This is a genomic window from Lysobacter enzymogenes, assembly GCF_023617245.1.
Classification (GTDB): domain Bacteria; phylum Pseudomonadota; class Gammaproteobacteria; order Xanthomonadales; family Xanthomonadaceae; genus Lysobacter; species Lysobacter yananisis.
Genome location: NZ_CP067396.1, coordinates 169484 through 227154, shown reverse-complemented (window position 1 = coordinate 227154; position 57671 = coordinate 169484). Strand labels below are relative to the sequence as shown.

At 70.8% G+C, this 57671-nt stretch carries 44 protein-coding genes and 1 riboswitch (2 of these 45 running past the window's edge); of the genes, 20 read left to right on the top strand and 24 right to left on the bottom strand.

The genetic code is table 11. From position 1 onward, the window contains the following. Positions 1-211 carry the beginning of a response regulator transcription factor gene (locus JHW41_RS00930; RefSeq protein WP_057949576.1) on the bottom strand. The gene continues 386 nt to the left of window position 1, outside the view, so the window shows 211 of its 597 coding nt (coding positions 1-211); the start codon lies at positions 209-211; its stop codon lies beyond the left edge, outside the window. A gap of 262 nt (positions 212-473) precedes the next feature. After that, positions 474-3062 (bottom strand): glycoside hydrolase family 3 protein, encoded by a 2589-nt coding sequence (locus JHW41_RS00925; RefSeq protein WP_250448714.1) that lies wholly within the window; start codon positions 3060-3062, stop codon positions 474-476. A 179-nt stretch (positions 3063-3241) separates the two neighbouring features. Here JHW41_RS00925 and JHW41_RS00920 point away from each other — a divergent pair, with 179 nt between their 5' ends. Then, complete coding sequence (locus tag JHW41_RS00920; RefSeq protein WP_231784070.1) at positions 3242-4222, top strand: LacI family DNA-binding transcriptional regulator; 981 nt, start codon at positions 3242-3244, stop codon at positions 4220-4222. Between the two features lie 47 nt (positions 4223-4269). Here the strand turns inward: JHW41_RS00920 and JHW41_RS00915 are convergent, their stop codons facing one another. The 3 genes from JHW41_RS00915 to JHW41_RS00905 all read right to left on the bottom strand — a co-directional run bounded on the left by JHW41_RS00915 (position 4270) and on the right by JHW41_RS00905 (position 10665). Further along, on the bottom strand, positions 4270-5835 hold the full coding sequence (locus JHW41_RS00915) for a sodium/sugar symporter (protein ID WP_250448713.1): 1566 nt from the start codon (positions 5833-5835) through the stop codon (positions 4270-4272). A gap of 202 nt (positions 5836-6037) precedes the next feature. After that, positions 6038-8722, bottom strand: coding sequence for a TonB-dependent receptor (locus JHW41_RS00910; protein ID WP_250448712.1), 2685 nt, complete (start codon positions 8720-8722; stop codon positions 6038-6040). Positions 8723-9267: 545 nt separating this feature from the next. Beyond that, complete coding sequence (locus tag JHW41_RS00905; RefSeq protein WP_250448711.1) at positions 9268-10665, bottom strand: S8 family peptidase; 1398 nt, start codon at positions 10663-10665, stop codon at positions 9268-9270. 796 nt (positions 10666-11461) lie between these two features. Between JHW41_RS00905 and JHW41_RS00900 the strand changes: the two genes are divergently transcribed. After that, positions 11462-13003 carry a 2OG-Fe(II) oxygenase gene (locus tag JHW41_RS00900; RefSeq protein WP_250448710.1) on the top strand — a complete coding sequence of 514 codons (1542 nt, stop codon included), beginning with the start codon at positions 11462-11464 and terminating at the stop codon, positions 13001-13003. Between the two features lie 178 nt (positions 13004-13181). On the opposite strand, the gene JHW41_RS00895 is transcribed toward JHW41_RS00900, so the two are convergent. From JHW41_RS00895 to glnA, 5 genes are all read right to left on the bottom strand, one after another. Then, positions 13182-14480: an ammonium transporter gene (locus JHW41_RS00895; protein WP_250451329.1), complete on the bottom strand. Its 1299-nt coding sequence runs from the start codon at positions 14478-14480 to the stop codon at positions 13182-13184. 121 nt (positions 14481-14601) lie between these two features. After that, positions 14602-14940 (bottom strand): P-II family nitrogen regulator, encoded by a 339-nt coding sequence (locus tag JHW41_RS00890; protein WP_057949583.1) that lies wholly within the window; start codon positions 14938-14940, stop codon positions 14602-14604. A 37-nt stretch (positions 14941-14977) separates the two neighbouring features. Next, positions 14978-15817 (bottom strand): TorF family putative porin, encoded by an 840-nt coding sequence (locus JHW41_RS00885; RefSeq protein WP_250448709.1) that lies wholly within the window; start codon positions 15815-15817, stop codon positions 14978-14980. 224 nt (positions 15818-16041) lie between these two features. Beyond that, a complete protein-coding gene (locus JHW41_RS00880) occupies positions 16042-16512 on the bottom strand; it encodes a GNAT family N-acetyltransferase (protein WP_250448708.1) in 471 nt (156 codons plus the stop codon). Between the two features lie 127 nt (positions 16513-16639). After that, positions 16640-18049 carry a type I glutamate--ammonia ligase gene (gene glnA / locus JHW41_RS00875; RefSeq protein WP_057949585.1) on the bottom strand — a complete coding sequence of 470 codons (1410 nt, stop codon included), beginning with the start codon at positions 18047-18049 and terminating at the stop codon, positions 16640-16642. 294 nt (positions 18050-18343) lie between these two features. Here glnA and JHW41_RS00870 point away from each other — a divergent pair, with 294 nt between their 5' ends. The 4 genes from JHW41_RS00870 (at position 18344) to JHW41_RS00855 (ending at position 21763) form a co-directional block, all read left to right on the top strand. Continuing rightward, positions 18344-19150, top strand: a complete 807-nt coding sequence (locus JHW41_RS00870) for an undecaprenyl-diphosphate phosphatase (RefSeq protein WP_078997041.1) — start codon at positions 18344-18346, stop codon at positions 19148-19150. A 10-nt stretch (positions 19151-19160) separates the two neighbouring features. Beyond that, on the top strand, positions 19161-19730 hold the full coding sequence (locus JHW41_RS00865) for a DUF2750 domain-containing protein (protein WP_250448707.1): 570 nt from the start codon (positions 19161-19163) through the stop codon (positions 19728-19730). 152 nt (positions 19731-19882) lie between these two features. Then, on the top strand, positions 19883-20815 hold the full coding sequence (locus JHW41_RS00860) for a hypothetical protein (protein ID WP_250448706.1): 933 nt from the start codon (positions 19883-19885) through the stop codon (positions 20813-20815). 90 nt (positions 20816-20905) lie between these two features. Beyond that, a complete protein-coding gene (locus tag JHW41_RS00855) occupies positions 20906-21763 on the top strand; it encodes an META and DUF4377 domain-containing protein (protein WP_250448705.1) in 858 nt (285 codons plus the stop codon). 82 nt (positions 21764-21845) lie between these two features. On the opposite strand, the gene JHW41_RS00850 is transcribed toward JHW41_RS00855, so the two are convergent. The 8 genes from JHW41_RS00850 to JHW41_RS00820 all read right to left on the bottom strand — a co-directional run bounded on the left by JHW41_RS00850 (position 21846) and on the right by JHW41_RS00820 (position 29769). After that, complete coding sequence (locus tag JHW41_RS00850) at positions 21846-22337, bottom strand: RDD family protein (RefSeq protein WP_250448704.1); 492 nt, start codon at positions 22335-22337, stop codon at positions 21846-21848. 16 nt (positions 22338-22353) lie between these two features. Next, complete coding sequence (locus tag JHW41_RS00845; protein ID WP_250448703.1) at positions 22354-23115, bottom strand: SDR family oxidoreductase; 762 nt, start codon at positions 23113-23115, stop codon at positions 22354-22356. Then, on the bottom strand, positions 23112-23738 hold the full coding sequence (locus tag JHW41_RS00840; protein ID WP_250448702.1) for a YbhB/YbcL family Raf kinase inhibitor-like protein: 627 nt from the start codon (positions 23736-23738) through the stop codon (positions 23112-23114). Before JHW41_RS00840 ends, JHW41_RS00845 begins: the two co-directional genes overlap by 4 nt. Positions 23739-23982: 244 nt before the next feature. Then, the gene (locus JHW41_RS00835; protein ID WP_250448701.1) at positions 23983-26055 is read right to left on the bottom strand and encodes a tetratricopeptide repeat protein; all 2073 of its coding nucleotides are present in this window, start codon (positions 26053-26055) and stop codon (positions 23983-23985) included. Positions 26056-26361: 306 nt separating this feature from the next. Continuing rightward, positions 26362-27351 carry a YheT family hydrolase gene (locus tag JHW41_RS00830; RefSeq protein WP_138885598.1) on the bottom strand — a complete coding sequence of 330 codons (990 nt, stop codon included), beginning with the start codon at positions 27349-27351 and terminating at the stop codon, positions 26362-26364. A gap of 10 nt (positions 27352-27361) precedes the next feature. Beyond that, entirely contained in the window at positions 27362-28168 is an 807-nt protein-coding gene (locus JHW41_RS00825) for a lysophospholipid acyltransferase family protein (RefSeq protein WP_250448700.1), read from the bottom strand. Between the two features lie 138 nt (positions 28169-28306). Next, positions 28307-28357, bottom strand: a complete 51-nt coding sequence (locus tag JHW41_RS26135; protein WP_428995607.1) for a DUF6053 domain-containing protein — start codon at positions 28355-28357, stop codon at positions 28307-28309. A gap of 92 nt (positions 28358-28449) precedes the next feature. Then, the gene (locus tag JHW41_RS00820) at positions 28450-29769 is read right to left on the bottom strand and encodes a sugar MFS transporter (RefSeq protein WP_057949595.1); all 1320 of its coding nucleotides are present in this window, start codon (positions 29767-29769) and stop codon (positions 28450-28452) included. A gap of 434 nt (positions 29770-30203) precedes the next feature. On the opposite strand from JHW41_RS00820, the gene JHW41_RS00815 reads away from it, so the two are divergent. The 6 genes from JHW41_RS00815 (at position 30204) to JHW41_RS00790 (ending at position 42011) form a co-directional block, all read left to right on the top strand. Next, positions 30204-31256, top strand: coding sequence for a glucokinase (locus JHW41_RS00815; protein WP_250448699.1), 1053 nt, complete (start codon positions 30204-30206; stop codon positions 31254-31256). A 274-nt stretch (positions 31257-31530) separates the two neighbouring features. Further along, complete coding sequence (locus JHW41_RS00810; protein WP_057949597.1) at positions 31531-34140, top strand: TonB-dependent receptor; 2610 nt, start codon at positions 31531-31533, stop codon at positions 34138-34140. Positions 34141-34332: 192 nt separating this feature from the next. After that, on the top strand, positions 34333-36774 hold the full coding sequence (locus JHW41_RS00805) for a family 20 glycosylhydrolase (RefSeq protein WP_250448698.1): 2442 nt from the start codon (positions 34333-34335) through the stop codon (positions 36772-36774). 229 nt (positions 36775-37003) lie between these two features. After that, positions 37004-37642 (top strand): hypothetical protein, encoded by a 639-nt coding sequence (locus JHW41_RS00800; protein ID WP_078998813.1) that lies wholly within the window; start codon positions 37004-37006, stop codon positions 37640-37642. A gap of 282 nt (positions 37643-37924) precedes the next feature. Then, a complete protein-coding gene (locus JHW41_RS00795; protein WP_250448697.1) occupies positions 37925-39136 on the top strand; it encodes an EAL domain-containing response regulator in 1212 nt (403 codons plus the stop codon). A 7-nt stretch (positions 39137-39143) separates the two neighbouring features. Beyond that, positions 39144-42011: an ATP-binding protein gene (locus JHW41_RS00790; RefSeq protein WP_250448696.1), complete on the top strand. Its 2868-nt coding sequence runs from the start codon at positions 39144-39146 to the stop codon at positions 42009-42011. Positions 42012-42078: 67 nt separating this feature from the next. Here the strand turns inward: JHW41_RS00790 and JHW41_RS00785 are convergent, their stop codons facing one another. The 3 genes from JHW41_RS00785 to JHW41_RS00775 all read right to left on the bottom strand — a co-directional run bounded on the left by JHW41_RS00785 (position 42079) and on the right by JHW41_RS00775 (position 44724). Continuing rightward, on the bottom strand, positions 42079-42876 hold the full coding sequence (locus JHW41_RS00785; protein ID WP_250448695.1) for an ankyrin repeat domain-containing protein: 798 nt from the start codon (positions 42874-42876) through the stop codon (positions 42079-42081). A gap of 94 nt (positions 42877-42970) precedes the next feature. Continuing rightward, positions 42971-43708: an ankyrin repeat domain-containing protein gene (locus JHW41_RS00780; RefSeq protein ID WP_250448694.1), complete on the bottom strand. Its 738-nt coding sequence runs from the start codon at positions 43706-43708 to the stop codon at positions 42971-42973. A 50-nt stretch (positions 43709-43758) separates the two neighbouring features. Beyond that, positions 43759-44724, bottom strand: coding sequence for an Mbeg1-like protein (locus JHW41_RS00775; RefSeq protein ID WP_250448693.1), 966 nt, complete (start codon positions 44722-44724; stop codon positions 43759-43761). Between the two features lie 214 nt (positions 44725-44938). Between JHW41_RS00775 and ggt the strand changes: the two genes are divergently transcribed. The 3 genes from ggt to JHW41_RS00760 all read left to right on the top strand — a co-directional run bounded on the left by ggt (position 44939) and on the right by JHW41_RS00760 (position 48547). Beyond that, the gene (ggt, locus tag JHW41_RS00770; RefSeq protein ID WP_250448692.1) at positions 44939-46684 is read left to right on the top strand and encodes a gamma-glutamyltransferase; all 1746 of its coding nucleotides are present in this window, start codon (positions 44939-44941) and stop codon (positions 46682-46684) included. Between the two features lie 304 nt (positions 46685-46988). Next, positions 46989-47066, top strand: a riboswitch (S-adenosyl-L-homocysteine riboswitch). 14 nt (positions 47067-47080) lie between these two features. Continuing rightward, complete coding sequence (locus JHW41_RS00765) at positions 47081-48109, top strand: ATP-grasp domain-containing protein (RefSeq protein WP_250448691.1); 1029 nt, start codon at positions 47081-47083, stop codon at positions 48107-48109. A 90-nt stretch (positions 48110-48199) separates the two neighbouring features. Then, positions 48200-48547, top strand: a complete 348-nt coding sequence (locus JHW41_RS00760; RefSeq protein WP_078996543.1) for a gamma-glutamylcyclotransferase family protein — start codon at positions 48200-48202, stop codon at positions 48545-48547. A 37-nt stretch (positions 48548-48584) separates the two neighbouring features. Here the strand turns inward: JHW41_RS00760 and JHW41_RS00755 are convergent, their stop codons facing one another. Next, complete coding sequence (locus tag JHW41_RS00755; protein ID WP_250448689.1) at positions 48585-50039, bottom strand: TCR/Tet family MFS transporter; 1455 nt, start codon at positions 50037-50039, stop codon at positions 48585-48587. 88 nt (positions 50040-50127) lie between these two features. On the opposite strand from JHW41_RS00755, the gene JHW41_RS00750 reads away from it, so the two are divergent. Continuing rightward, positions 50128-50751, top strand: coding sequence for a TetR/AcrR family transcriptional regulator C-terminal domain-containing protein (locus JHW41_RS00750; RefSeq protein WP_250448687.1), 624 nt, complete (start codon positions 50128-50130; stop codon positions 50749-50751). 215 nt (positions 50752-50966) lie between these two features. Here JHW41_RS00750 and JHW41_RS00745 read toward each other — a convergent pair whose 3' ends face one another. Then, a complete protein-coding gene (locus JHW41_RS00745; protein WP_250448685.1) occupies positions 50967-52451 on the bottom strand; it encodes an AAA family ATPase in 1485 nt (494 codons plus the stop codon). Between the two features lie 311 nt (positions 52452-52762). Between JHW41_RS00745 and JHW41_RS00740 the strand changes: the two genes are divergently transcribed. Next, on the top strand, positions 52763-53671 hold the full coding sequence (locus tag JHW41_RS00740; protein ID WP_250448683.1) for an AEC family transporter: 909 nt from the start codon (positions 52763-52765) through the stop codon (positions 53669-53671). Positions 53672-53695: 24 nt separating this feature from the next. On the opposite strand, the gene JHW41_RS00735 is transcribed toward JHW41_RS00740, so the two are convergent. Next, on the bottom strand, positions 53696-55612 hold the full coding sequence (locus tag JHW41_RS00735) for a Calx-beta domain-containing protein (protein WP_250448681.1): 1917 nt from the start codon (positions 55610-55612) through the stop codon (positions 53696-53698). A 269-nt stretch (positions 55613-55881) separates the two neighbouring features. On the opposite strand from JHW41_RS00735, the gene JHW41_RS00730 reads away from it, so the two are divergent. The 3 genes from JHW41_RS00730 to JHW41_RS00720 form a co-directional block, all read left to right on the top strand. Then, positions 55882-56511, top strand: a complete 630-nt coding sequence (locus JHW41_RS00730) for a ParA family protein (RefSeq protein WP_057949611.1) — start codon at positions 55882-55884, stop codon at positions 56509-56511. Between the two features lie 170 nt (positions 56512-56681). After that, the gene (locus JHW41_RS00725) at positions 56682-57158 is read left to right on the top strand and encodes a SixA phosphatase family protein (protein ID WP_057949612.1); all 477 of its coding nucleotides are present in this window, start codon (positions 56682-56684) and stop codon (positions 57156-57158) included. Next, a protein-coding gene (locus tag JHW41_RS00720; RefSeq protein WP_250448679.1) for a YceI family protein crosses the window boundary here: on the top strand, positions 57155-57671 show its 5' portion. Its footprint extends 203 nt past the window's final position; only the first 517 of its 720 coding nucleotides appear in the window; it begins with the start codon at positions 57155-57157; its stop codon lies off the right edge, out of view. Before JHW41_RS00725 ends, JHW41_RS00720 begins: the two co-directional genes overlap by 4 nt.

Genomic DNA, 57671 nt, shown 5'->3' with positions numbered 1-57671 from the left:
CGCCGAGCTTGAGGTCGACCAGGGCGAAGGACGGCGCCTGCTGCAGGGCCAGGTCCAGCGCCTGGCGCACGCTGCCGGCGGTGCGCGCCTGGATGCCGCGGCGGGCCAGGCTGCGTTGCAGCGTGGCGGCGTAGGTCTCGTCGTCGTCGACGATCAGGCCGGAGCCTGGCGTGCCGCTCAGAACGGCACGGGGGGGCGTGGAAGCGTTCATGCGCGGCATCCTACGCCCGCGGCCGCGCGGCGGGCGTGCGGCAAACTGCCACAGGACAAAGTGTCCATGGCTGTGGTTGCAAGGGTGCCGCGGGATGCGGCGATCGGAGCGAACCGCGTCGGGCCTGAAGGCCCTCCCACGTCGCCGCCTCGATAAAACGAAAGCGCGAGTCGCCTTTTCTTTCGTTTCGCGCCGCCGTCCGCGCCCACGCGGGAACGGCGGCGCGACAGCCGCGCGGATCGCGACGATCCGCGCGCCCGGCTCACTGCCGCTTGCAGTCCACCACCTTGTCCGCATCGGTGCCGTAGGCGACTTCGTGCAGCACCAGCACCGTCCCCTTCGGCGCCTGCAGGCCGAACGGCGAGGCCAGCTTGCCCATGTCGCCGCCGGCCGCGCGCACGCACTTGAGCGGCACGCCGATGCGCTGCCACTGCCCTTGCGGCAGGCCGCGCAGGACCTCGCCGAACGGCAGTTTCGCCTCGCACTTGGTCCCGCACTGCGCGGTCAGCCAGGCCTCGCCCGCGCCGACCGATTCGGGCTTGAGCGTGATCAGCAACTGCACGTCGCCGTTGGTCTCGCGCACCAGTTCCACCGGCGCGTCCGCGACCAGTTCCAGCCGCGCCTCGCCCTTCCACTGCGCGCGCCAGGCGTCTTCCTGCGCCTTGTAGTCGACCGCGGTGACCGCCAGCGCGCCATCGGCGCTGGCCAGCGGCGGCTTGGCCGCGTCGCTGGACTTGCCCTGCGACTGCACCCGCAGCAGCCAGCCGCGCGGCAGCGCGCCGCGGCCGAGGAAGCTCATCGAACGCTGGTCGAGGTCCGGCGTGCCCGGATCTTCCGACAGCGCGCCGACCTTGCCGGCCTTGGCGTAGCTGAGCCCGTAGCCGAACGCGAACTGCGGCGAGTACTCCTTGTCGCCGACGTTGGCGACCTGCACCGCGGTGCGCGGCCACGAATACGACAGCGTGCCCTTGAAGTCGTGCTGGATCGCGCCGTCGGCCTTGCGCAACAGCACGTCGGCGACGCCGCCGCCTTCCGAGCCCGGCAGCCATGCGGCGACGAAGGCGTCGGAGGCGTTGATCTCGCGATTGGTCCACAGCGGCCGCCCCGACAGGAACACGCTCACCACCGGCACGCCTTCGGCCTTGAGCCGCTTGAGCGTGTCGAGCTCGGGATTGCGGCTGCCGCGGAAGGTGGCGATGCGCAGGTCGCCCTGGAATTCGGCGTAGGGGTCTTCGCCGAAGACGAAGATCGCCACGTCGGGCTTGGTCGCGTAACGGCCGTCCTTGGACAGCTCGGCGCTGCCGCCGGCGGCCTGGATCTGCTCGCGCAGGCCGGCCCAGATCGACTGCGCATGCGGGAAGTCGGACGGCTTGAGCCCGGTGCCCTGCCAGTTCAAGGTCCAGCCGCCGGCCTGCTTGGCGACGTTGTCGGCGCCGTCGCCGAGCACCAGCACCCGCGACTTGGGCGCGATCGGCAGCACGCCGCTGTCGTTCTTGAGCAGCACCAGCGATTCGCGCACCGCCTGGCGCGCGATCGCGCGATGCTCGGCGCTGCCGAGCAGTTCGAACTTGCCGCCGAGCGGGCGCTTGGACGGCGCGCCGGCCTCGAACAGGCCCAGGCGCAGCTTCACCCGCAGGATCCGGGTCACCGCGTCGTCGAGCCGGGCCATGCTGATCTGGCCGGCCTGGACCTGCTTGAGCGCGTTGTCGTAGTAACCGCGCCAACTGTCCGGCGCCATCAGCATGTCGACGCCGGCGTTGAACGCCGCCGCGCAGTCGTCGTTGGCGCAGCCCGGCAGCTGGCCGTGCGCGTTCCAGTCGCCGACCACGAAACCGTCGAAGCCCATGCGGTCCTTCAGCACATCGGTCAGCAGCGCGTGGTTGCCGTGCATCTTGGCGCCGTTCCAGCTGGAGAACGAGGCCATCACCGTCTGCGCGCCGGCCTTCAGCGCGGGCGGATAGCCGGCGCCGTGGACCTCGCGCAGTTCTTTTTCGGTGATCTTCGCATCGCCCTGGTCGCGGCCCTCGAAGGTGCCGCCGTCGGCGAGGAAGTGCTTGGCCGAGGCGATCACGTGCGCGCCGTCGAGGAATTGCTTGCTGCCGAGCTTGCCCTGCAGGCCTTCGATCGCCGCCGCGGCGTAGCTGGCGACGAGCCGAGGATCCTCGGAATAGCCTTCGTAGGTGCGGCCCCAGCGGTCGTCGCGCGGCACCGTCAGGGTCGGCGCGAAGGTCCATTCCATGCCGGTGCTGCGCACTTCGGCGGCGGTGGCCTCGCCGATGCGGCGGATCAGCTCGGGATTGCGGGTGGCGCCCAGGCCGACGTTGTGCGGGAACAAGGTCGCGCCGATCAGGTTGTTGTGGCCGTGCACCGCGTCGATGCCGAAGATGATCGGGATCGCGACCTTGCCGTCGCTGGCGTCCATCGAGGCGGCGTAGAACTTGTCGGCGATGTCGAGCCATTCCTGCGGCGGCGCGGCGTAGTTGCCGCCCGGCTCGGAGATGCCGCCGGGCTCGGAATTGCCGCCGGCCAGGACCGAGCCGATGTGGTATTTGCGCACATCCTCGGGCGTGGCGGCGTTGATGTCGGCCTGCACGATCTGGCCGACCTTCTCCTCCACGCTCATCTTCGCCAGCAGCGCCTGGATGCGCGCTTCCAGTCCGGCGTCGCGCGGAATCGGCGGCTTCAGCGCCGGCCACTGCGCCGGATGCACGGCGGCGGCGTCCTGCGCCAGCGCGGGCGCCAGCGGCGCCAGCGCCAGCAGCAGCGCCCAGGCCAGCCGCCGCAGCCGCGGCGCGGCGGTTTGGATCGAGACAGCGGCGGCGCCGCGGCGCGGGCGGGACGGGACGTTCATGCATGACTCCTCAAGGCAGGGAAAAAGGGCGCGAGGTTGTGGCCGGATCGGCATAAACCCCGCAAAACCACGTGGGTTCCGTCCGCGCGTTCTGGCAGAATGCGGCCAACACGCGACAAGGAAACAGACCGGTCATGCGGGTGCGCATCGAAGATGTGGCGGAGGAGGCGGGCGTGTCGATGAAGACCGTCTCGCGCGTGCTCAACCAGGAACCCAACGTCAGCGAGGAAACCCGCAAGCGCGTGGAAGCCGCTGCGCGCAAGCTGCAATACCGTCCGAACCCGTCGGCGCGCAGCCTGGCCGGGCAGCGTTCGTTCCTGGTCGCGCTGCTGTACGACAACCCGTCCAGCAACTACCTGATGGAAGTGCAGGCGGGCATGCTCGACGCCTGCAACAGCCAGCACTACAACCTGATGCTGGCGCCGGTGACCTACACCGACAAGAAGCTGGTGGCGCATGTGGACGAGATCGTGCAGCGCTCGCGCGCCGACGGCCTGGTGCTGACCCCGCCGCTGACCGACCACCCCGGGCTGATGAAGCGGCTCGGCCAGCTCGCCATTCCCTACGCCAACATCTCGCCCAAGCTGCGCGGCGAGCGCATCGGCGTGGTGCTCGACGAGGAACGCGCGGTGCGCGAGCTGATGGCGCACCTGGTCTCGCTCGGCCACCGCCGCATCGCCCACATCAAGGGCCACCCCGAGCACGGCGCCAGCCAGTGGCGCCTGAACGGCTACCGCGACGGCCTGGCCGCGGCCGGCATCGGGTTCGACCCGGAACTGGTCGTGGAAGGCGACTTCCACTACGACACCGGCGCGATCTGCGCCCAGCGCCTGTTGCTGATGGACGATCCGCCGACCGCGATCTTCGCCGCCAACGACGACATGGCCGCCGGCACCATCCGCACCGCCAGCGAAATGGGTTTGTCGATTCCCGGCGACGTGTCGGTGTGCGGCTTCGACGACACGCCGATCTCGCGCCAGATCTATCCGCCGCTGACCACGGTGCGCCAGCCGACCCGCGAGATGGGCCGCCTGGCCACCCACGAACTGTTCAAGCGGATCAAGGCGCCCGACGCCGGCCAGCTGATCCTGGCGCCGTACGAACTGCAGTTGCGCAAGTCCACCGGCCCGGTCGGCAAGCCGCGCGCGCGCAAGCGCTGACGCGCGCGCGGCGCGGCGCGGCCGCTGCGTGGTTCGCGCCGGCGCCGTCACCAGAACGCGGCGTACAGCGCGACCAGGATCGCCAGCACGCCCAGCGCGGCCACGTTCCAGGCCGGCGCGGTGGCGTAGCTGACGCCGTCGTGGCGGATGCGGTCGCGCGCCGCCGGCGGTGCGGTCGCCAGCGAGACCGCGGCCATCAGCAACGCGGACAGCAGGAACACCACGCCGATGCGGTTGACGAACGACATGTCGGTCCACACCACGTACTTGAACAACACCGACAGCAGGATCGAGCCGCCCGCCGCCGCCAGCGCGCCGGCTTCGTTGGCGCGCTTCCAGAACAGCCCGAACAGGAAGATCACCACGATGCCCGGGGTGAAGAAGCCGGTGTACTCCTGGATGTACTGGAAGCCCTGGTCGAAGCCGCCCAGCAGCGGCCGCGCGGTGAGGATGGCGATCAGGATCGACACCGCCGCGGCGATGCGGCCGACCCGCACCAGTTGGCGCTCGCTCGCATCGACGCGGCGCTTGGCGTAGAAGTCCAGGGTGAAGATGGTCGCCACCGAATTGATCTTCGACGCCAGCGACGCCACGATCGCCGCGACCAGCGCCGCGAACACCAGGCCGAGCACGCCCGGCGGCAGCAGCGCCATCATCGCCGGATACGCGTCGTCGGAACGCTCCAGCCCCGGCGACAGCACCACCGCGGCGATGCCCGGCAGCACCACGATCACCGGCAGCACGATCTTCAGCGCGGCGGCGAACACGATGCCCTTCTGCGCTTCCTTGAGGTCCTTGGCCGCCAGCGCGCGCTGGATGATGTATTGGTTGAAGCCCCAATAGCTCAAGTGCGCGATCCACAAGCCGCCGAGCAGCACGCCCAGGCCCGGCAGCTTGTCGTAATGCGGGCTGTCCTTGGGCAGGATCATGTGGAAATGCTCCGGATGCGCCGCCATCAGCTTCTGGAAGCCGGCGACGATGCCCGCGCCGTCGCCGATCTTGCTCAGCGTCAGCCCCGCGACCAACAGCCCGCCGAGCACCAGCAGCGTCACCTGCACGATGTCGGTCAGCGCCACCGCCTTGAGCCCGCCGTACAGCTGGTACGCCAGCGCGAACAGGCCGAGCAGGGTCAGCGCCAGCATCTGGTCCATGCCGGTGACTTGCGCCACCGCGATCGAACCCAGCCACACGATCGAGGTCAGGTTGACGAACACGTACAGGCCCAGCCAGAACACCGCCATCAGGGTGCGGATGCGGTTGCCGTAACGCTCCTCCAAAAACTGCGGCATGGTGTAGATGCCGTTGCGCAGGAACACCGGCAGGAAGAACTTGCCGACCACCAGCAGCGTCGCCGCCGCCATCCATTCGTAGGACGCGATCGCCAGGCCCAACGCGTAACCCGAGCCGGACATGCCGATGATCTGCTCGGCCGAGATGTTGGCGGCGATCAGCGAGGCGCCGATGGCCCACCACGGCAGCGCCTTGCTCGCCAGGAAATAGTCCTTGGCGGTCTTCTCGTGGCCGCTCTTTTCGCGCGAGACCCATTGGGCGAGGACGAACACGCCGGCCAGGTAGGCCAGGACGATGGCGGTGTCGAGCAGTGAGAGTTTCATGCGGCTCCGTGGCGGGATTGCGCGGTTGCGTCCGTTCTACCCGCCGCGCCCGGGGCTGGCCATGGCTGGACGGCGGTTTGGGGCAAGAATTCGATTGCAATGGCGGGCGACGGCGCCGCGACGACACCCCGCTGCCCCGCCCGCGCGCCGTGGGGACGCGCGCGGAGCGGGACGGCGAGGCAGGGACGCGGTGCGGTGGCCATCAGAAGTTCCAACGCACGCGCAGGCCGTAGCTGCGTGCGTCGTTGAGGAAGCGCGTGTTCACGCCCGAGCCGACCAGGGCCTTCTGCGACACGTCCTTGTTGGTCAGGTTCGCGCCCCACAGTTCGAAGCGCCAGGCGCCGTTAGACGTGGTGTAGCCGGCGCCGGCGTTGATCTGGGTGAAGCCGTCCTGGCGATCGGGAAAGCCGGCCGTGGCCGAATCCTCGATCCGGTCGACCGTGCCGGCGGTGTCGCGCAGGAAGGTCACCGGGCGGTTGTTGTACTGGGTTAGGTAGAACGCGGATCGATACGCGGCGAGGATCTGCCAGTCGAAACTGCCGCCGGGCACGTCGAAGGCCTGCTGCAGGCGCGCGTTGAAGGTGATCTTCGACGACAGCGGCAACTCGTTGCCCGACAGGTCGATCTGCGAGGTGATGCCGCCGTTGCCGAAGTCCTGGCTGCGCACGTCGGCGACCACGCCGCGCTTGATCTTGGTCTGCAGGTACAGCGCGTTGAGGTCGAGGGTGAAGCCGGCACCGAAACGGAACCGGCCCTCGGCCTCGACGCCGTACAGCTCGGACTTGCCGACGTTGCGGTTGACCAGGGCGAAGCCGCTGGCCTCGCCGTCGGGATTGAACGCGATCACGCTCAGGTCCTGGAACACCTGGTCTTCGTAGTCGTAATAGAACCCCGACACGTTGAAGCTGGCGGGACGGCCGAGGAACTGGAACGAGTTCTTGGAGCCGATCTCCAGCGCGGTCAGCTTCTCCGGCTTGTAGGTCTCCGGGATCACGTTGACGTCGAAGCTGTCGTTGAAACCGCCGGCCTTGTGGCCGGTGGAGACGGTCGCGTAGAGCAGGTTGCGTTCGCTGAGGTCGTACTCGGCGCCGATGCGCCAGTCGGTGAACTCGAACGCGCTGGAGCCGTGCTGCGCCGCCGGCACGCCCAGGGCGATGAAGCTGTGCTGGCCGTCGGCCGGGCAGTTCGCGGTGTTGCCGCCGATGTCGGGACGGTCGATGCAGGTGCCGTTCGGGCGGGTGCCGTCGACGATGCCAGCCAACTGCTGCTGCATGGTGTCGCGCGCGCCGGCGCGCAGGATGCCCTGCAGCAGGAAGCGGGCGAGGTCGGCGTTGCTGGTCAAGCCGGTCACGTCGAAACTCGGCCGGTCGAGCAGCGCGGGCATGAAGCCCTCGGTGCCCAGGCGGGTCTGGAACACGCCGCCGTCGCCGCCGAAGCCCATCGTCCAGTTGCCGCCGATGCCGTCGCGCGACTTGCGTTCCTCGGTGTAGCGCAGTCCGCCCTTGACCCGGAAACGTTCGTTGACGTCGAAGGTGCCGTCGCCGTACACCGCCCACGAGCGGCCGTCGACGTCGGGCATGGTGAACTCGGTGCCCGAGTAGAACGCGCCCTTGTCGGTCAGCGAGATGAAACCGACCTGCTGCTTCTCGTGGAAGTAGAAGCCGCCGGTGGTCCAGCGGAAACGCGCGTCGTCGTCGGACGACAGCCGCAGTTCGTGGGTCTGCGACTGCGAACGCGCCTGCAGGTAGTTGGTGCCGAAGTTGTCGTAGTCGACCCCGCCCCAGCTCGCCGGCTCGCCCGGCGGACGCTCGCGCAGATCGCGGCCCGGCCAGCTGTTGCCGTCGGCGGCGGCGTTGATCTGGAAATAATCGACATCGCGGTAGCTGCCGCTGTACTCCAGGTTGACCGCGCCGAAGTCGTAGCGCACCTGGCCCTGGAAACCCCACAGTTTGTTGTCGACCTTGCCCTGCACGCCGCGGTAGACCACCGCGCGCATGTCGATGTCGTCCGGCTCGAAGCCGGCCTGCGCGGCGCGGAACACGCCGGCGCCCGGATAGCCGGTGCCGAGTTCGCGGCCGACGTCGAGCATCGCGAACACCTGCAGCTTCTCGTCGGGCTCGTACAGGAACGACAGGCGGCCGGCGCTGTCGTCCTGGAGGCCGGCGGGTTTGAGGTGGCCCCACAGGCCGACGTTCTTGAACCCGGCTTCCTTCTCGACGTGATAGCCCGACAGGCGCAGCGCGGCGTAGTCGCCGAGCGGGAAATTCAACGCGGTCTCGTAGCCCTTCTGGTCGCGGTTGCCGGCCTCGGCCTGCACGTAGCCGCTGAATTCGCCGCCGAGTTCGGGCTTCTTGGTCACGATGTTGAGCGTGCCGGCCAGCGCGTTGCGCCCGCGCAGCGTGCCCTGCGGGCCTTTGTTGATCTCGACGCGTTCCAGGTCGAAGAACATCCCGCCCAGGCCGCGCGGACGCGGGATGTAGGCGCCGTTGATGTGCGGCGCCGCGCCGGGATCGCCGAGCTCGGTGTTGTTGGACGAACCCACGCCGCGGATGAAGACCTCGGTCGCGCCCTCCTGGTTGGCGATGCTCAGGCCGGGCACGGCCACCTGCATCTGCCGCAGTTCGTTGTTGATGCCCAGGCCGCGCAGGTCGTCCTGCGACAGCGCCTGGGCGGTGCCGGCGTACTTCTGCAGGCTCTGCGCGCGGCGCTCGACGGTGACGATGACCGAGTCCAGGTCGGTGGCGCGCTGCGCGGCGCGCGCTTCGGCGGCCGGCGGCGGCGCGGCGCCGGCTTGCGCGGGCGCGATCTCCTGCGCGGCGGCGGTGCCGGCCAGCAGGGCCGCCACGATGGCCACGCTCAGGCGCGAACTACGGTTGTCCACGATCATCGCAACATCCCCTCCCGGCGCCGGCGGCGAGTCCGGTCGCGTGTCTGTCTTGGCGTTGGCGCGGCGCGGGCGCCCCCTGCAGCGGAGCCGGCCGAAAGATGCGGCCAGCTTGTAGCCCGGCTATGACAGCGCTGTCAACATGATGGACACGATGCCGCAATGCAGCACGATTTCCGTGGAAATCGAACGCGCGCGCGGGACAGGACGGCTGTGCGGCGCTTGCGTGATGCGGGTCACGCGAATCGGGCGTTTTCGGCGCGCGCGGGCGATTTCGATGGGTTCAGGCGAGAACCCGCCTTGGACCAAAGTCGCGCTTGCGCGCGCGGGCCCGGCCTGCCCGGGGCGCGCCGCGCGCAGGCGTATACGGCCGACGATTGCGCACTGCGTCACGGCGCTTGCGCGGGGGCGTCGCGATCGCGCACGTGCGCACCGACGCGGGCCGGTCCTACAAAAAAACGGACCCCGGCCGAAGCCGGAGTCCGCGGATCGCCATCGACCAATGCTCCGGCCGCGGCCGCGGCGTGCGCGGCCGCGGTGGGAAGCGCTTACGGCGTGGCGTCGGTGGCCGCGTCGGCGTTGGCGATGCCGGTGCCGATGGTCGGGCTCTGCGGCGAGGCGAACGGCGAGGCGGTGCTCTTGATGATCTGCTCCACCTGCGCCGGGCTCAGGTCCGGGCTCGGCTTGGACTGCATCAGCGCGACGATGCCGGCCACGAACGGCGCCGCCATCGAGGTGCCGTTGTAGTTGACGTAGTTGAACGCGCCCGGCGTGGTGGTGCCGGCGTTGAGCGTGGACAGGATGCTCTGGCCCGGCGCGGCCACGTCCACCAGCGAACCGTGGTTGGAGAAGCTCGCGCGCACGCCGGCCGAGGTCGTCGCGCCGACGTTGATCACGTTGGCGCAGCTGGCCGGCTGGAAGCCCGAGGCCGGAGCGTTGCTGTTGCCGGCCGCCACCACCACCGTGGTACCGGCGTTGTAGGCGTTGGTGATCGCCACCTGCATCGCCGAGGTCGACGAGCACGCGCCGCCACCGCCCAGGCTCATGTTGATCACCGTGGCCTTGTTGGCGCCGACCGAGGGCACGCCGCTGACGGTGCCGCCGGACGCCCAGGTGATCGCATCGGCGATGTCGGCCAGGGTGCCGCCGCAGCGGCCGAGCACGCGCGCGCTGAGGATCTTGGCCTTGAACGCGGTGCCGGCGATGCCGGCCGCGTTGTTGGTCACGCCCGCGGCGATGCCGCTGACGTGGGTGCCGTGCCAGCTGGAATTGCGCGCCGGCTGGCCCAGGCCGCACTGGCCCGCGGTGGTCCAGTCGCCCGGATCGTGCGGATCGGCGTCGCGCCCGCCGCCGTCGTTGGCGGTGGCGGCATTGCTGATGAAGTCGTAGCCCAGCGGCGAGGTCAGGTTGCCGACCAGATCGGGATGATCGGTGATGCCGGTATCGATCACCGCGATGATCTTGCCCTGGCCCTGATAGGTGTTGTCCCAGGCGGTGTTGGCCTTGATGCCCCAGGTGCCGTGCAGGCCCCACTGCGACGGATAGTTGGTGTCGTTCGGGGTGAAGGCGGGATAGAAGCGCGCGTTGGGCTCGACGAACTTCACCCGCGGATCGGCGGCGATGCTCTTCATCAGCGCCGCCGCTTCGACCACGTCGAGCGTGCGGTTGACTTCGACCAGCTCGGCGCCGGTGGAAATGGTGCGGGTGTGCCGGATCTTCAGGTCCTTGCGGCCGACCGACGCCAGGGCGATGTCGAGATCGCGCTGGAACGCCGCGGCCTTGGGCGCGCCGGCGTCGTAGGTGACCAGGAAACCGTCGACCGGCGCGTCGGCCTTCAGGCCGCTGAGATCGACCCGGTCGGAGGCGAAGGCCGGCGCGGCGATGACGCCGAGGACGGCGGCCGCCAGGACGTGCCGGCGGAGGCGGAGCGTGGATTGCGTAGACATGAGGCGAAACTCCCGTGAGGTTTCGATGAGCCGCGATCTGCGGCGGAACCGTCCTGGTCCCTCTCGCGTGTCCAGCAGTGGGGCGTGCGGCGTTGCGCGAGCGCGTCCGGACGTGGTGCGCGGGCAGCGCTATGCCCGCGCACTGGAGCCTAGGGCGGAATATTTATTCGACAACCGCTAAACCACCTGCGGTCACATCGGCTTCGACGAAAACATCATGGATTGCGCATCCTCGCGGCCGACGTTCGCATGAATGCGCAGCGCGCGTTTTGGCAACGCGATGAACGAACGCGATGCGCGTCGCGATGCCTGCGCGCGCGATTGGATTGCGGAAAACGATTATCCAATCGGGAATGGTTGGCGACGTTTTTTGTCGCGCGAACGTACGTGCGCAAACAGTTCGGCTGGACGTTCGCGGTGCGTTGCGACGTTGCGCATTGGCGGCTTCGCTTCCGTTTGCGCGAACGGGACGGGACCCGAGGATCGCGGACGCTCTTCGCTGTCTGCGTCGTCGCTCCATCGCCGCGGTCGCGGCTCGCGCTGTCGGATACCAACACCGCCGCCGTCTTTGCAGAAGCAGCGCAAACCACGCCGACCGAGATACCGCGACAACCGACGAAAGCGCCCCGCGAAGCCCACGCGACCGGCGCCGTTCGCGCGCGAGCCCAGCGCTTGCCAGCGTCCCGTCCGCCCCCCGCAGCCCCATCTCGACGCCGTGCCCGCGCAGGAGTAAGTTTTACCCGAGCGCATCGCCGCGGCCGCGGACGCAAGTCCGCACCAGAAGGAAGGAATCGAAATGAACGCCGCTGCCCACACGCTCCTGCCCTCGCGGGCGGACGCCGCGTCGTCCGCTGCCCGCGCCATCGAACGGCCGCTGCCGGCCTCGCTCGGCGCGTGCGCGCTGATCCACGGGGTCCTCGATGCGGCCGAATGCGCGGCGCTGATCGCCGCCGCCGAGGCCCGCGGTTTCGCCGGCGCCGGCGGAGATTACCCGCCGTCCTACCGCAACAACGACCGCCAGGTGCTCGACGACCCGACGCTGGCGCAACGCTTGTTCGAACGCCTGCGCGAGTACGCGCCGGCCGAGCTCGCGGACACCGACGGCACGCGCTGGCGGCTGGCGTCGCTCAACGAACGCCTGCGCCTGTGCCGCTATCGTCCCGGCCAACGCTTCAACATCCATCAGGACGGCGTGCACCACCGCGGCCCGGACCTGCGCAGCCGCCTGACCTTCATGATCTACCTCACCGACGGCGACGCCTTCGTCGGCGGCGACACCCTGTTCTACGCGCGCGGCCCCGGCCGCGGCGGCGAGGCCGCCGGCGAGCCGCTGGCGCGGGTGCGCCCGCGCGCGGGCACGCTGATCCTGTTCGATCACGCGCTGTGGCATGCCGGCGAGGCGGTGACCGCCGGCGTCAAGCACCTGCTGCGCAGCGATCTGATGTACCAACGCATCGACGACCGTCGCGAGGCTGCGCCGGCGACGCACGCCGAAGCGCCGTTCGCGCCGGGCCACGACGGCTACGTGTGGACGCTGGCGCGCCTGGCCGACGGCCGCATCGCCAGCGCGGGGCGCGATGCGCAGGTGCGGCTGTGGTCCGGCGACGGCCGCGAGCGCGCGCGCCTGCGCGGCCACGCGCAGTCGGTGCTGGGTCTGTGCGAATTGCCGGGCGCGCGGCTGGCGACGGTATCGCGCGACCGCTGCCTGCGCGTCTGGAGCCTCGACGACGGGCGCTGCCTTCGAAGCGAGGTCGCTCACGACGCCGCGGCGCTGTGCCTGGCCCGGCTCGGCGACGGCCGCCTGGCCAGCGGCGCGGCCGACGGCCGCATCGCCCTGTGGCGCGACGACGGCGAGCCGCTGGGCGGCTGGGCCGCGCACGCAGGCTGGGTATGGTCGCTGTGCGCGCTCGGCGGCTCGGGACTGCTCAGCGCCAGCGAGGACGCCGAACTGGCGTGGTGGGATGCGCGACGCGGCGAGCGCGTGGCCAGCATCGATTGCGGCGCGCCGCTGCGCAGCGTCGACGTTCGCGCGGACGCAGGCGGCGCCCGCGTCGCTTTCGCCGGCGTCGACGGCCGAGTCCGCCTCGCGTACGCCGTCGACGGCGCGCTGCGGTGCGAGCGCGACTGGCCCGCGCACGAGGCCGCGGTGCGACGGGTGCGTTGGCTCGGCGACGGGCGCCTGGTCAGTTGCGGCGAGGATGGGCGGGTGCGGGTGTGGACGCGCGACGGGACGCTGCTGGACGAACGGCGGCACGACAACTTCGCTACCGATGCGTTGTTGCTGGAAGACGGCCGGTTGCTCAGTTGCGGCTACGATGGCGTGCTGCGGACGGGGTGATCGGATTTCGCCGCAGTCGGGGTATCGCGGTCGCGGCTTGCGCCGCTCCTACAGTCGGAATCGAACAGTCCGAAGCCCCTGTAGGAGCGGCGCAAGCCGCGACCGCGACACCACGCCTACGGCGCAACGCCAACACGCGCCATCGCCCCTCTCCCGCGAACGGGAGAGGGGCATCCACTCAGTTCTCGTACGCCGACTCGCCATGCGTGGTGATGTCCAGGCCCTCGCGCTCGGCTTCCTCGGCCACGCGCAAGCCGACCACGGCCTTGACGATCATGAACGCCACCACCGACACCAGCCCCGACCACACCACCGTGATCGCCACGCCCAGCGCCTGCACGCCGACCTGCGCGGCGATGGTCTCGTTGCCCGCGCCGAGCCCGAAGCCGCCCAGCGCCGGCGCGCTGAACACGCCGGTCAGCAGCGCGCCGATGATGCCGCCCAGGCCGTGCACGCCGAACACGTCGAGCGCGTCGTCGGCGCGCAGCAGGCGCTTGAGCCCGTGCACGCCCCACACGCAGGCCGCGCCGGCGATGGCGCCGATGGCGATCGCGCCGAACGGGCCGACCGTGCCGCAGGCCGGGGTGATCGCGACCAATCCGGCGACCACGCCCGAGGCGCCGCCGAGCATCGACGACTTGCCCTTGGCGATCTTCTCCACCAGGCTCCACGCCAGCGCCGCCGCGGCCGTGGCCAGCAAGGTGTTGAGGAACGCCAACGCCGCGCCGGAGGTGGCCTCCAGGTTGGAGCCGGCGTTGAAGCCGAACCAGCCCACCCACAGCAGCGACGCGCCGATCATGGTGAAGGTGACGTTGTGCGGCTTGAGCGCCTCGCGTCCGTATCCCACCCGCTTGCCGACGAAATAGGCGCCGACCAGGCCGGCGATGCCGGCATTGATGTGCACCACGGTGCCGCCGGCGAAGTCGATCGCGCCCTTGGCGAACAGATAACCGTCCGGCCCGTACCAGACCATGTGCGCGATCGGCAGGTAGGCGAAGGTGAACCAGATCGCTGCGAACAGCAGCACCGCGGCGAACTTGATCCGCTCGGCGAACGCGCCGACGATCAGCGCGCCGGTGATTCCGGCGAAGGTCGACTGGAACGCCACGAACACGTACTCGGGCAGGGCTACGCCGGCGGTGAAGGTCGCCGCCAGCGAGTCCTTGTCCACGCCCTTGAGTAACAGCTTGTCGAAGGTGCCGATGAAGGCGTTGCCGCCGGCGAACGCCAGCGAGTAGCCGTACGTCACCCACAGCAGCACGATCAGCGAGAACACCGCCAACACCTGCATCAGCACCGACAGCACGTTCTTGGAGCGCACCAGCCCGCCGTAGAACAGCGCCAGGCCGGGCACGGTCATCAACAGCACCAGCAGGGTCGAGGTCAGCATCCAGGCGACGTCGCCCTTGTCGACCACCGGCTTGGCCGCTTCGGCCGCGGCCGCCGCGTCCTCGGCGTGGGCCGGGCCGAACGCCATCAGCGCCGCCAGCGGCAGCGCGGTCCACAACATCGTCTTGCACATCCGCTCGCGCGAGCGGTCGTCGAAGGTCTTCGCGTACTTCATGGGAATCTCTCGCAGGCCGTAGTCAAAGGGCTCGTCACAGCGCGTCGTCGTCGAGTTCGCCGGTGCGGATGCGCACCGTGTTCTCCACCGGCAGGACGATGATCTTTCCGTCGCCGACCTTGCCGGTGCGCGCGGCGTTCTGGATCGCTTCCAGCGCCGCGTCGAGCTGGCCGTCGGGCACGGCGCATTCGATCTTCAGCTTGGGCAGGAAATCGACGACGTACTCGGCGCCGCGGTACAGCTCGGTGTGGCCCTTCTGCCGGCCGAAGCCCTTGACCTCGGTGACGGTGATGCCCGACACGCCGACTTCGGTGAGCGCTTCGCGCACTTCGTCGAGCTTGAACGGGCGGATGATCGCGATGATCAGTTTCATCTCGCAGCTCCTGTGTAGGCGGGTGTGCGGCGCGGCGTCAGAACGCTTTGCTCAACGTAAGGGTGAAGGCGCTGTCGGCCAGGAAGTTGCCGTGGGCGTTGGTGTAGAGCGCCTTCTCGGCGTCGGTATCGCTGTAGGCCGCGGCGACCGAGAACCCGTTGTCGAAGCTCTTGGTCACGGCGAGCTTCCAGTCGGTGTACTCGAAGGCCTTGTTGCCTTCGATCCACTGCTTGCCGCCGTGCAGGTTCAGCGCCCAGCCCGGCTGGAAGGTCCAGTTGAGGCTGGCGTCGAGATAGCCCGAGCCGTCGGAATCGGCGTAGCCGAACAGGTCGGTGACCGAATACGAGTACTTGAGCCCGATCGATACCGTCTCGCTCGGCGCGAGCGTGCCGCCCAGATACACCTCGGTGGTGTTGGGGCTGTTGAAGCCGGACGGATAGCTGCCCGGATAGTAGTAAGTCAGCACGCCGACGTCGTAGGAAAAGATCTCCCCGGCCTTGCCGCGATAGCCCAGGTATCCGTCGAGCTCCAGGCTGCTGGAGATGTCGTCGCCGACGACGACCGTGTCCGACAGCCAACTGACGTTGCTGCCCCAGGCGCCGGCGTAGAAGCCGTTGTCGTGGGCATACTCGATGCCGGCCTGCAGCGCCGGTTTCTGGTTGGTCTGGGAGACGCCGCGGAACAGGTAGTCCGTGGTCAGTCCGATCGAGCCGGAGGTACCGGCGAACGCCGGCGCCGCCGCGCAGGCGAGCGCCAGCGCCAGCAGCGCGCGTCGCGATGCGTATTTCTGTTTCGGAGCGTGTGCGGGCGTCGTCCTGACGCGGGACGCCGTGATGGCGACGGCATCGGTGGTGGTTTCGCTGGTGTGAGACGACATGACGCAGGCTCCTCATAAGCAGTGGCCCCTCCCCGGTCATTGCTTCGCGATGGAAGCTCTCGTGCGGGATGCGGCGGAACGCTTCGTCGTCGTTCTCGCCGTTTTCGGAAACAAGCCGCCCCCGCGGCGGACTTGGCCCGTCGTGCGCGTTCTCCTGGTTGAAGTCGAAATCGAAAGCCGCCCAAACGAACACGGCCCGAAGCGTTCGCTTCGGGCCGTGCGGGTTACAACTTCTTGCTCATGTACACGCTGTTGGGATCGTCGCGATAATCGGCGAAGGGTCCGCAGTAACCGAAGCCGTAACGCGCGTACAAGCTGCGTGCCGGCCCGAATCCATCCATCGAGCCGGTTTCCAGACTCACTCGCCGGTACGCGCGCCGCGCCGCTTCATCGAGAATGTGTTCGAGCATCGCCGCGGCCACCCCGCGCCGGCGGTGCGCGTCGGCGGTGCGCATCGACTTGATCTCGCCGTGCTCCGCATCCAACTGCTTGAGCGCGCCGCAGCCGAGCAGTTCGCCGCCGTCCCACACGCTCCAGAAGCTGATGCGCGGATGCTTGAGGCCGTCGAGGTCGAGCGCGTGGATGCTTTCCGGCGGCGACAGTTCGGCCATGCCCTGCAGGTGTTCGCGCAGCAGCGCGATCACTTCGGGACGGTCGAGCTGGCCTTCGCGGATCTGCATCGGTCGGATCTGCATCGGTCGCCGCTCCTGCGTTTGCAAGGCAAAACACATCCCGAAGGCGCCGGCGCGAGGCCGCCGCCCTGGGAGCATCGATCGTTGGACAGGCAGCGCGGCCGCTCGATGCGGCCGCGCCGCGGCGCCGTCAGACGGCGTAGTACATCTGGTATTCCAGCGGATGCGTGGCCGCGCGGAACTTGGTCACTTCCTGCATCTTCAGCGCGATGTAGCCGTCGATGAAGTCGTCGGTGAACACGCCGCCGGCCTTGAGGAAGTCGCGGTCCTTGTCCAGCGCTTCCAGGGCCTGGTCGAGCGAATGGCACACGGTCGGGATGCCCTTCTCCTCTTCCGGCGGCAGGTCGTACAGGTCCTTGTCGCTCGGCGCGCCCGGGTCGATCTGGTTCTTGATGCCGTCCAGGCCGGCCATCATCAGCGCGGCGAAGGTCAGGTAGCCCGACTGGATCGGGTCGGGGAAGCGCATCTCGATGCGGCGCGCCTTCGGGTTGGCCACGTACGGAATGCGGCAGCTCGCCGAACGGTTGCGCGCCGAGTACGCCAGCATCACCGGCGCCTCGTAGCCCGGCACCAGGCGCTTGTAGCTGTTGGTGCCCGAGTTGGTGAAGGCGTTGATCGCGCGCGCGTGCTTGAACACGCCGCCGATGTACCACAGCGCCATCTGCGACAGGCCGCCGTAGCCGTCGCCGGAGAACAGGTTCACGCCGCCCTTGGCGAAGGACTGGTGCACGTGCATGCCGCTGCCGTTGTCGCCGACCAGCGGCTTGGGCATGAAGGTCGCGGTCTTGCCGTTGCGGTGGGCGACGTTCTTGATGATGTACTTCATCGTCAGCAACTCGTCGGCCTTGGCGACCAGCGAGTTGAACTTGGTGCCGATCTCGCACTGGCCGGCGTTGGCGACTTCGTGGTGGTGCACTTCGACTTCGATGCCGACCTGCTCCAGCGTCTTGCACATCTCGGCGCGGATGTCGTGCAGCGAATCGAGCGGGGCGACCGGGAAATAGCCGCCCTTCACGCCCGGACGGTAGCCGCTGTTGCCGCCTTCGTATTCCTTGCCCGAGTTCCACGCGGCTTCTTCCGAATCGACGTGGAAGAAGGTGTGGCCCATGTCGTTGGCGTAACGCACCGAGTCGAAGATGAAGAACTCGGGCTCAGGGCCGAAGAAGGCCTGGTCGGCGACGCCGCTGGACTTCAGGTAGGCCTCGGCGCGCTTGGCGACGCCGCGCGGATCGCGCGAATAGGCCTGCATGGTCGCCGGGTCGAGGATGTCGCAGGTCAGCACCAGGGTCGGATCGGCGGTGAACGGATCCAGGAACGCGGTCGAGGCGTCGGGCAGCAGGATCATGTCCGACTCGTTGATGCCCTTCCAGCCGCTGATCGAGGAACCGTCGAACATCTTGCCGTCCTCGAACAGCGCCGGCTCGACGATCGACTTGGGGAAGGTCACGTGGTGCTGCACGCCACGCATGTCGGTGAAGCGCAGATCGACGAATTCGACCTTGTGGTCCTTGATGAGCTTTTCGACGTGTTCGAGGGACATGTGCCTGGATCCGGGATGAGTAAAGGGGGGTCGGACAACGCGGGGCCGTGCTGCGCCTGCATGTGCGCCTGCATGTAACAAAGCAAGTCGCGTGCCAAGCCCGATGCTGGCGCAAGCGATTGATTCGAAAGGATGACCGACTAAGCACTACGGGCTTTTGCACCAATATTGTGCAATACAAACCCGCTTCGCACCAATTTGGGCAAAAGCCTTTCCGTTATTCTGACCCGCCGGCGGCGCTTCCCCCGACCGCGACGCCGCGCCATTCCCGATTCCCATTCCCCACCGGCCCCAATGACCGACCTCTTAGCCGCCCTGCTCCTCGGCATCATCGAAGGCATCACCGAATTCCTCCCGATCTCCAGCACCGGCCACCTGCTGATCGCCCAGCACTGGCTCGGCGCGCGCTCGGACCTGTTCAACATCTCGATCCAGGCCGGCGCGATCCTGGCGGTGGTGGTGATCTATTGGAAGCGCCTGTGGGGGCTCGCGGTCGGCTTCACCCAGCGCGACAACCTCGACTACCTGCTCAAGCTCGGGCTCGCCTTCGGCATCACCGGCGTACTCGGCATCGTGGTCAAGAAGGCCGGCTTCACCCTGCCCGACCACGTCGCCCCGATCGCCTGGGCGCTGGTGCTCGGCGGCGTGTGGATGATCGCGGCCGAGCATTTCGCCGCCAAGCGCGCCGCCGCGCTCGGCGAGCGCAGCGACATCACCTGGACGGTGGCGACCCTGGTCGGCATCGCCCAGGTCGTGGCCGGCGTGTTCCCGGGCACCTCGCGCTCGGCGGCGACGATCTTCGTCGCCCTGCTCGCCGGCACCACCTCGCGCGCGGCGGCGACCGAGTTCGCGTTCCTGGTCGGCATCCCGACCATGTTCGCCGCCAGCGGCTACGAGCTGATGGGCGTGCTCGGCACCCCGGCCGCCGCGCAGGAAGACTGGAGCGCGCTGGCGGTGGCCTTCGTCGCCTCGGCGGTGACCGCCTTCATCGCGGTGAAATGGCTGCTGCGCTACATCCAGAGCCACCGCTTCACCGCGTTCGCGATCTACCGTCTCGTGTTCGGCATCGCTCTGCTGTGGCTGATGCCGAGCGGCAGCTGAGGAACCCGCCATGTCCGATCCGCACGCACCGCACGCCGACGCCTCGGGCCTGGAGCAGGAACTGCTCGAGGACCAGGCGCTGTCCGCCGCCGAACGCTATGCCGCGTTCCTCGCCGCGGTCGCCGACAGCGGCCGCTTCTGGGTGGCCGAATCGGGCGAATACCTGCTGACCCTGTTCGACGGCGACGGCCAGGAACTGTTGCCGGCCTGGCCCTCGGCCGCGACCGCGCGCGCCGCGCTGGCGCAAGCGCGCGCGCAATCGCCGAATTTGGCCGGCTATGCGCCGGCCGCGCGCGAGCTGTCCGCCTGGCGCGAGCGCGCCGCCGCGGCGATGGACGAGGCCGGCGTCGGTGTCGGCGCGTTTCCCGATCTGGCGATGCAGTGCGCGGTGGTCGCGCCGGCGCAGTTGCTCGAACACCTCGATGCGCTGATCGCCGAGTCCGACGCCGACGCGGCGACGGACGCGGACGAGACGGACGGCGATGCCGGCGACGATTCCGCCGGCGCCCCCGCCGCGCTCGACCTCGCCCAGGCGCAGCGCGCGCTGGCGCAGAAGTTCGCCAAGCCCAAGGGCGACTGAGCGCGCGGCCGGGGCCCGTCAACACAGACGCCGGCCGCGCTCGTATCGCCGCAACCGCGGCGATTCTTCGATAGTGCGAGCGCCATCGCAGATCGATGCGCGCGGCGCGCGCCGTCCTGCCTCAGGCTGTGCGCCCCGATATGGAGATCGCCATGCCCGCGTCGCTGTCGCCCCTGCGCATCGCCATAGCCGCCGTCGTCCTCGCGCTGCCCGCCGCCTACGCCGTGGCGGTGTACGCCAAGCCGGGCGGCTACCGCATCGACGAATCGTCGGACCCGACCTTCGTCCCGCTGCCGCGACGCAGCGCCAGCAGCGCCGACCTGCGCGAATACCGCTGGCAGGTGCAACTGGCCACGCGCGCCGACGGCAACGCGCTGCCGTTGCTGCAGGCCGATGCGCTCGATCAGATTTATCTGCAATTCGGCCCGGACCGCATGAGCTTCAGCGGCGGCGCCAACGAGATCTCGATGTACTACCAGGTCGACGGCTCGCGCATCGCCTCCTTCGTTCCGACCCGATCGGGCCTGCGCAAGCAAGGCGGCGGCTTCGTCTCGACCGCGGTCGGCACCTGGAGCGAACGTCCGCTGGCGATGGACCAACTGCTCTCCGCTCACCTCGCGCCGCCGTTCGAGCATTGGCTGGAAGGCAGCGGCACGGCCCAGCGCCTGCATCTGATCGGCGCCGACGGCACCCATTTCATCCTGCAGACCACGGATGCGGCCTACGGCGCCAAGGGCGAGCGCGTGAACCTGGAAATCGCCGCGGGACTGAAGCGGTGCTCGACCGGTTGCGGGCCGCTCAACGCGCCCAGGCCCGACTGCGTATCGGCGCGCAAGCTGCGCTGGGCGAACGGCGGGCCGCAGCCCGCGTCGGAATGGTTCACCCTGCCGCGGCACGCCTTCGACGGCCGGCGCATGCAGGACAACCAGCACCAGGTGCTGGAGACGCGCCACTACCCCAGCCTGAGCGGCAAGCAGTGCTCGGTCGGCATCTACGTCGTCGACTACGTGTCGCGCTACGAAGACATCGCCCGGACGCAAAGCGACGGCCTCACGACCGCGACGACCGCGACGGCCGCGCCGTGAGCCCGACCCGCGCCTGAACGCGCAAAACCCCACGCCGCGCGGCCCTGCGTTCATCTGGTTTTCGCGACTCACCCCGGATCATTGCGCCCCATGAAAATCCAACGTCCCCTGCTCCTCGCCGCCGCGCTGTCCAGCGTCCTGCTCGCCGCCTGCGCCGCGCCCTCGACCTCCGCCGACAAGGGCGCCGACATGTCCAAGCCCAAGGTCGATGCGACGATCAAGAACGACGCCGCGCCGGCCGCGCGCATCAACCTGCGCGGCTTCACCTGGAACCTCGACAGCGCCGTCGACGCCGCCGGCAAGCCGATCGCGCTGCTGCAGCGCGAAGGCAAGTACGGCCTGAAGCTGAGCTTCGTCGGCGACAACCTCGGCGTCTCCGGCGGCTGCAACCACGTCGGCGCCGGCTTCAAGCTCGACGGCGACCGCCTCGACATCGGCGATTTCCGCACCACGCTGATGGCCTGCCAGGACCAGCGCCTGATGCAGATGGACACCGCCATCAGCGAGCAGCTCAAGGGCAAGGCCCGCTACGTCATCGAAGGCGAGCCGCCGAGCCCGCGCCTGCTGCTGACCACCGCCAGCGGCGCCAAGCTCACCCTCAGCGGCGAGCCGACCGCGGAAACCCGCTACGGCAGCGCCGGCACCACGATATTCCTGGAAGTGGATTCGCAGTTGCGCAAGTGCTCGCACCCGCTGATCCCGAACCACCAGTGCCTGTGGGTGCGCGAGCGCGCGTACGACGCCAACGGCGTCGCGCTCAAGCCCAGCGACGAGTGGCACTTCCTGTACCAGGACATCGAGGGTTACCAGCACGAAGCCGGCATCCGCAACGTGGTGCGGGTGAAGAAGTTCGACGTCAAGAACCCGCCGGCCGACGCATCGTCGGTCGCCTACGTGCTCGACATGGTGGTCGAGAGCGAATCGGTGCCGGCGCCGAACGCGAAATAAGCGCAGCTCGCGCACGGGCGCGGCCTCGAACGCCAACGAAAAGCCCGGCCGCTCGCGCGGCCGGGCTTTTTTTCGCGCAGCGTCAGCGCGACGCCGGCGTCGGCTGCGCGCGCACCACCAGGGTCTTGGGCAGGCGGTCGTGCCATGCGGTCGGGCGCGCGGCCGGCGAGAACAGGATCGTGAACTGCTCGAACGGGATCAGCCGGGCGACGGTGCGGGCCAGCACCTGGCCCCAGCTCGGCGGACGGCCCTGTTCGTCGACCACGCGGGTGTTGGTCACCAGCTTGCCGAGGGTGACGCCGAACATGCCTTCCATCGGCACGTAGTAGACCAGCAGCACCAGCGCGGTCATGGCCAGGTCGCGCAAGGGGTCGGGCTGTTTGAGCGTTTCGATCACGCCCGGGTCGATCGCCGAGTAGACGCTGAGCCCGCAGAAGATCAGCGCCACGCAGGCGGTGCTGTCGATGAAGTAGTTGACCAGGCGCTGGATGCGCCCGGCCACGACCAGTTGCGCGGCGCGTTCGGCGCGGATCTGCGCCTGCGGCGCGGTGTAGGGATCGTGCGGTTCGTTCATGGCTGCGCTCGTTGGATCACAGGGTTCGCGTCTGGCCGCCGTCGACGTCGATGATCGCGCCCTGCATGTAGCTGGCCGCGTCCGAGGCCAGGAAGGCGACCACGCGCGCGACTTCCTCGGGCGCGCCGAAGCGGGCGATGCCGAGTTTTGCAGCCAGTTCCGCGGCGGCTTGGTCCGGTTCGATGCCGCGTTCGCGCGCGAGCGCGTCGACCCGCGCCCGGTTGCGTTCGGTGGCGATGGCGCTGGGGTTGACCGCGTTGACCCGCACGCCGTCGCGCACGCCGCGGTCGGCCAGCGATTTGGTGAGGTTCAGCAGCGCGGCGTTGACCGCGCCGCCGATGGCGAATTCGGCGCTGCCGGTGCGCCCGCCGATGCCGGCGATATTGACGATGGCGCCGCCGCTCTCGGCCAGGGCCGGCCACGCCGCGCGGCACAGCCGCACCGCGCCGAAGAACTTCAGCGCGAAGCCGGCGTCCCAATCGGCATCGGCGAAGGCGAGGAAATCGCCGCGCGGGGTCGCGCCGGCGTTGTTGACCAGCACGTCGAGGCGGCCGAAGCGCTTGTGCGCGGCCGCGACCGCGCGCGCGGCGGCGTCGGGCTCGGACAGGTCGGCCGGCAACGCCAGCGCCGGGCCCGGCAGTTGCGCGGCCAGCGCGGCCAGGGCCTCGCCCGAACGCGCCACCAGCGCCACCGCGCAGCCCGCCGCCGACAGCTCGCGCGCGACCGCCGCGCCGATGCCGCGGCTGGCGCCGCTGACCAAGGCGACGCGCTGGCTCACCCCTTCACCGCCGGATTGAGCGAATACGTGCCGTAGATCGAGGCCTGCGCGAGCACGTGCCCGTGCATCGCATTGAACACGTCGCCGGCGCCGAAGCGCGGCGCCAGCGGCAGGCGCTCGACGTCGAGGGCGTACAGGCGGAAGAAATAACGGTGCAGGCGCAAATCGTTGGGCGGCGGGAACGGGCCGTCGTAGCCGTACCAGTCGCCGGCCATGGCCGGATCGGACGCGAACCAGCCGGTGTAGTCGTTCAGGCCCTGGCGCGCGCCGCGCGGGCCGGCCGGATCGCGCTTGCCGTGCGCGACCACACCGTCGCTGCAGCTGCCGGCGGCGATCTCGCGCACGTCGGCGGGGATGTCGGCCATGACCCAGTGGATGAAGTCGCCGCGCACCTGGTGTTCGGGAATGCGCACGTCGGCGCGGCCGACCATCTCGGCCACGGTCGGCACGTCCGGGTCGATGCAGATCAGCGCGAACGAGCGCGTACCGGCGGGCACGTCGTCCCAGGCCAGGTGCGGATTGCGGTTGGCGGCGAAGCCGAAGCCGTCGGCGGTGGCCTGGCCGGCGGCGAATTCGGCCGCCAGGCGCTGGCGATGCTGGAAGCTGTTGCTGCGGATCTGCATGGCGAACTCCTGGGGCGAGTCGGGTTCTCGTCGCACCTCGCGCGGCGGGCGGAACCACGCGCGGGTGCCGGTGCTGGCGGAAACGATGCTTTCTTCGAAACGCTGCCGCACGGCGGCGATGGTCGCTCGAAACGGCTCACGCCGGCGACGGTGCGGCGCCGCCGCGCGGACGCAACGGCCCATGATCGCACCGGCGCATGACGGCGACCGCGACCGCCGCCGCGCATCGGCGGCGGCGCGCGCCTCAGCGCTCGGGATAACCGAGCCGGCGCGCGACCGGGGCGAGCGCGGCGAAGGCCTCGCCCAGCGCGCCCTGGTACTCGCGCCAGCGGCCGTCGGCCATGCGCGGACGCAGGCGGATTCCGGCGGGCAGCTGCAGGTTCACGCGCAGGGTATCGGCGAGCAACTGGGCGATCGCGGCCGGGTCTTCGCCGGTCTCGTCCAGGCGCACCAGCCGGTGCGGGAACAGGTCGCCCTCGTGCAGCTCGGCGACCTGCTCCAGGCTCTGCGCCAGCCAGCGCGCGGCATCGTCCGGCGCGCTCAGCGCGTACGGCGTCGGGCTGCCGTAGGCGAGCCAATCCAGCAGCATGTCGCGCGGGTCGCGGATCGGGATCAGCAGGAACGCCTCGGGCAGGTACGGACGCAGCGCGCGCAGCAGGGCGTTGTCCCACCACAGCAGCCAGTCGAACACCGGGCCTTCGGCGGCGCCGCGCGCGGGCAGCGCGGCGCGGTAGAGCTTGACCAGGAACGCCGGATCGAGGCTGCCGCCGAGCAGTTCCTCGACCGTGCCGTAGCGCTGCATCGGGTCGGTCGGCGGCTGCGCGCCGAAACGGTCGACCAGCAGCGGCGCGCCGGCGGCGTTGAGCACGTTGGCGATGCGCTCCACCCGCGAACCCGGCGCGCCCCACAGCATCAGGATGCCGCGGCCGTTCTCGGGAATCGGCGCCAGCGCCGGCCAATCCGAGCCGCCGCGGCGGCTGATCGGATTCAGCGGCAGGCGCTGGTCGGCGGCTTCGGCGTGCAGTTCGGCCCAGGTCGCGGCCGCGGCCTCGGGCTGGCCGGCCACGTCGAGGGTCTGGCCGAGCAGCTGGCGCAGCTCGCGCTTCACCGCCGGGTCCGCGGCCATGCCGATCAGGCGCTCGATGCGCTCGGCGGCGGCGTCGGGATCGCGCTCGGTCAGGCCGTGGACGATGCGCATCTCGGCGTTGGTGTCGCCCGGGCTCAGCTCGACGATGCGCTGGGCGATGGCCTCGGCCTGCTCGTGCTCGCCGCGGTGGTCGTGCACGGCGGCGCGCGCTTCCAGCGCGGCCAGGTGCTCGGGCATGGCCTCGCGCCAGCGTTCGATCACCGCCAACGCCGAATCGTCGGCGAACGGCTCCAGCGCCAGCCGCGCGCGCCACAGGTGCGGCGCCTGCGCGTGCGCGGCCAATGCGGTCTCCAGCGCTTCGCGCGCGGCGTCGAAGGCGCCGGCGCGGCGCCAGGCTTCCATGCTGGCGTCGAGCGTGCGCGGATCGTCGGGGTGTTCGGCGAACAGCGCCTGGGCGAGCTGCAGCGCGCGCTCGTTGCGGCCGGCGTCGAGTTCGAGTTCGGCGGCCCAGCGGCGCACGCCGAAATCGGCGCCGTCGCGGTCGGCCAGCGGCGCGATGCGCTCGGCCGCTTCCTGGAAGCGCGACTGGCGGCGCAGCAGGTCGGCGATCAGCAACTGCAGCGTGGGCTGGGCGGGATTGAGCTCGTCCAGGCGCGCGAAGCACTGTTCGGCGAACGCGAGATGATCCTTGGCCAGGTAGGCGAACCCCAGCGCGTGCAGCACCTGCGGATCGTCCGGCGCGACCGCGGCGGCCTGGCTGAGCACGGCCAGGGCGCGCTCGGCGTCGCCGCGGCGCAGCGCCAGCATGCCGACCACCGCGCCCACGCGCGGATGCTCCGGGGCGATGCGCGCGGCGGTGCGGCCCAGGCGCTCGGCCTCGTCGAGGTCGCCGCGCAGCAGCGCCAGCTGCGCCTTGACGATGTAGGCGGGGAACTGGTTCGGGTCCAGGCCGATCGCCCGGGCCAGGGCGGCCTGGGCCTCGTCGAGCTGGCGGCCGTCGAGCAGCGCGCCGGCGCGCTCCAGGTGCAGCTGCGCTTCCTCCGGCGCCAGGCCGATGGCGCGGTCGAGCGCGGCCACCGCGGCGTCGCGCTCGCCGCCCAGGCGCAGCGCGGCGGCGTGCAGGCGGTGCGCGGTGGCGTCGTTGGGGTGCTCGCCGGCGAGCTGTTCGGCGGCGGCGATCGCCTCCGCCGCCGCGCCGCGGCGCAGGGCGTCGAGGATGGATTCGTACATGTGACCTGATTCGCGCTGGATAAGTGAGGTGGGGATTGTAGGCGCGCGGGCCGGGTTGCGCGGCTTTGCCGAGTCCGGCGGCGGCGGGCGGGCGCGGACTGGATCGTGGGGCCGGCGCGGCGCGGGCGGGCGACGCGGGCGCGCGCTCGAATTCGGCTCAGGCACGGCAGGGCGCGGCGCCATGGGCGACGGGCGCCGGCGGGCGGGGGGCGCGGTCGCGGCTTGCGCCGCTCCTACAGGGGCTCCGGGCGGCTTCGTTTGCGGCTGCGGGAGCGGCGACCGCGGCGGACGCCGCCACGACCGCGCTCAGCCCGCCGCCAGCGCCGCCAGCCGGTCGGCGATCCAGCGCTCGGCGAAGCCGTCCAGGCGCGCGTTCTCCAGGAACCCGCAATGGCCGCCCCACGGCGCCACTTCCAGGCGCGAATGCGGCGGCAATTGCAGTTCGCCGAACGCGTCCAGCGGAATCACCGGATCGTCGGCGGCCATCAGGATGCTGGCCGGCACCTGCAGCCGCGCCAGCCGCGGTCCGGCGATGGAATAGCCTTCGAAATAGCGGTCCAGGGTGCCGAAATCGGTGTGCCGCTCGACCATCCACTGGGTCAGCGGACGCATGCGCAGGCCCAGGGTGCGGTCGTCGAAGTCGTGCACGGACGGGAACAGGTCGCGCTTGCGCGCCAGCGAATCGCGCCACTTGCGCTCGAAGTACCACAGGTACATCGGCAGGCCGGTTTCCATCGAATCCATGGTCCGCGCCGGGTCCAGCACCGGGCACACCGCGACCGCGTGCGCCAGCGGCAGGCCGATCTCGCTGGCGCGCAGCGCCAGGCGCAAGGCGAAGTTGCCGCCGAGCGAGTAGCCGGCCACCGACAGCGGCCGCAGCGGGAAGCGCCGCGCCACTTCCTGCGCGGCCTGCACCACTTCCTCGAGCCGGTTGGAGTGGAACAGGCCTTCGTTGAGGTGGTGGGTGTCGCCGTGGTCGCGGAAGTTGAGCCGGAACACCTCGAAGCCGCGACCGAGCAACTGCGCCGCGGTCAGGCGCATGTAGTTGGACTCGGCGCTGCCTTCCCAGCCGTGCAGCAGCAGCACCAGCCCGTGCGGGCGCACGCCCGGCACCGCGCTGTGCAAGCCCTGCAGGCGCACGCCGCCGGCGGTTTCCAGCAGGTGGATCTCGGTGCGCGCGCCGGCCGCGGCCAGGCGTTGTTCGGCGGTGCGCCGGCGCAGCGGGCTGGAGCCGAGCACCGACTGCACATGGGCGTTGCGCAGCCAGCGCGGGGGCGCGTAGTCGGCGGCGGTCAGCATCGCCGCCTCAGCTCGCCATCGCCTCGACGATGCGCTGCCGCGCCAGTTCGGCGATGCGGCGGCGGCCGTCGGCTTCGCCCGGGCCGATCGGGGCGAGGAAATGCACTTCCGCCAGCCGCCCTGGCTCGCCGAGCAGGCGCAGGAAGTTGGCGAAGAAGCTCTCGCGGCCCTGGAACGCGACCACGGCCTGGGCGTCGCCGCGCTCGCCGTAGCGCAGCGCCACCGGCTGCACCGGCACGCCGGCCTCGACCGCGGCCATGAAGATGCGCGCGTGGAACGGGCCGATCTCGCGCCCGCCGCGGGTGCCGCCTTCGGGGAACACGCCGACCGAACGGCCCGCGCGCAGGCGCGCGAGCATCTCGTGCAGCACGCCGCCGAGCGACTCGGTGCTGCCGCGCGAATGGAAGATGGTGTGGCCGCGCGCGGCCAGCCAGCCGACCACCGGCCAACCGGCGATCTCGCGCTTGGCGACGAAGCCCATCATGCGCTGGCTGTGCAGGATCTCGATGTCGACCCAGCTGACGTGGTTGGCGACGAACAGCGCCGCGCCCGGCAGCGGCGTGCCGATCCGGCGCAGGCGGAAGCCGAACACGCGCATCAGCCCGGCCGACCAGGCCCGGATCACGCGGTGTTCCAGCGGGACGTCGCCCCAGGGGATGCGGGCGGTCGGCAGGGTGATCAGCAGCAGCACCAGCGGCAGGTGGACGAACACGTGCCACAGCAGCAAGGGCGTACGGACCAGGTAACGCAGCGCACGCGCGGCCGACGCCCCGGTGGGCGCGACCGCGCCGGCGTGGGGAGGCGGCGCATTCATTGCGTGCACGATACCGAAGCGCCGCCGCAGCGGCCAGCGTCATTTGGCGGAACGCCGCGTCCGGCGAAGCCGGGCGCGGCGGCGTTGAAATTTCGACCGGATCGAGGTGGGAAGGCCTTCAGGCCCGATGCTCTGATTTCAGATCGCAGCGACCTGAGCGGAAAGCGTCGGGCCTGAAGGCCCTCCCACGGGAGCGAAGCCGCGGCGGACCTGAAGGCCCGCCCACAGCAGTTCAGCCGTTCGACCCAGCGGGCCCCGCCTGCGCGGGGCCCGGGCGACGTTCAGTTCGCCTCGACCGCGGGCCGCGCCGCGGCGCCGGCGCCGCCGGACTCGCGCTGGCCGACCTTATGCCCGACCTTGGCGAAGAACAGGATGTACAGGTAGCACGGCACCATCAGCGCCAGGAACACCGCCTGGAAGTCGAAGTGCTGCTTCAGCACCGCGTACAGCTGCGGCACCACCGCGCCGCCGGCGATGCCCATGACCATGATCGCCGAGCCGGTCTCGGTGTGGCGGCCCAGGCCGCGGATGCCGAGCGGGAAGATCGCCGGCCACATCATCGCGTTGGCGAAGCCCAGCGCGGCCACGAACAGCACCGACACATAGCCGTGGGTGGCGAACGCGCCGATGCTCAACAGCACGCCCAGCACCGCCGACCACGACAGGTAGCGCTCCTGCGAGATGAAGCGCGGGATCACGATCAGGCCGACGATGTAGCCGAGCAACATGCCGCCAAGGGTGAAGGAGGTGAAGAACTTGGTCTTGTCCAGCGGCAGGCCGAAGCTGTGGCCGTAGGTGCCGATGGCGTCGCCGGCCATCACCTCCACGCCGACGTAGACGAAGATGCACAGCGCGCCGAGCCACAGGTGCGGATAGCCGAACAGGCCGCGGCCGGCGCCGCCGTTGTCGGCGCCGCTCTTGTTGACCTCTTCGCCGCGCAGTTCCGGCAGCGGCGAGAACAGCACGCCGACCGCGAGCACGGCGAGCACGCCGGCCATCAGCAGATACGGGCCGTGGATGCTGGACGCGAACTGGTTCAACAGCTGCTCCTTGGTCGCCGGATCGGCGCCCTTGACCTGCTCGGCGAGGTCGCCCATGCCGTGCAGCACCAGGGTGCCGAGCACGATCGGCGCGAGGATGCCGGCGATCTTGTTGCAGATGCCCATCACCGCGATGCGCTGCGCCGCGCCCTCGATCGGGCCGAGGATGCTGATGTAGGGATTGACCGCGGTCTGCAGCACCGCCAGGCCCGCGCCGATCACGAACAGGCCGCCGAGCGCGCCGGGGTACCAGCGCTGGGTGGTGAACTCGCCGAACACCGCCGCGCCGATCGCCATCACCAGCAGGCCCAGGGCCATGCCGCGCTTCATCCCGGTGAAGCGCAGGATCGACGAGGCCGGCAGGGCCAGGAAGAAGTACGACAAGTAGAAGGCCATCGGCACCAGGAAGGCGCCGACCTCGTCCAGGTCGAAGGCGAGCTGGGCGAAACCGATCAGCGGGCCGTTGAGCCAGGTGACGAAGCCGAATACGAAGAACAACGCGCCGATGATCCCGATCGACATGAGATAGCGCGGCGGCGCGCTGGCGTTTGCAACCGACATGAGACTCCCCTCCCAGGGCAGGCGGGAGACGCCCGCCGCGTGCGCCTTGCTCCGGTTGACCGGCACGACAAGCGTTGGCCCAACGTTGTCACAAGTGCACGCGTCCTGCCAACCGGGACCGCCCGATTCGGCCGAAACCCGCGCCAGAACGTGATCTCCGGCGCGCGCCGGCATGTTGCGGCGCATCAATAAAAGCGCGGTCGCAGGCACGGTTTGCGCCCGTGCATGACGGTTTTGCGGAGTCTTGTTGACAACGTTGTCAAAGCGGGTGCAGTCTCGGCGCCGCCAAGGGGAACGCTCAAGGGCAGCCGTGGAGGGCGCATGCAGTGGGACGGGTCGTCGGAAACCGGGCAATCGCAGCCGCAGCGGCCGCAACACGGGCGCTCGCGCCGCATGAACGGCCGCAGCGACGCCGCGCGGACGCGGGTGCGCGCATGAGCGCGGCGCCGCGACTGAGCCCGGCCGCTTCGGCCGAGGCCGGCAGCTTCATCGCCGCCGACGTCGGCGGCACCCACACCCGGGTCGGGCTGGTGCGTCCGGGCCAGGGCGGCGACACCGTCGCCGTGCTCGCCCACCGCAAGTACGTGTGCGCCGACTACCCGAGCCTGGCGCCGATCCTCAGCGCGTTCCTGGCCGAATTCACCGCCGGCAACGGCATCGGCGTCGAGCGCGTGGTGATCGCCTGCGCCGGTGTGGTGCTGGAAGACCGCGTGGTCAATTCCAACCTGCCGTGGCCGATCTCGCTGTCGGAACTGCGCGCCGAGCTGGGCTTGCGCGAAGTGCTGTTCATCAACGATTTCCAGGCCAACGCCAACGCCGCCCAGTGCATGGCGCCGGACGATTCGACCCTGCTCACCCCGGGCGTGCGCGATGCCGCGCCCGGCCCGGTGCTGGTGATCGGCCCGGGCACCGGCCTGGGCGCGGCGATCCGCATTCCCCACGGCCGCGGCACCGTGGTGCTGCCGACCGAAGCCGGCCACACCGCCTTCGCGCCGGGCAACGCGCGCGAGGTCGAGATGCTGCGGCTGGTCCAGCAACGCGGCCACGACTACGTCAAGACCGAACATTTCGTCTCCGGCCCCGGGCTGGTGAACCTGTACGACTCGCTGTGCACGCTGGCCGAGGTCGAGCCGGCGCTGCGCGCGCCGGCGGCGATCACCGAAGCCGCGCGCCGCGGCGACGCGATCGCGCGCGAAGCGGTGCTGACCTTCTGCGCCCTGCTCGGCAGCGTGATCGGCGACCTGGTGGTCATCAGCGGCGCCAAGTCGGTGTTCATCGCCGGCGGCATCCTGCCGCAGCTCAAGGACTTCGTGCCCGACAGCCCGTTCCACGCGCGCATGCTCGACAAGGGCGTGATGCGGCCGGTGCTGGAGACCGTGCCGGTGCGGCTGATCGAGAACGAGCGCCTGGGCGTGATCGGCGCGGCCAGCTGGTACCTGGAACACGCCCGCGACGCCCACGGCGACGCGGCCCGTCCCATCGCGTAACCGCACCACCGTCGCGCGGCGCGCACGCGCCGCGCGGCGCAGGCAGCACCCGCTCCAGGCGCAAGGCCGCCGCAGGCTCGCGGCCCCCGGCACCGAAGGCGGCAATACCGCAGCACGGCTCACCGCAGCACCGGCACCGGTCCACGGGCGGCATCGCCGCGACCGGCCGCAGCAGCACCGCACCGACCACCGCACGCACAAAGACAACCGGACTCGACGACGAACCGGCCACCGGACGATCGCCGAGCCATCACCGCCCGAGGGAGGAACAGTAATGAAAGCGCGCAAGACCCTTTTGTCCGCCAGCATCGTCGTGGCACTGAGCATGGCTTCGGCCGCGGCGATGGCCCAGGACGCACCGGCCGCGTCGCAGGCCAAGGACCTCGACGCGGTCGTGGTCACCGGCATCCGCGCCAGCCTGGAGAAGTCGCTCGACACCAAGCGGGCCAACGTCACCGTGTCGGAGGCGATCACCGCCGAGGACATCGGCAAGTTCGCCAACACCAACGTCGCCGAAGCCATGTCGCAGATTCCCGGCGTGGTCCTGGACCGCCGCTTCGGCCAGGGCGAACGCGTCAGCATCGACGGCACCGACCCCAGCCTCAACCTCAGCTTCCTCGACGGCCACCCGGTGGCGCAGTCGATCTGGCTGTACGGCGAGCAGCCCAACCGCGGCTTCGACTACACCCTGCTGGCGCCGGAAATCCTCGGCCGGCTGGAAGTCATCAAGTCCTCCGAAGCGCGCCTGACCGAGGGCAGCCTCGGCGGCACCGTGCTGATGCACACGCGCAAGCCGCTGGACATGGACGCCAACTCCATCGCCGGCTCGCTGAGCTTCAACTACAACGACCAGGGCGGCGACACCCGTCCCAGCGGCTCGTTCATGTACAGCTGGAAGAACCCCGAAGAGACCTTCGGCGTCAACTTCGCCGCGCAGCACTACGAAGAAACCGTCGACCGCCAGGGCGTGGAAGTGTTCGGCTACCAGAAGGCCAGCGCGTTCCCGAACCAGACCGGCGCGGCCGCGGGCATCGACGTGCCCAACTTCGTCAACGCCGCCTGGTTCCAGCAGACGCGCGAGCGCAACAGCGCCAACCTCAACCTGCAGTTCAAGCCGAGCGAGGAGCTGGAGTTCAACCTCAGCGGCTTGTTCATCCGCGAGAGCTTCGACAACTACAACCAGTCGTTCTACAACTTCCTGACCCAGCGTCCCGGCGCGGTCGACCGGCTGAGCACCAGCGGCAACGTCGCCACCGGCGGCCACAGCAACGCCAACCCGGTGTTCTACGACAACAACGTGCGCGCGTCCGAGCCCGAGACCAAAGGCATCGACCTGACCGGCAAGTACCAGACCGACACCTGGGGCGTGTCGGGCCAGGTCGGCCACAGCAAGTCGGAGAACTCGCTGGAGCAGTGGTTCATCGAACCGGTCTACACCGGCGGCTACAGCTTCGACCTCAAGCGCGGCCTGACCTTCGACAACCCGGCCGCCGCCAGCAATCCGGCCAACTGGGCCGGCGACGGCTTCATGGGCAACTACGGCGTCATCGACACCGAGACCAAGGACACCTACGGCCAGGTCGATTTCAACGTCCGCTTCGACAGCGTGCTCAACAACCTCAGCTTCGGCGCGCGCCGCGGCAAGCACGAGGAAGACTATCGCCAGAACGTCTACGTCGGCCTGCCGGTCGCGGACCTGGTCACCGTCGGCACGATCAACCCGGTCAGCCTGCGCGACCTCAATCCCGGTTCGGGCCGCCATGTGCAAGTCGGCCGCCAGAACGTGATCGACTACGTCAACCGCTACCGCGGCGCGCTGACGCCGGACCCGGCCAGCTTCCTCAACAACACCTTCAACATCGAGCAGACCAACACCGCCGCCTACGTCCAGGCCGACTTCGCCAGCGGCGGCTTCCGCGGCAACATCGGCGTGCGCTACGTCGAGTCCAAGACCGACGGCGAGGGCTTCGCCTACGGCGGCACCCCGACCCTGACCGACCTCGACTCCAAGCGCGTGCGCAGCTCGAAGAAGGAAGACTTCGTGCTGCCGTCGTTGAACGTGGTCTACGACACCGGCGCCGACGTGCTGCTGCGCTTCGGCGCGGCCAAGGTCGTGGCCTGGGCGCCGTACAACCAGCTGGTGGGCAACACCTTCCTCAACGACAGCACCTTCACCGGCAGCGGCGGCAGCGCCGACCTCGACGCGTACGAGTCGACCAACTACAGCCTGTCGGCCGAGTGGTACTTCGCCGAGCAGTCGGTGCTGGCGGCGTCGGTGTTCTACAAGGACATCGACAACTACATCACCAGCGAAGGCCGGATCGAGCGCCAGTTCAACTCCAACGCGACCACCGCGCCGGCGTTCTACCAGTCGCGCATCGTCGGCACCAACGGCTGCACCGCCGACGGCTTCTGCGACTACAGCATCATCCGCCCGCTCAACGCCGGCAAGGGCAAGGTCAAGGGCTTCACCGTCAGCTACCAGCAGCCGTTCGGCGACACCGGCTTCGGCCTGACCGCGAACTACACCTACGCCGACGGCGAAGGCGCCAACGGCACCGACCTGCCGTACCAGTCGCGCGATGCGGTGGCGATCAGCCCGTACTACGAGCGCGGTCCGTTCTCCGCCCGGGTCAGCTACAACTGGCGCAGCGACTACCTGGCCGGCGGCTACGTGGCCGGCGCGCCGCCGGCGAGCGTGGACGACTACGCCGAGCTCGGCGCGAGCGTGGCCTGGAACATCGACGACCGCCTGACGGTCGCGCTGGAAGGCATGAACCTGCTCGACTCGGAGTACAAGCAGTACCTCGGCCGCGAAGAACTGGTCGCCCAGAGCTTCCACACCGGGCGCCGCTTCATGGCGTCGTTCCGCTTCAAGTTCTGATCGGCCGGCAAGGCGATCGATCGCTCGACCCGACAAGCCCGGCATTCGCGTGCCGGGCTTGTCGTTTTTTTGGCGTCGCCGAAACCTCGCCGTTCGCGTGGCCCATCGCGCGAACGCGCAAACACACAACCCCGGTCGGCGCGCCTGCGGCATGGTGTGCGGCCGAACGCCTCGCTCCGGAGTCCGTCCACGATGAAGCCCCGCTCCCTCGTCGCCCCGCCCGTCCGCACCGCTTTCGTCCACGCCGGCCTTGCCTGCGCCCTGGTGCTGGCGACGACCGCCTGCGAGCGCAAGCCCGCCGGCGAACCCGCCGCCGCGACGCAAGCCGCGCCCGCGGCGCCGGCCGCGCAACCGCGCGCCGCCCATCCCAGTGCCGCCCATCCCAGTGCGATCCTGCCGCGCCCGGCCAAGTTCGTGCCGGGCCAGGGCGCGTTCGCGTTCGGCCCGCAGACCGCTGTCGCGGTCGCCGCCGACCAGCCCGGCGCGCGCCGCGTCGGCGAGTTCTTCGCCCAGCGCGTGCTGGCCGTGCGCGGCTTCGCGCCGAAGCTGCAAGACCGCGGCGGCGACGCCAAGGGCGCGGTCGAACTGGCGCTGGACCCGAAGCTGCCGATCGGCGAGGAAGCCTATGTGCTCGACATCGGCCAGGACGGCGCCAAGATCAGCGCGCGCAGCGAGGCCGGCCTGTTCTACGGCGCGGTGAGCCTGTGGCAGCTGGCCAGCGCCGACGGCGCCCAGGGCGCGACCGCGATCGCCGCGCAGCGCATCGAGGACGCGCCGGCGTATCGCTGGCGCGGGCTGATGCTCGATGTCGCGCGTCATTTCCGCAGCGTCGAAGAGGTCAAGGCGGTGCTCGACCAGATGGCGCTGCTGAAGCTCAACACTTTCCACTGGCACCTCACCGACGACCAGGGCTGGCGCATCGAGATCAAGAAGTACCCGCGCCTGACCGAGGTCGGCGGCTGCCGCGTGCGCGCCGGCGCCAACGGCCGCGACGCGCAGGGCAAGACCGTGCGGTACTGCGGTTTCTACACCCAGGAACAGATCCGCGACGTGGTCGCCTACGCCGCCGCGCGCCACATCAACGTGGTGCCGGAAATCGAAATGCCCGGCCATGCGCAGGCGGCCATCGCCGCCTACCCGGCGCTCGGCGTCGGCGACGTGCTCAAGCAGGCGCCGGCGGTATCGTCGGACTGGGGCGTGCACACCTATCTGTTCAATCCGCAGGACGAGACTTTCGTATTCCTGAGCGATGTCCTCGACGAAGTGGTCGCGCTGTTCCCGTCGAAGTACATCCACATCGGCGGCGACGAGGCGGCCAAGGACCAGTGGCAGCTCTCGCCGACGGTGCGCGCCAAGATCAAGTCGCTGGGGCTGAAGGACGAAGCGGCGCTGCAGAGCTGGTTCGTCGGCCGCATCGGCGCGCACCTGCAGACGCGCGGCCGCGTGCTGGTCGGCTGGGACGAGATCCTGGAAGGCGGCACGCTGCCGGCCAGCGCCACGGTGATGTCCTGGCGCGGCGACGCCGGCGCGCTGGAGGCCACACGCAAGGGCCACGACGTGATCCTCGCGCCCGATCGCAAGCTGTACCTGGACTACGCCCAGAGCGATCGCGACGACGAACCCAGCGGCCGCTTCCCGGTCGCCGGCCTGCGCGCGTTCTACGAATTCCCGATGACCCCGCCCGGCATGGACGCGCAACAGGCCGCGCACGTGATCGGCGCGCAGGGCAATCTGTGGACCGAGCACAAGCGCAGCTTCGAACAGGTGCAGCGGGCGCTGCACCCGCGCCTGGACGCGCTGGCCGAGGTGGTGTGGTCGCCGGCGCAGGGCCGCGACTGGAACGACTTCCAGCGCCGGCTGGTGTCGCAACTGGAGCGCTACAAGGCGCTCAAGGTCGGTTTCAGCGACGCCGCCTATGCGGTGGACTTCAAGGCCGAGCCCGGCGCCGGCGGCGCGCAGGTGACGCTGTCCACCCAGACCGGCTTCGGCGAGATCCGCTACCGCACCGACGGCGGCGAACCCGACGCGTCCTCGCCGGTGTATTCGCAGCCGCTGCAGGCGGCGCTGCCGCTGGACCTGGTCGCCACCGCGTTCTTCGACGGCCATGCGCTGTCCGCGCCGCGGCGCTTGCAGGCCAAGACCGCGGCCGACCTCAGCGAACGCGGCAGCGCCCGGCTCAAGGCGTGCCGCGAGGGCTACAACCTGCGCCTGGAGGACGATGCAACGCGCGACGGCCGCGTGGGCGACGACGGCGACGGCGCGCGCGCGGCGCTGACGGCGAACCTGATCGACCCGTGCTGGATCTACCCCGGCGCCAAGCTCGACGGCGTGGCCACGCTGCGCGCCACGGTCGGGCAGGTGCCCTACAACTTCCAGCTGTGGCACGACACCGATCAGATCGTCACCCGCAAGGCGCAACCCGATGCGGCGCTGGAAGTGCGCCTGAACGACTGCAAGAGCGCGCCGATCGCGCGCCTGCCGCTGCAGCCGGCCCTCGCCAGCGACGGCCTGACCGTGCTGGAGGCGCCGCTGCCGAAGCTGTCCGGCAGCCACGACCTGTGCTTCGTGTTCGCCAGCGGCAAGCACGATCCGCTGTGGGCGCTGGATCGGGTGAGCCTGCGCCCCGCGCCGTGATATCGCGCGGCGCCGCCGCGCTGCATAGCGGTGCTGGGGGACGTCCGTACGCGGCCGTCCCCTGCGCCGGCGTATGTGTCACGGACGTGTCGTCAGTGGCAGTTACGCGTTTCAGACGCACGCTGCCATGCGCTTCGCCACATCCGGGAAAGAAAATTATGTGCCGATGTTCATGGAAACGTGCATTGAGCGGTTAGCATGTAGCCGCCCAAAGGGGGGATTCACGTTCATGTTCATCCGCAATCTGCTGCTGGCTTCGGCACTCGCCGCGGCCCTGGCCTCCGGCGCGGCCGGCGCGCAAAGCCTGCCCAAGCCCAACGAGTTCTATTTCGACGCCGACGCGCAGACCGCGCGGCCGGTGATCGCGGTGCGCGAAACCGGCGAGGCGGCGATGGACCGGCTGGCCAAGATCCTCGAACGCAAGCCGCGCGCGCCGGCCGAGGCCGCGCAATTGGCGCACTTGGCGATGGAGGCCGGGCGCACCGAGTTGGGTCGCCAGCTGTACGGCCGCGCCCTGCACGAGATCGACAGCGGCAGCGCGCAATGGCGCGCGATCCACTGGAACTACGCCTGGGACCTCTACCACGCCGGCGCCGGCGAAGACGCGCTGAAGATCTTCGTGACCCTGCACAACGCGCGCGGCGTCAGCGCGAGCTGGATGCCGCCGACCTACGCCGTCGTGCTGTGGTCGCTGGGCCGCAAGGACGAAGCGCTGCAGTGGTACGCCGCGGCGGTGCGCACCGAGCCGGACCAGTGGCGCAACGCCTCGCGCTACGCCGAGCTGCTGCCGAACTGGCGCGAGTCCGATCGCGCGACCCTGGTCGAAGTGCAGAAGGCCTGGGCGGCCAATCCGCCGGCCTGGCCCTGAGCGCGCGCTAAGCGCGTGAGTCCGGCTCCGCACGCGGCGCCGGGCGCGACCCGGCCGCAGGCGCGCATCGCGCCGTTCATCGAGTTCGCGAGCCGGGCCGACCCGCCCGTAGCGGGCCCGCGCGCACCCGCATCACAACGCGCGCGCGATACCCATCGCAACCGCTCCGACCGTTCGTCGCCACGCTTCCCGTTCACTCCCGTACACGGCTACAGTTCGGCCGTTCGCGGCCGAGCCCGCTGCCGGGTCCGGTCTGTCGCTGCGCATGCAGCCGAGGATCGGATGTCGAAGTCGGCTCTCAGCGTCCTGGTGGTCGAAGATCACGGCTTCCAGCGCCGCATGGCCCTGCGCCTGCTGGGCGAACTGGGCATCGCGCCGGTGCTGGAAGCCGCCGACGGCGCCAGCGCGCTGCGCATCCTGCGCGAACGCGAGGCGCGGTCCGGTCCCCACCCCATCGATCTGGTCCTGGTCGATCTGGACATGCCCGGCATGGACGGCATCGAATTCATCGACCACCTCGCCCACGAGCAACTGGCGCGCGCGGTGCTGGTGGTCAGCGCGCTCGACCCGGCGCTGCTGCACACCGTGCAGACCATGGCCCGGGTCAGCGGGTTGCGCGTGCTGGAGGCGGTGGCCAAGCCGCTGACCAAAGCCAAACTTTCGAATGCCCTGACCGCCCTGCGCCAAACCAAGGCCTGCGAAGAACCCCCCGCTCCCCTCGAAATCACCGAAGCGCAAGCCCGCGAAGCCCTGGAATCGGGCGCCATCGAACCCTGGTTCCAGTTGCAGGTGGAACTGGGCAACGGCCGCGCCGTCGGCGTGGAAGCGTTGGCGCGCTGGCGCCGCGACGACGGCCGGGTGATCCTGCCGCAGTATTTCGTGCCGCTGCTGGACGCCCAGGACCTGCTCGACGAACTCACCCAACGCATGCTCGCCCAGGCCTGCCGCTACAAGCGCGGCTGGGACCGCGAGGGCCTGCGCCTGAGGCTGTCGGTCAACGTCTCCGCATCCGCGCTCGACGACGCCGGCGCCGCCGACCGCTACCAGCGCATCGTGCGCGAGGCCGGCGTGGCCGCGGGCGAGGTCGTGCTGGAGCTGACCGAAAGCTCGCTGATGGCCGACGCCGCGCGCGGCCTGGCGGTTTTGGCGCGGCTGCGGCTGAAGGGCTTCGGCTTGTCGATCGACGACTTCGGCACCGGCTGGTCGTCGCTGTCGCAACTCTCGCAGGTGCCGTTCACCGAGCTGAAGATCGATCAGGAATTCGTCGCCGGCGCCAGCCACCAGCCGCGCAAGCGCGCGGTGGTCGAGGCCAGCCTGGACCTGGCGCGCAAGCTCGGCCTGGGCGTGGTGGCCGAAGGCGTGGAGACGGTCGAGGACTGGCAGATGCTGGCCGAACTGGGCTGCGCGACCGCGCAGGGGCGGCTGATCGGCGACGCCGTGCCCGGCCCCGAATTGCGCGCCGCGCTCGGCCGCTGGCGCCGGCCGGAGCACTGAGCGCGGCATGTTCGCCTGGCTCGACCGCATCAGCATCCGCCGCCAGCTGTGGGGCCTGTTCGCGCTGTTCCTCGCCGCCGGCTCCAGCGTGCTGCTGCTCGACGAGTTCGAACAGCACCGCGGCCGCGCCGCGCTGCAGACCCTGCAGGACGACTCGCTGAGCGGGCTGCGCCTGATCAAGACCATCTCCGACGCCTACGGCCTGGACGTGGTCGACACCACCTTCCGGGTGCGCAACGACCTGGTCGGCTGGGACGAGGGCGTGGGCCGGGTCGACCGCGCCCGCGCCCGCATCGATGCGGCCTGGCGCAGGCTCGACGCGCTGCCGCATTCGCCGCAGGAACAGCAACAGCTCGCCGCCGCCGGCCAGGCCCGGCGCACCGCCGACGCCGCCGCGCAGGAGCTGCGCGCGATCCTGCTGCGGCGCGACCTGCCGGCGCTGGGCCGCTTCGCCGACACCCGCCTGTACCCGGCGATCGACCCGCTGACCCAGCGCATGCAGAAGCTCTCCGACCTGGAGCTGATCCAGGCCGACGCGGTGGTGCGCGCCGACATCGCCCGCAGCGAACGGGTCAGCGCGCTGCGCATCGCGGTGTCGCTGCTGGCGCTGACGCTGGCGGCGCTGGTCGGCCGGCGGGTGCTGCGCAACGCCTCGCGCGGCATCGACCAACTCACCTGGCTGGCGCGGCGCATGCGCGAGCACGACTACACCGCCGACCCCGGCGAGCTGCCGCCGGGCGAACTCGGCGCGGTGATGCAGACCTTCCTCGACATGCGCCGCGACGTGCTCGGCTTCGAGACCGAATTGACCGGCCAGCTGATCCGCAACGAGCGCACCCGCGCCGAACTGGAGCGGCGCGAGCGCTTCCAGGCTTCGCTGCTGGATTCGGCCCAGACCGCGATCATGGCGGTCGACGCGCAAGGCCGCTTCACCCTGGTCAACCCGTTCGCCGAACGCCTGCTCGGCCTGCGCGAGGCCGACGCGGTCGGACGCGCGCCGCTGCATTCGGTGTTCGAGGGCCGCGCGTTGCGGGCGCTGGCGAGCGAACTGGGCGCGCAACTGGGCCGGCCGATCGCGGCCGACTGGACCGCGCTGCGCGAACTCGCGCGCGCCCACGCCGCGCCGCGCGAGACCCGCCTGCGCCACCGCGACGGCACCTGGGTGCCGGCGTTGGTCGCGGTCTCGGCCACTGGCGGCGGCGACGACGAACCATCGGGCCTGCTGGTGATCGCCGCCGACCTGAGCGCGCTCAAGCGGCTGGAACGCGAGCTGCGCGCCAGCGAGGCGCGCGCGCACGACGCGAGCCGGGCCAAGTCTTCGTTCCTGGCGGCGATGAGCCACGAGATCCGCACGCCGATGATCGGCGTGACCGGAATGATCGAGGTACTCGCGCATTCGCGCCTGGACCCGAGCCAACGCCAGGCGCTGGAGGTGATCCAGCAGTCCTCGCAATCGCTGCTGCAGATCATCGGCGACATCCTCGACCTGTCGAAGATCGAGGCCGGCCGGCTGGAACTGGCGCCGGCGCCGCTGGACCTGGCCGCACTGACGCGCGCCACCGTCGCCGGCTTCCTCGCCGCGGCGCGCGCGCGCGGACTGGCGCTGGACTGCGAGGTCGACGCGCGGGTGGCCGCGGCCTATCGCGGCGATGCGCTGCGGCTGCGGCAGATCCTCGGCAACTTCCTCTCCAACGCGGTCAAGTTCACCGAGCGCGGCCGGATCGAGGCGGCGCTGGAATTCGAAGCCGCGCTGGCGCCGGCCGCCGGCGACGACGCGCCGCGCGACCGCCTGTGCCTGCGCGTGAGCGACACCGGCGTCGGCATCGACCCGCAACAACAGCGGCAGTTGTTCCAGCCGTTCCAGCAGGCCGACGCCGACACCGCGCACCGCTACGGCGGCACCGGCCTGGGCCTGGCGATCTGCCGGCGCCTGGCCGAGCTGATGGGCGGACGGATCGAACTGCACAGCGAGCCGGGCGTGGGCACCACCTTGCGCCTGCATCTGGAACTGGCCCGCGCGCAGGCCGCCGAACTCGCCGTCGACGCCGTCGCGGCGCTGCCCGCGCGCGCGCCGCCGGACGTCGAACGCGCGGCGCGCGAAGGCCGGCTGACGCTGCTGGTCGACGACCATCCGACCAACCGCCTGGTGCTGGCGCAGCAACTGGCGCTGGCCGGCTACGCCTGCGAGACCGCGGCCGGCGGCGAGGACGCGTTGCGGCGCTGGCGCGGCGGCCGCTACGCCCTGGTCCTGACCGACCTGCGCATGCCCGGCATGGACGGCTACGCGCTGGCGCGGGCGATCCGCGCCGAACAGGCGCGCGCCGGCATCGGCGCCGGCGATCCGCGGCGCACGCCGATCCTGGCGCTGACCGCATCGGCGCTGAAGGACGAGGCCGACGCCTGCGTCGAGGCCGGCATGGACGACTGCCTGGTCAAGCCGCTGGCCGCGGCGACGCTGGCGGCGGCGCTGCGGCGCTGGATCGCGCCGGAACCCGACGACGCGCCGCCGACGCAGCCCGCATCGGCGCTGGCGCCGGGGCGCGAGCTGGGTCGCCCGCTCGATCTGGACACGCTGCACGGCCTGCTTGCCGACAGCGGCGGCGGCGATGCCGCCACGGTGCTGGCCGAGTTCCTGGCCGCCGCCGACGACGACCTCGCCGGACTGCATCGCGCGCGCGCCGACGACGATGCCGGCGCGCTGCACCGCCACGCGCACCGGCTCAAGGGCGCGGCGCAACTGGTCGGCGCGCAGGAGTTGGCCGAAGCGGCGCAGGCGCTGGAACACGCGGTGCACGCACAGGATCGGTCGCTGTGGGCGGCGCTGCTCGGCGATGCGGAGTCGGCGCTGCAACGCTTGCGGCGACTGAGCGGCTGAAGCGTTCCTGCGCGCGCGGCGCCGCGACCGTTCGCGTCTTGCCTCGTCCGCCGGAATCCACCGCCCCTCACTTCGCCGCGTTCTCCACCGCCACGCCGCGCTCGCGCAGCCACGCGATCGCCGCCTCGCGTTCGCCGCGGGTGCGCGCGTTGAGCAGGCGGTCCGGGCTCATGAACATGTAGCGCTGGAAGGTGACGCCCTGCGCGTTGCGCGCGCCCGGATCGGCGCCGGCGCGCAGCAGGGTCAGCGCATGGCCGAATTCGTTGATCTTGGCCGCCACGTGCAGCGGCGTGTTGCCCATGCGGTCGGCGCGGCCGGGATCGGCGCCGGCGGCGAGCAGCGCGGCGAAGTTGCCGGCGCGCTCGGCCATCAGCGCCGAGGCCAGCGCGCCCGCGCCGGTGACGGTGTTGGCCAGGTTCGGATCGACCTTGGCCTCGAGCAGCGCGCGCAGGTACTGCGGATCGTCGGCCATCGCCGCCAGTTGCAGCACGGTGGCGCCGTCGTCGGCGCCGCGCGCGGGATCGGCGCCGGCGTCCAGCAGCGCGCGCAATCCGGCGACGCTGCGCTGGTACAGCGCCCACTGCAGCACGGTGATGCCGCGCGCGCCGCGCGCATCGGGATCGGCGCCGGCGGCGACCAGGGCGCGCACCCGCGCGGCGTCGCCGCTGGCCGCGGCCTCGGCCAGTTCGGCCGCGGTCGCGGCGGGAAAGACCTCGCGGGCTTGCATGGCGCGCACTCCGGGTTGGGCGGACGCGGACGACAGGCACAGCCACAGGCCCAGCGCGGCCGCGACCGCGCGCGCCGCGGCGAGCGCGAGCGAACGCGCGACGGGAGCGTGGCGGGAACCGTGGATGAGCGAGGCCATGCGCGCCTCCGCGTCGATGCGTGGAAGATGCGCCGATGCTAACCCGCGAATGCGGCGAGGACGCCGCAGCGCGGCACGAAGCCGGCGAACCGCCTCAGCGCCCGCCGTCCTCCACCGCCACATCGTGCTGCTGCAGCCACGCCGTCACCTTGGCGCGTTCGGCGCGCGCCGGCTCGCTGAGCTTGTCGGCCGGCAGCTTGAACAGGAAGGTCTGGAAACTCGCGCCCTGGGCGTTGCGCGCGCGCGGGTCCGCGCCGGCTTCGAGCAAGGCCAGCACCTGCGCGGTGGCATTGAGCTTGGCCGCCTGGTGCAGCGGCGTGTTGCCCATGCGGTCGGCGCGGTTGGGATCGGCGCCGGCCTTGAGCAAGGCCGCGAACTGCGCCTGGTAACGCGGGCTGGCGGCCTCCGACAACGGCGTCTGCCCGGTTTCGGCATGGGCGACATCGGGATCGGCGCGATGCGCCAACAGCAACTGCAGGTACTGCGGATCGTTGGCGATGGCCGCGCCGTGCATCGCGGTGGCGCCGCCGAGCCCCGGGCGGGACGGGTCGGCTCCGCTGTCGAGCAGCGCTTCCAGGCCCTTCGGGCTCTGCTTGAGCATCGCGTACTGCAACAGGTTCACGTCGCGGTCGCCGCGCGCGTTGGGGTCGGCGCCGGCGGCGACCAGCGCGCGCACCTGCGCGGCGTCGCCCGCGGCCACCGCCTGCGCCAGCTGCGCGCTGCGCGCGTCGGGAAAGGCCTGCTTCGCATCGTCCATCGAATTCCCCCGGCAGGCCGCGGCCGCCAAGGCCAGCAACAGGCTCGACGCAACGATCGCGGCGGTACGCATCATGGCCCGATTGTGCTCAGCGTACGCGCCGCTGCCAAGCCGACCCGGTCACGTCACTGCCACGGCGTCTGCTGCTGCAGCGCCTCGATCACCGGACCGATGGCATGCAGCTCGCCGGGGCGGGTGGCCTTGTCGGCGACGTACTCGGCGGTGCGCTTGGCCATCTCGATCGGGTTCCAGGTGAAGTCCGGCGCCTTCGGCGGGTCCGGGTCCTTCAGGTTGATCTCGTGGCCGGGCGCGTCGGGGATGCCGTTGAGGATCGGCACGTCTTCCTGCGCCGCGGTCAGGATCTCGCCGCTGACGTTGTAGCGGCGGATCTGGCCGTCGGCGGCGTCGTTGCGGGCGGTCGACGGGTCCAGGCCCAGTCCGCGCAGGGTGTCGTCGTGCACGCCGGAGGCGTTGAAGGTCACCGCGGCGGTGTCGCTGGCCAGCGCCGCGGTCGCGGCCAGGCCGCCGCCGAGCGAGTGGCCGGTGATGACCATGTTCTCGCCGAAGGCCTGCTGCGCGTCCTGGGCCAGCTGCACGGCCTGGTCGTACTGCTTGGAATCCCAGCCGATGCCCTGGCGTGCGTTGGTGATCCAGTCCTGCACGTCGTTGGAACCGGCGTAAGCGACCACGTACTTGCCGTTGCCGTCGGTGTAGATGCCGGCGCGGAAGCCGGTGTCGCTGTTCTCCAGCGAGCCGGGGTCGATCCCGGCCTGGGTCAGCTGGGCGTCGTCGAGGCGGGTCCAGTTGCCGACGGTCTGGGTGTCGGGGTTGTAGACCGCCTGCGAGATCTGCGCCATTTCCAGGTCGATGGCCTGCGAATCCTGGCCGCGCAGTTGCTGGTCGAACGAGGTCGGGTCCGGCGCGGCGTTGGCGGCCGGGCCCTTCAGCGCGGCCAGCTGCGGGTGGTAGCTCGGGTCCAGCGCATAGGAGCCTTGCGGCACCGGCGGATTCAACGGCAGCTGCGGCGCCAGCGGTTCGAGCGGTTTTTGCCAGGTCGGCTGAAGCTGGGTCGGTTGCAGCTGCACGTTCATCGCGAAACCCCTCCCATCGGATGGAAGCCAACCTACGTGGCCGTATGCGCGCGCCACAACTGGGGCAGACCCGAGGGCCGCGCATTCATGTTCGACCGCGGTCGCGCTTGCGCCCCGCGTCGCGGCATCGGAGCTCGCGCCGCTCGACTTTCGGCCTACATCGGTCGGCCGCGCGCCTGCGCTATCGTCGCAGGCTGTCCCGGGGAGTACCGCCATGCCTGTTTCGATCTCCGCCCTGCGGCCGCGCCGCGCGGCGGCGCTGCTCGCGCCGCTGGCCCTGGCCTGCGCTTTCGCGCCGGCGTCGGCGCACGCCGCCGACCGCATCGGCGGCAAGACCTTCGCCACCCGCAGCGAGGTGTACGCGCCGCACGCGATGGCCGCGACCTCGCACCCGCTGACCACCCAGATCGCGCTGGACGCGATGAAGGCCGGCGGCAGCGCGGTCGACGCGGCGATCGCCGCCAACGCCGCGCTCGGGCTGATGGAGCCGACCGGCAACGGCGTCGGCGGCGACCTGTTCGCGATCGTGTGGGACCCGAAGACGAAAAAGCTCTACGGCTACAACGGCTCCGGCCGCTCGCCCCAGTCGCTGAGCCTGGCCGAATTCCAGAAACGCGGGCTCAAGGAAATCCCGCCGCACGGGCCGTTGCCGGTGACCGTGCCCGGCGCGGTCGACGGCTGGTTCGCCCTGCACGAGCGCTTCGGCCGCAAACCGATGTCCGAGAACCTCGCGCCCGCGATCCGCTACGCGCGCGAAGGCCATCCGGTGCACGAAGTGATCGCGTACTACTGGAACGCCTCGGTACCGCGACTGTCGAAGTGGCCGGGCTTCAAGGAGCAGTTCACCCTCGACGGGCGCGCGCCGCGCACCGGCGAGATGTGGAAGAACCCCAACCTCGCCCACACCCTGGAGCAGATCGCCCAGGGCGGGCGCGACGCGTTCTACAAGGGCGCGATCGCGCGCACCGTCGGCGCTTACTTCAAGGCCAACGGCGGCTATCTGAGCTACGAGGACATGGCCGCGCACCACGGCGAGTGGGTCGAGCCGGTCAGCAGCAATTACCGCGGCTACGACGTCTGGGAACTGCCGCCGAACGGGCAAGGCATCGCCGCGCTGCAGATCCTCAACATCCTGGAAGGCTACGACCTGAAGTCGCACGGCTTCGGCAGCGTCGAGCACGTGCACCTGTTCGCCGAGGCCAAGAAACTCGCCTTCGCCGACCGCGCGCGCTGGTACGCCGACCCGGCGTTCGAGCAGTCCTCGCCGGTGGCCAAGCTGATCTCCAAGGACTACGCCGCGCAGCGGCGCAAACTGATCTCGCTCGACAAGGTGCTCAAGGAAGCGCAGCCGGCGACGCCGGCGCAGCTCGACCAGGGCGACACCATCTACATGACCGTGGCCGACGCCGACGGCATGATGGTCTCGCTGATCCAGTCCAACTACCGCGGCATGGGCAGCGGCATGGCGCCGCCGGGGCTGGGCTTCATCTTCCAGGACCGCGGCGAGCAGTTCGTGCTCAAGGAAGGCCATCCCAATTCGTTCGCGCCGGGCAAGCGGCCGTTCCACACCATCATCCCCGCGTTCGTGACCAAGGACGGCAAGCCGTGGCTGTCGTTCGGGGTGATGGGCGGAGCGATGCAGCCGCAGGGCCACGCGCAGATCCTGATCAACATGATCGACTTCGGCATGAACCTGCAGGAAGCCGGCGACGCGCCGCGCATCCAGCACGACGGCTCGACCGAACCGGCCGGGCAGGCGGTGGCGATGAGCGACGGCGGCGAGTTGGATCTGGAAACCGGCTTTTCGTACGAGACCGTGCGCGAGCTGGTGCGGCGCGGCCACAGCGTGCGCTTCGCGCTGGGGCCGTACGGCGGCTACCAGGCGATCATGGTCAATCCCAACGGCGGCTACGTCGGCGCCAGCGAATCGCGCAAGGACGGGCAGGCGGCGGGGTATTAAGGTCGCGATGCGGATGTCGCTTGCGTCGTAGCCATATTGTCGCGGTCGCAGCTCGCGCAGCTCCTACAGGAAGCGATTGTAGGAGCTGCGCGAGCTGCGACCGCGAAAACGCAACGACGACGAACCCTGTCGCAAGCGAACGCGAAAAATTTTCGCGCCCCCACGCCCGCGCTCGCGAAGCTTTCGCTATTTTCGCCCGTCGTTGCTTCATGCGTTGACAGCCAGCCGCATCGCATCGAACACTGCGCCTGCATCGCCACGCGATGCGTCCAGTTGCGCAGCGCCATCGCGGCGCGGCGCGATCCGGCCCGAGGGGTGCTGCGACGGAGCCTGCGCTCCGCCACGCTCGGTCCGCGATGCCGAGCAAGGGCGCCCTCCCGCATGTTCGGAGGCGCCATGTCCGTCGTCGTTTCTGCTTCGCCCGATTCCACCCTGCCCGATTCTTCCTTGCACGATGCCGCCCCGCACGATCCGCGGCAACCCGCCACCGATCCGCGCTCGCCCGACTTCATCGTCTTCGATCCGCCGCTGTCGCTCGCCTTGGTCGTCTCCGACGTGCAACCGCAGCCGCACGAGGACGACGCCGGCCTGCTCGCCGCGCTGAGCGAGCACGGCATCCACGCGCGGCCGCGCATCTGGAGCGACCCGGCCGTCGACTGGGCCGGGCACGATGCGCTGCTGGTGCGCAGCACTTGGGACTATTTCCAGCGCTACACCGAGTTCCTGCAGTGGTACCAGCGCATCGACGCGCTGCGCTGCCCCATCGCCAACCCGCTGCCGCTGCTGGTGTGGAACAGCGACAAGCGCTACCTGCTCGACCTGGCCGCGCAAGGCGTGTCGATCGTCGCCACCGTGCACGCGCGCGGCGGCGAACTCGACGCCGCGCTGGCGTCGATGCAGGGCGAGGTGGTGGTCAAGCCCAGCGTCAGCGGCGGCGCCTGGAACACGGTGCGCGGGCGCATCGGCGATGCCGCCTTCGCCGAGGCGCTGGCGGCGCTGCCGCGCGAACTCGATTACCTGATCCAGCCGTTCCTGCCGCAGGTGGTCGAGGACGGCGAGTGGTCGCTGCTGTTCTTCGGCGGCGTCTACAGCCATGCGGTGTTGAAGAAGCCGGCGCAGGGCGACTATCGCGTGCAGACCTACTTCGGCGGCAGCGCCGATCTCACCGAGCCGCCGGCGCCGGTGCTGGCCGCGGCGCGGCGCGCGCTCGACGCGGTCGCCGCGCTCGGCCATCGCGACCACGCTTATGTGCGCGTGGACGGGGTGGTCGTCGACGGCACGTTGCGGATCATGGAGCTGGAGTTCATCGAACCGTTCCTGCACCTGGCCGCGCATCCGCCGGCGGCGCGCGCGTTCGCCGCGCAGTTGGCGCAACGCTGGTCGGGGTTGCGCGAATCGCGCGCGTCCGCGGCATCGCCGGCCTGAGCCTGCGCCGGCGGCGCGCCGCGGTTGCGCGCGTCGCCGGCGCCGCTTAGCGTCGACAGCATCCTTGCGCGTACCGGTATCCAGGCCGTCATGAGCGACTCCCACCAAGAGCTGTTGTTTTCCTACGGCACCCTGCAACTGCCGGCGGTGCAGCAGGCCACCTTCGGCCGGCTGCTGCAGGGCGAGCCCGACGCGCTGGTCGGGTTCCGCCGCACGATGGTGAAGATCGACGACCCGCAGGTCGTCGCCACCAGCGGCGAAACCCATCACCCCATCGTCGCCGCCAGCGGCGATGCGGCCGATCGCGTCGCCGGCACGGTGTTCGCGATCAGCGCGGCGGAACTGGCGCACGCCGACGAGTACGAAGTCGACGACTACCGCCGGGTCGAAGCCGAGCTGGCCTCGGGCCGGCGCGCCTGGGTGTACGTGCAGGCCTGAGCCGCGCGTCGCCCGGCGCCGCCGCGGCCCGACGCGTTCAAGCGCCGGGCGCGGCTTCGATGGGCGCGGCATCGGCGGGCGCGGCCGACGCGTTCGCCGGACCGCGCAACAGCTTGCGCAGCGCCGGCACGCACGGCAGGTACAGCGCCGCGCCGACCACCCATACCCAGCCGTCCCAGTGGCCGGCGCCGGCGACGTAGATCGCGCCGAACAGCAGCGGCCCGATCACCGCGGCGAGGCTGGCGAGGCTGGCCAGCACGCCTTGCAGCGCGCCCTGGCGGGCTTCGTCGGTGCGCTCGCTCGACATCGCCAGCAGCGCCGGCCCGCCGATGCCGCCGCCGGCCGCCAGCAGCAGGCCGGGGGCGAGGGTCGCGACGCTGCGGGCGAAGGCGAACGCCAGATACCCCAGCACGTCGGAGATCACCCCGCCGAGCAGGGTGCGCGAGGGCCCGAAGCGGTCGCTGATGCGGCCGGTGGCGAAGGCCTGGAACAGCGAGTGGATGATGCCGAACGCCGCCAGCGACAGGCCGACCGCGGTCGGGTTCCAGCCGAAGCGGTCGTGGCCGTAGATCGCCCACAGCGTGCCCGGCACCTGCCCGGCCAGTTGCATCGCCAGGTACAGCCACAGCAGCGGGGCCAAGTCCGGCAGCCGGCCCAGTTCGCGCAGCGAATGCCACGGCGCCAGCTCGCGCAGCGACGGCCGCGCGCGTGGCGGCGCCGGCGCGCGCGGGCGTCGCGGCTCGGGCAGGGCCAGCCAGGCCAGGGCGAAGTTCAGCGTCGCCAGCGCGGCCGCGGCCAGGAACGGCGCGCGCAGCCACACCGCGCCGAGCAGCCCGCCGATCACCGGCCCGGCGACCAGGCCCAGGCCGAAGCTCGCGCCGAGCCAGCCGTAGCGGCGCGCGCGCCGGGATTCGTCGGAGATGTCGGCGATGTAGGCGCCGGCGACCGAACCGCTGGCGCCGCTGACCCCGGCGATGGCGCGGCCCAGGTACAGCAGCGACAGCCACGGCGCGCAAGCCATCAGCAGGTAGTCCACGGCGCTGCCGAACAGCGAGCACAGCAGCACCGGGCGGCGGCCGAAGCGGTCGCTGAGCGCGCCCAGCGCCGGCGCGCAGACGAACTGCATCAGCGCGTACAGCGCGGTCAGGGCGCCGGCGTGCAGGGCCAGGTTGGCGTGCACGCCGAACGCGTCGAGCAGTTGCGGCAGCACCGGCGCGATCAGGCCGATGCCGATGGCGTCGAGCGCGACGGTGGCGAGGATCAGGACCAGGGCGAGGTTGAGGCCGGAGGCGGCCGGCGCCGGTGCCGGTGCGGGCGACCGGGTCGTGGCGGTCGCCTCGGCGCCGCGCGGATCGCGCCCGGCGGCCGGGGCCGGGGTCGGTACCGCGGGCGTCGGCCCGGCAGGGCCTGCGGGGCCTGAGGGGCTCGAGGGACTTACGGAGCCTGCGGATTCGGCCGGCGCGGCGGCAGACGATTGGATCGGGGTGTGCATGACACTTCCCTATCAGCGATAGATTCGCAGCGGATGCTAATCTATCGTCGATAGGGACACAAGCCCCGCCGGCCGGAGACCGACATCCATGAAATTGCAGCGCGAGACGGTGGTCGCGGCCGCCCTGAAGCTGCTCGACGAGGTCGGCATGGACGGCCTGACCACGCGCCGCCTGGCCCAGGACCTGGGCGTGCAGCAGCCCAGCCTGTATTGGCATTTCAAGAACAAGCGCGAGCTGCTCGACGCCCTGGCCGAGGCGATGCTGGCCGGGCACCGGCCGGTGGACCGGGCCGCCTGCGCCGATTGGCGCGAGTGGATGGCGGCGCAGTCGCGCGAGTTCCGGCGTTGCCTGCTCGCCCACCGCGACGGCGCCCGGGTCCACGTCGGCACCCGCCCGCAGCCGCACGATTTCGGCGAAGTCGAGGCCGAACTGGTCTACCTGACCGCGGCCGGATTCAGCGCGTCCGACGCGATCCGCGCGCTGATCTCGCTGAGCTACTACACCGTCGGCTGGGTGCTGGAAGAACAGGCCGCGACCGAAGCCGGCCGCGGCCCCGGCCAGGCGCCGATGAGCCCGGACCCGCAGCGCTACCCGCTGCTCGCCCAGGCCCAGCCGGTGATGAGCCAGAGCGACATCGAGGCCGACTATGAGTACGGGCTGCGGGCGTTGATCGCGGGGTTCGAGGTTTCGATCGCGCGGCGCGGGGGCTGAGAGCGGCGGGCGCGGGTGGGCGATATGGCGGTCCGATCGAACGGCGTCGGGCCTGAAGGCCCTCCCACAAAAGCGGCATCGCTGCCGCGGCGACGGCGGGCTCTGGTGGGAGGGCCTTCAGGCCCGACGCCTTCCGATCCGACGCCGCGCCGCCGCGATGATCGCCTCAGTACGAACCGGCCTGGCCTCCGCGGCCTACGCGCCACGGTCCGGATTCAATCCGCCGGCACCGTCCGCCCGCGCGCCCATTCGCGCAGCTGCGTCACCCGCTCGCCCATCACCACCGACAGCGGCCGGGTCTGCTTGAGTTCGGCGCGCACCTGGAAGTCCGACAACGCCGTGCCGGCGGCGTGCGCGGCGTACATCGCCGCGACGATGGCCTGTTCGATCTCGGCGCCGGAAAAGCCGTCGCTGGCCGCGGCCAGCGCCGCCAGGTCGAAGCCGGCCGGGTCGAGCGAGCGCCGGCGCAGGTGGATCGCGAACAGTTCCTCGCGCACGTCGGCGGCGGGCAGGTCGACGAAGAAGATCTCGTCGAAGCGGCCCTTGCGCAGCAGTTCCGGCGGCAGCGCGTCGATCTGGTTGGCGGTGGCGACCAGGAACAGTTTCGACTTGCGCTCGGCCATCCAGGTCAGCAGGTAGCCGAGCACCCGGCGCGACACGCCGCCGTCGCTGTCGCCGCTGTCGGCCAGGCCCTTCTCGATCTCGTCGATCCACAGCACCGCCGGCGCCAGCTGCTCGGCCGAGGCTAGCGCGGCGCGCAGGTTCTTTTCGGTTTCGCCGTGGAACTTGTCGTACAAGGTGCCGAAGTCCAGGCGCACCAGCGGCACGCCGAAGCCGGCGGCGACCGCCTTGGCGATCATCGACTTGCCGCAGCCCTGCACGCCGAGCAGCAGCAGGCCCTTGGGCGGGTCCAGCCCGGGCGGCGGCTGCGCGCCGGCGAACACCGCGCGGCGTTGTTCGACCCAACGCTTGAGCCGGCGCGCGCCGGCGACCTCGGTCATGCGCGCGCTGTCGTATTCGTAATGCAGGTGGCCGGAGCGGTTTAGCAGCTCGAACTTGAGCTTGGCCAGCTCGGGCAGGTCGTCGGCGTTGAGCGCGCCGTCGCGGAAGATCAGGTGGCGGGCGATGCGGCGCGCATCGACCGGGTCGATGCCCTGCAGGTTGCGCACGATCTGCTGGACCGCCTCGCCGTCGGCCTCGACCCGGCGGCCGCCGTTCTCGCGCGCGTAGTTCTCCGCTTCCTCGCGCACCAGCTTGAGCAGGGCGTTGGCGTCGGGCAGGCGCGGGGTGAAGCGCACCGCCAGCGCGTCCAGGTCCGGCGGCAGTTCCAGCTTGTGGCCGATCATCACCAGCACGTGCGGCTCGCACTCGCGGCGCTGGGCGATCTCGCGCAGTTGGCGCTGGGTGCCGGCGTAGGCCAGGTAGGGATGCGCGTCGAACAGCAGGTAGATGCCGCGCTGGTCGGCGTGGCGGATCGCCTGCAGGGTGTTGGAGATGTCCGGCGCGGTCTCGGATTCGTCTTCGCGGTCCAGGTCGATCCGGCGCAGGCCCTCGGTGATCGACCAGCGGTACAGCGCGCGCCAGACGTTCATCAACGCCTGCCGGAACAGCTCGACCACGCGGGTTTCGTCGCGGGTCTCGATCACGATCAACGGGGTGTTGGCGCGGATCAGCGCGGTGAGGTCTTGCAGGTCGCTCATGGGCCGGGGTCGTCCGTGGAACGGCCATGATACGGCGGTCGGGCAGATGGAGCGGGCTGGGTGGGGCGATGCGAGCGAGCTGGGGGCCGGCCAGAAGTGAGCGCAGAGGAGTGAGGAGCGATTAAGAGCCGGGATTTCGGCCGCTTCTACTCACTTCTCACTCCTCTGCGCTCACTTCTCCTCCCCCGCCCCTGACGCGACGCACAAACCGCGCCCGAGACGGCTCGTCGCGCCGGCCTAATCCGAAAGCCGTCTTGAGCCCGCGCGCGCCAGCCGCGACCATGGCCGTCACCGTTGCCACGCCGCGCCCCATGGCTTTCGACGCCTTCGCCCTGGTCCTGGCGATGCTGGCGCTGGGCTATCTGTTCCAGCGCCTGCGCGCCCTGCCCGACAACGCCGCCCAGGTGCTGAACCTGGTCGTGCTCTACGTCTGCCTGCCGGCGGCGGTGCTGCGCTACGCCCCGCGCCTGCACCTGGAACCGGCCCTGCTCGGCGTGGCCGCGGTGCCGTGGCTGCTGCTGGCCGCGACCGTGCTGCTGGTCGGCGCGCTGGCGCGCGCGCTGAAGCTGCGCCGCGACGAACACGCGGTGCTGCTGCTGACGGTGGCGCTGGGCAACACCAGCTTCCTGGGCTATCCGCTGACCCGCGCCCTGATCGGCGAACACGCCCTGCCCTACGCCGTGGTCTACGACCAGTTCGGCGCGTTCCTGATCCTGTCGACCTTCGGCCTGTGGGTGCTGGCGCGCTACGGCGGCGACGCCCGCCCGAGCGCGGCCGACATGCTGCGCCGGGTGCTGCGGTTCCCGCCGCTGTGGGCGCTGGTGCTGGGCTTCACGGTCATGCCGTCCGAACCGCCGAGCTGGATCGCCGGCGGCCTGCAGCGCCTGTCCGACGCGCTGCTGCCGCTGGCGATGCTGACCATCGGCCTGTCGGTGAAACTGACCCTGCCGCGCGAAGAGCTCAAGCCGCTGGCCGCCGGCCTGGCGCTGAAGCTGGCGCTGATGCCGGCGCTGGCCTGGGCGCTGGTGCCGCTGCTGGGCCTGCACGGCGAGATGGCGCGGACCACGGTGCTGGAATCGGCGATGCCGCCGATGGTCACCGCCGGCGCGCTGGCCATCGCCCACGGCCTGGCGCCGCGGCTGGCGGCGGCGATGGTCGGCTATGGCCTGCTGCTGTCGCTGGCGACCTTGCCGCTGTGGGCGGGGGTGGCGGTGGGGTGAGCCCGCCGCCCGCGCCGGGCCGCCTCAGTAATCCGCCGGATTGGCGCTGAAGTTCACCGGCACGCTCACCGCCACGCAGCCGTTGGCCGGCAGGTTCACGCCGGCGACGCTGAGGCTGTTGTCGCCGGCCGCGCCGCCGCCGGCCGGGCAGGTGCCCGGCACCGCGCCGCTGCCGCCGCACGACCACGCGGCGCCCAGGCGCACGCCGTTCGGCAGGGTGTCGCTGATGGTGGCGCCGTTGGCGGCGTCGGGGCCGGCGTTGCACGCGGTCAGCACGTAAGTGGCCGAGCCGCCGGGCGTGTACGTGGTCGCGTTGTCGGACTTGCGCAGCGACAGCGCCGCACACACCGCATCGACGCTGGCGCTGGCGCTGTTGTTGGCGGTGCCGCCCGGGGCCGGGGTGTTGAAGCCGGCCTGGGCCGAAGCGCCTTCGGCCACCGGCGCGCGCGCCGAGATCGTGGCGGTGTTGGCGATCGCCGCGCACTGGCCGGCGCCCAGGGTCGCGGTGATGGTGTAGGTCAACCGCCCGCCGGCGCTGCCGGCGGCGCCGGCCGGCAGGGTCGCGATGCCGCTGATCGCGCCGGTGCCGCTGCTCGCCGGGCAGGTCGCGCCGGTGCCGACACAGGTCCAGGAGGCGAAGGTCAGCCCGGCCGGCACCGCGTCGGCGAGGTTCACCGAGGCGTCGTGGGCGGTCGTGTCCGCCACGGTCGGGCGCGAGGTGTTGTTGAGGAAGTCGACGGTGAACTGGGTGTTGGTGCCCGGCGTCGGGGCGGCATTGCCGACGGTCTTGGTCGTGGCCAGATCGACGTCGTTGTCGAGGATGGTCAGGGTCGCGCTGGCCTGCGCCGCCGCGCTGCAGGTCGAGGTGGAGGTCAGGGTGAAGGAGCCCGGCACCGGCTGCACGGTGAAGGTCACCGTCTCGTTGTCCTCGATCACGTTGTCGTCGACGACCGTGATCGGGATCGGGAAGGTCCGGTTGTCGTAGGTACCGGCCGGGATGGCCACGTCGACCTGGGTCGCGGTGCCGTTGTCGACGGTGTAGTCGCTGCCGACCGTCGCGGTGCCGCCGGTGATCTGGATCGGCACGGTGATGCCGCCGGCCGGCACGGTGCCGATCACCCGGATCTGCGGCAGGGTGCCGGCGGTGCCTTCGCGCACCGTGTAGCTGGTCGGATCGAATTCCAGATACGGGGTCAGGGTGACCTGGATCTCGTCGAGGAAGTTGCCCGAGGAGATGTTGCCCAGCGCGCTGCTGACCGCGGCGAAGCCGAGCTGCTGCACGCCGGTGGTGCCGGTGTAGGTGAAGGTGCCGCTGTAGTCGCGCCAGCCACCGGTGGTGCCGCCGATGGTCAGCGTGCCCAGGCTGGCGAAGGACGGCTGCGCGGCGCCGGCGGCGTTGATCCGGTCGGTGCCGTTGTTGGTGGTGCCGATGCGCGCCACCTGGGTGGTGATGGCCGAGCTGGTGCTGCCGGTCGCGTTGATGCCGAAGTCCATCACGTCCGGGACCGTGGCCGAATCGCGGCCGCGGTGGCTCAGGCGCCAGTTGATGACCTCGCCGTTGGTCATGCACACGTTCTGGTAGACGCGCGAGGCGGTGTAGGCATTGAGCTCGGCGTGCTGCTTGCCGGTGCGCGCGGTCACGCCCAGGGCGCCGTTGTTCCACAGCTCCAGCACCGGGCCGGTGGCCGGGTTCGCGGTGACGCCGCAGCCGCCGGCGGTGCGGTTGGTCTCGGTGGTGTTCCAGCCGGTGACCTGTTGCGGGCCGACGTAGAAGCCCACGCAGGCCGCGGTGACCATGTTCGGGGTTTCGAATCCCAGGTTGACGAAGGTGCGCTGCACCTGCGCCGGCGCGGCGAAGCTGGCGGCGGCGAGCGCCGCGGCCAGCAGCGCGCGCGCGCAGCGTCGTGGCGGCACGACCGCCGGGTCATGACACGACTGCATTCGACGCCCTCCCCCAGGAAATCGGACCTACCAGACCCAATCGTCGCGGCGGCCGGATTTAGTACACACAAAATGAGATCTTTTAGCTTTTCTTGTTCAGCAAAAATGTGCCTCAACTCCAAGTAACGTCGTAGCGGCGTCGTGTCGGCGGCACCTCGTCCGTCCGCGCTCCCGGCGCCCGCCCGGCCCGGCCGCCGCTCGCGCCGGGGCGTGATGACCGGCTGCATGAGCCCGGTGTACGCTGGGGCTCCGATCCGGAGGGAGCTCGCATGAAGACCGTGCTGGTGGCCAGTTCCAAGGGCGGTGTCGGCAAGACCACGATCGCGACCCACCTCGCCGCGCAAGCGGCACTGGAAGGCCTGCGCACGGCCTTGATCGACGCCGACCCGCAAGGCTCCTCGACCCGCTGGGCGCAGCGCCGCTCGGTCCTGGAAAGCGCGGTGCTGCCGTTGGACGGCACGCGCAAGAAGGCCTGGCGCAAGCACCTGCCCGAAGACGCCCAGCGCGCCGTGGTCGACGCCCCGGCCGGGGCCATGGCCGAGGACCTGGAGGCCTTCCTCGACGTCGCCGACGCGGTGATCGTGCCGATCCAGCCGTCCACCCTCGACATCGAAGCCACCGTGCCGTTCCTCGACACCCTCGCCCAGCACCCGCGCATCCGCCGCGGCCAGCTGCGCGTGGGCCTGGTCGGCAACAAGCTCAAGCCCTGGACCAACGCCTCGCAGCAGGCGCTGGAACTGCTCAGCGAATGGCCTTACCCGGTGGTCGGGCAGATCCGCGACAGCCAGGCCTACGTGGTCATGACCGCGCTGGGCAAGAGCCTGTTCGACTACCACTCGCAGCAGATCCGCGAGCACCAGGCGGACTGGGCGCCGTTGTTGAAGTGGCTGAAGAAGTAACAGCCAGGAGCGAGCGCAGAGGAGTGAGACGCGAGAAAAAGCTTTTGCCCACTCCCCACTCCTCTACGCTCGCTCCTCGCATTCACCCACGCCCGCCGCCGCACCCGCTACCCTGATCCGCCCTGCGTTCGCGCAAGCACTTCCCCTCCACTCGATCCGTCCAAGGCCTCATGCGCGAACTGATCCTGCTCCGCCACGCCCACGCCGAACCCGCCGCCCAAGGCCAGGCCGACCTCGACCGCCCGCTCTCCGCCGAGGGCCTGGCCGAGGCCGAAGCCGCCGGCCGTTGGCTGGCGCAGAACAAACTGGTCCCCGACTGCGTGCTGTGCTCGCCCTCGCGGCGCACGCGCGAGACCCTGGAAGCCGTGCTCGGCGCGATCGGCTATGTCGAACAGCGCATCGAGCCGTCGGTCTACGAGGCCACGCCGGGCACCCTGATCGGCTTGGCCGACACCCACGCCGAGGTCGAGCGGCTGATGCTGGTCGGCCACAACCCCGGCCTGGAACGGCTGGCCGCGCTGCTGCACAGCGGCCAGTCCGGCGACTACCGCGGCATGCCGCCGGCGGGCATCGCCGTGCTCAGCCTCGCCTCCGGCGTGGCCCTGGAACCGGGCTCGGCCCAGCTCAGCGCGTTCTGGTGGCCGTGAGCCCGGCGCGACCGCTGCGGCCGCGCCAGCGGCTGCGCGGCCGCGGCGCGGCCTGGGCCTGGTTGCTGGCCCTGGCCGGCAGCGCCGGCGCCCAGGCGTCGCTGCCGCCGGTGCCGCCGGCCGCGCCGGCGCCGGGCCCGCGGGTGGTGCGCCAGCAGGGCTTCGATCCGCTCCACACCCGTTTCAGTTTCGAGCTGCGCACCCGCTGGGGCCAGAAGGTCGAAGGCGAGTTCCCGCGCTACGACGGCGAGGTCAACGTGCTCGCCGACGGCCGCCACCAGGTGCGCATCCGCCTGGCCACCGGCGAGGTCGTGGTCGGCGGCTCCGAACGCTATACCCGCATGGCCCGCAGCGACCGCTTCTTCGCCGCGGAGCGCTATCCCTACATCGAATTCCTGTCCGAGCCGCACCCGGCCGACCTGGCCCGCACCGGTGGCGCCTTGCGCGGACGCCTGACCCTGCACGGCATCAGCCGCATGGAAACCTTCGTGCTCGGCCCGGCCGCGTGCGCGC

Coding starts and splice junctions, on each gene's coding strand:
- JHW41_RS00925 (WP_250448714.1), bottom strand. CDS start 3,062: ATGAACGTCCCGTCCCGCCCGCGCCGCGGCGCCGCCGCTGTCTCGATC.
- JHW41_RS00920 (WP_231784070.1), top strand. CDS start 3,242: ATGAAGACCGTCTCGCGCGTGCTCAACCAGGAACCCAACGTCAGCGAG.
- JHW41_RS00915 (WP_250448713.1), bottom strand. CDS start 5,835: ATGAAACTCTCACTGCTCGACACCGCCATCGTCCTGGCCTACCTGGCC.
- JHW41_RS00910 (WP_250448712.1), bottom strand. CDS start 8,722: ATGATCGTGGACAACCGTAGTTCGCGCCTGAGCGTGGCCATCGTGGCG.
- JHW41_RS00905 (WP_250448711.1), bottom strand. CDS start 10,665: ATGTCTACGCAATCCACGCTCCGCCTCCGCCGGCACGTCCTGGCGGCC.
- JHW41_RS00900 (WP_250448710.1), top strand. CDS start 11,462: ATGAACGCCGCTGCCCACACGCTCCTGCCCTCGCGGGCGGACGCCGCG.
- JHW41_RS00895 (WP_250451329.1), bottom strand. CDS start 14,480: ATGGCGTTCGGCCCGGCCCACGCCGAGGACGCGGCGGCCGCGGCCGAA.
- JHW41_RS00890 (WP_057949583.1), bottom strand. CDS start 14,940: ATGAAACTGATCATCGCGATCATCCGCCCGTTCAAGCTCGACGAAGTG.
- JHW41_RS00885 (WP_250448709.1), bottom strand. CDS start 15,817: ATGTCGTCTCACACCAGCGAAACCACCACCGATGCCGTCGCCATCACG.
- JHW41_RS00880 (WP_250448708.1), bottom strand. CDS start 16,512: ATGCAGATCCGACCGATGCAGATCCGCGAAGGCCAGCTCGACCGTCCC.
- glnA (WP_057949585.1), bottom strand. CDS start 18,049: ATGTCCCTCGAACACGTCGAAAAGCTCATCAAGGACCACAAGGTCGAA.
- JHW41_RS00870 (WP_078997041.1), top strand. CDS start 18,344: ATGACCGACCTCTTAGCCGCCCTGCTCCTCGGCATCATCGAAGGCATC.
- JHW41_RS00865 (WP_250448707.1), top strand. CDS start 19,161: ATGTCCGATCCGCACGCACCGCACGCCGACGCCTCGGGCCTGGAGCAG.
- JHW41_RS00860 (WP_250448706.1), top strand. CDS start 19,883: ATGCCCGCGTCGCTGTCGCCCCTGCGCATCGCCATAGCCGCCGTCGTC.
- JHW41_RS00855 (WP_250448705.1), top strand. CDS start 20,906: ATGAAAATCCAACGTCCCCTGCTCCTCGCCGCCGCGCTGTCCAGCGTC.
- JHW41_RS00850 (WP_250448704.1), bottom strand. CDS start 22,337: ATGAACGAACCGCACGATCCCTACACCGCGCCGCAGGCGCAGATCCGC.
- JHW41_RS00840 (WP_250448702.1), bottom strand. CDS start 23,738: ATGCAGATCCGCAGCAACAGCTTCCAGCATCGCCAGCGCCTGGCGGCC.
- JHW41_RS00835 (WP_250448701.1), bottom strand. CDS start 26,055: ATGTACGAATCCATCCTCGACGCCCTGCGCCGCGGCGCGGCGGCGGAG.
- JHW41_RS00825 (WP_250448700.1), bottom strand. CDS start 28,168: ATGAATGCGCCGCCTCCCCACGCCGGCGCGGTCGCGCCCACCGGGGCG.
- JHW41_RS00820 (WP_057949595.1), bottom strand. CDS start 29,769: ATGTCGGTTGCAAACGCCAGCGCGCCGCCGCGCTATCTCATGTCGATC.
- JHW41_RS00815 (WP_250448699.1), top strand. CDS start 30,204: ATGAGCGCGGCGCCGCGACTGAGCCCGGCCGCTTCGGCCGAGGCCGGC.
- JHW41_RS00810 (WP_057949597.1), top strand. CDS start 31,531: ATGAAAGCGCGCAAGACCCTTTTGTCCGCCAGCATCGTCGTGGCACTG.
- JHW41_RS00805 (WP_250448698.1), top strand. CDS start 34,333: ATGAAGCCCCGCTCCCTCGTCGCCCCGCCCGTCCGCACCGCTTTCGTC.
- JHW41_RS00800 (WP_078998813.1), top strand. CDS start 37,004: ATGTTCATCCGCAATCTGCTGCTGGCTTCGGCACTCGCCGCGGCCCTG.
- JHW41_RS00795 (WP_250448697.1), top strand. CDS start 37,925: ATGTCGAAGTCGGCTCTCAGCGTCCTGGTGGTCGAAGATCACGGCTTC.
- JHW41_RS00790 (WP_250448696.1), top strand. CDS start 39,144: ATGTTCGCCTGGCTCGACCGCATCAGCATCCGCCGCCAGCTGTGGGGC.
- JHW41_RS00785 (WP_250448695.1), bottom strand. CDS start 42,876: ATGGCCTCGCTCATCCACGGTTCCCGCCACGCTCCCGTCGCGCGTTCG.
- JHW41_RS00780 (WP_250448694.1), bottom strand. CDS start 43,708: ATGATGCGTACCGCCGCGATCGTTGCGTCGAGCCTGTTGCTGGCCTTG.
- JHW41_RS00775 (WP_250448693.1), bottom strand. CDS start 44,724: ATGAACGTGCAGCTGCAACCGACCCAGCTTCAGCCGACCTGGCAAAAA.
- ggt (WP_250448692.1), top strand. CDS start 44,939: ATGCCTGTTTCGATCTCCGCCCTGCGGCCGCGCCGCGCGGCGGCGCTG.
- JHW41_RS00765 (WP_250448691.1), top strand. CDS start 47,081: ATGTCCGTCGTCGTTTCTGCTTCGCCCGATTCCACCCTGCCCGATTCT.
- JHW41_RS00760 (WP_078996543.1), top strand. CDS start 48,200: ATGAGCGACTCCCACCAAGAGCTGTTGTTTTCCTACGGCACCCTGCAA.
- JHW41_RS00755 (WP_250448689.1), bottom strand. CDS start 50,039: ATGCACACCCCGATCCAATCGTCTGCCGCCGCGCCGGCCGAATCCGCA.
- JHW41_RS00750 (WP_250448687.1), top strand. CDS start 50,128: ATGAAATTGCAGCGCGAGACGGTGGTCGCGGCCGCCCTGAAGCTGCTC.
- JHW41_RS00745 (WP_250448685.1), bottom strand. CDS start 52,451: ATGAGCGACCTGCAAGACCTCACCGCGCTGATCCGCGCCAACACCCCG.
- JHW41_RS00740 (WP_250448683.1), top strand. CDS start 52,763: ATGGCTTTCGACGCCTTCGCCCTGGTCCTGGCGATGCTGGCGCTGGGC.
- JHW41_RS00735 (WP_250448681.1), bottom strand. CDS start 55,612: ATGCAGTCGTGTCATGACCCGGCGGTCGTGCCGCCACGACGCTGCGCG.
- JHW41_RS00730 (WP_057949611.1), top strand. CDS start 55,882: ATGAAGACCGTGCTGGTGGCCAGTTCCAAGGGCGGTGTCGGCAAGACC.
- JHW41_RS00725 (WP_057949612.1), top strand. CDS start 56,682: ATGCGCGAACTGATCCTGCTCCGCCACGCCCACGCCGAACCCGCCGCC.